This is a genomic window from Pseudomonas tehranensis, from assembly GCF_014268615.1.
Classification (GTDB): domain Bacteria; phylum Pseudomonadota; class Gammaproteobacteria; order Pseudomonadales; family Pseudomonadaceae; genus Aquipseudomonas; species Aquipseudomonas tehranensis.
This window is the reverse complement of the sequence record NZ_JABWQV010000019.1, coordinates 1-46,298: the sequence shown is the minus strand read 5'-3', so window position 1 is coordinate 46,298 and position 46,298 is coordinate 1. Positions and strand designations below refer to the sequence as shown.

Annotated in this window: 30 protein-coding genes and 1 pseudogene; 19 read left to right on the top strand and 12 right to left on the bottom strand. The window is 61.9% G+C overall.

From position 1 onward, the window contains the following. Positions 1-133 precede the first annotated feature (133 nt). Positions 134-1,483 (top strand): MATE family efflux transporter, encoded by a 1,350-nt coding sequence (locus HU811_RS06400; protein ID WP_186654730.1) that lies wholly within the window; start codon positions 134-136, stop codon positions 1,481-1,483. Positions 1,484-1,488: 5 nt separating this feature from the next. On the opposite strand, the gene HU811_RS06395 is transcribed toward HU811_RS06400, so the two are convergent. From HU811_RS06395 to HU811_RS06370, 6 genes are all read right to left on the bottom strand, one after another. Further along, a complete protein-coding gene (locus HU811_RS06395; protein WP_186654728.1) occupies positions 1,489-2,286 on the bottom strand; it encodes a DUF4123 domain-containing protein in 798 nt (265 codons plus the stop codon). Then, on the bottom strand, positions 2,283-3,599 hold the full coding sequence (locus HU811_RS06390) for a type VI secretion system Vgr family protein (protein ID WP_186654726.1): 1,317 nt from the start codon (positions 3,597-3,599) through the stop codon (positions 2,283-2,285). The genes HU811_RS06395 and HU811_RS06390 overlap by 4 nt, the downstream gene beginning before the upstream one ends. Positions 3,600-3,833: 234 nt before the next feature. Next, positions 3,834-5,747 (bottom strand): arginine decarboxylase, encoded by a 1,914-nt coding sequence (gene speA / locus HU811_RS06385; RefSeq protein ID WP_047227397.1) that lies wholly within the window; start codon positions 5,745-5,747, stop codon positions 3,834-3,836. A 223-nt stretch (positions 5,748-5,970) separates the two neighbouring features. Further along, complete coding sequence (locus HU811_RS06380) at positions 5,971-6,342, bottom strand: translation initiation factor Sui1 (protein WP_186654723.1); 372 nt, start codon at positions 6,340-6,342, stop codon at positions 5,971-5,973. Between the two features lie 171 nt (positions 6,343-6,513). Further along, positions 6,514-7,071, bottom strand: coding sequence for an NUDIX hydrolase (locus HU811_RS06375; protein WP_186654721.1), 558 nt, complete (start codon positions 7,069-7,071; stop codon positions 6,514-6,516). A gap of 3 nt (positions 7,072-7,074) precedes the next feature. Further along, a complete protein-coding gene (locus tag HU811_RS06370) occupies positions 7,075-8,142 on the bottom strand; it encodes a DUF2333 family protein (protein ID WP_092452188.1) in 1,068 nt (355 codons plus the stop codon). A gap of 285 nt (positions 8,143-8,427) precedes the next feature. Here HU811_RS06370 and HU811_RS06365 point away from each other — a divergent pair, with 285 nt between their 5' ends. From HU811_RS06365 to accC, 5 genes and pseudogenes are all read left to right on the top strand, one after another. Further along, positions 8,428-10,098 (top strand): GGDEF domain-containing response regulator, encoded by a 1,671-nt coding sequence (locus tag HU811_RS06365; RefSeq protein ID WP_186654719.1) that lies wholly within the window; start codon positions 8,428-8,430, stop codon positions 10,096-10,098. Between the two features lie 1,492 nt (positions 10,099-11,590). Further along, positions 11,591-12,097, top strand: a pseudogene (locus HU811_RS27735) (methyl-accepting chemotaxis protein); the annotation flags it as partial. A 179-nt stretch (positions 12,098-12,276) separates the two neighbouring features. After that, positions 12,277-12,729 carry a type II 3-dehydroquinate dehydratase gene (gene aroQ, locus HU811_RS06355; protein WP_018605716.1) on the top strand — a complete coding sequence of 151 codons (453 nt, stop codon included), beginning with the start codon at positions 12,277-12,279 and terminating at the stop codon, positions 12,727-12,729. Between the two features lie 48 nt (positions 12,730-12,777). Next, entirely contained in the window at positions 12,778-13,242 is a 465-nt protein-coding gene (gene accB / locus HU811_RS06350) for an acetyl-CoA carboxylase biotin carboxyl carrier protein (RefSeq protein WP_053118072.1), read from the top strand. A 17-nt stretch (positions 13,243-13,259) separates the two neighbouring features. Further along, positions 13,260-14,621, top strand: coding sequence for an acetyl-CoA carboxylase biotin carboxylase subunit (gene accC / locus HU811_RS06345; RefSeq protein WP_092452197.1), 1,362 nt, complete (start codon positions 13,260-13,262; stop codon positions 14,619-14,621). A gap of 82 nt (positions 14,622-14,703) precedes the next feature. Here accC and HU811_RS06340 read toward each other — a convergent pair whose 3' ends face one another. Next, on the bottom strand, positions 14,704-18,672 hold the full coding sequence (locus tag HU811_RS06340; RefSeq protein ID WP_186654715.1) for a type III effector 1: 3,969 nt from the start codon (positions 18,670-18,672) through the stop codon (positions 14,704-14,706). A gap of 190 nt (positions 18,673-18,862) precedes the next feature. On the opposite strand from HU811_RS06340, the gene prmA reads away from it, so the two are divergent. From prmA to HU811_RS06300, 8 genes are all read left to right on the top strand, one after another. Continuing rightward, entirely contained in the window at positions 18,863-19,741 is an 879-nt protein-coding gene (prmA, locus tag HU811_RS06335; RefSeq protein WP_092395893.1) for a 50S ribosomal protein L11 methyltransferase, read from the top strand. Positions 19,742-19,771: 30 nt separating this feature from the next. Then, positions 19,772-21,010 (top strand): DUF3426 domain-containing protein, encoded by a 1,239-nt coding sequence (locus HU811_RS06330; RefSeq protein WP_186654713.1) that lies wholly within the window; start codon positions 19,772-19,774, stop codon positions 21,008-21,010. Between the two features lie 185 nt (positions 21,011-21,195). Continuing rightward, a complete protein-coding gene (dusB, locus tag HU811_RS06325) occupies positions 21,196-22,203 on the top strand; it encodes a tRNA dihydrouridine synthase DusB (protein ID WP_092395889.1) in 1,008 nt (335 codons plus the stop codon). Next, complete coding sequence (gene fis, locus HU811_RS06320; RefSeq protein ID WP_025211617.1) at positions 22,200-22,520, top strand: DNA-binding transcriptional regulator Fis; 321 nt, start codon at positions 22,200-22,202, stop codon at positions 22,518-22,520. The genes dusB and fis overlap by 4 nt, the downstream gene beginning before the upstream one ends. A gap of 83 nt (positions 22,521-22,603) precedes the next feature. Continuing rightward, complete coding sequence (gene purH, locus HU811_RS06315; RefSeq protein ID WP_092395887.1) at positions 22,604-24,211, top strand: bifunctional phosphoribosylaminoimidazolecarboxamide formyltransferase/IMP cyclohydrolase; 1,608 nt, start codon at positions 22,604-22,606, stop codon at positions 24,209-24,211. A 189-nt stretch (positions 24,212-24,400) separates the two neighbouring features. After that, a complete protein-coding gene (gene purD / locus HU811_RS06310) occupies positions 24,401-25,696 on the top strand; it encodes a phosphoribosylamine--glycine ligase (protein WP_092395885.1) in 1,296 nt (431 codons plus the stop codon). A gap of 99 nt (positions 25,697-25,795) precedes the next feature. Beyond that, positions 25,796-28,570, top strand: coding sequence for a hybrid sensor histidine kinase/response regulator (locus HU811_RS06305; protein ID WP_092395883.1), 2,775 nt, complete (start codon positions 25,796-25,798; stop codon positions 28,568-28,570). 62 nt (positions 28,571-28,632) lie between these two features. Then, complete coding sequence (locus tag HU811_RS06300) at positions 28,633-29,229, top strand: MarC family protein (RefSeq protein ID WP_047227382.1); 597 nt, start codon at positions 28,633-28,635, stop codon at positions 29,227-29,229. A gap of 76 nt (positions 29,230-29,305) precedes the next feature. On the opposite strand, the gene HU811_RS06295 is transcribed toward HU811_RS06300, so the two are convergent. The 5 genes from HU811_RS06295 to cobG all read right to left on the bottom strand — a co-directional run bounded on the left by HU811_RS06295 (position 29,306) and on the right by cobG (position 41,035). Beyond that, positions 29,306-36,376, bottom strand: coding sequence for a TcdA/TcdB pore-forming domain-containing protein (locus HU811_RS06295; RefSeq protein ID WP_186654711.1), 7,071 nt, complete (start codon positions 36,374-36,376; stop codon positions 29,306-29,308). Between the two features lie 298 nt (positions 36,377-36,674). Continuing rightward, on the bottom strand, positions 36,675-38,366 hold the full coding sequence (cobJ, locus tag HU811_RS06290; protein ID WP_186654709.1) for a precorrin-3B C(17)-methyltransferase: 1,692 nt from the start codon (positions 38,364-38,366) through the stop codon (positions 36,675-36,677). Continuing rightward, complete coding sequence (locus HU811_RS06285) at positions 38,366-39,100, bottom strand: precorrin-2 C(20)-methyltransferase (protein ID WP_186654707.1); 735 nt, start codon at positions 39,098-39,100, stop codon at positions 38,366-38,368. Before HU811_RS06285 ends, cobJ begins: the two co-directional genes overlap by 1 nt. After that, the gene (locus HU811_RS06280; RefSeq protein ID WP_047227378.1) at positions 39,097-39,723 is read right to left on the bottom strand and encodes a precorrin-8X methylmutase; all 627 of its coding nucleotides are present in this window, start codon (positions 39,721-39,723) and stop codon (positions 39,097-39,099) included. Before HU811_RS06280 ends, HU811_RS06285 begins: the two co-directional genes overlap by 4 nt. Continuing rightward, positions 39,716-41,035, bottom strand: coding sequence for a precorrin-3B synthase (gene cobG, locus HU811_RS06275; RefSeq protein ID WP_225248393.1), 1,320 nt, complete (start codon positions 41,033-41,035; stop codon positions 39,716-39,718). Before cobG ends, HU811_RS06280 begins: the two co-directional genes overlap by 8 nt. 406 nt (positions 41,036-41,441) lie before the next feature. Here cobG and HU811_RS06270 point away from each other — a divergent pair, with 406 nt between their 5' ends. The 5 genes from HU811_RS06270 (at position 41,442) to HU811_RS06250 (ending at position 46,246) form a co-directional block, all read left to right on the top strand. Further along, positions 41,442-42,347, top strand: coding sequence for a zeta toxin family protein (locus HU811_RS06270; protein WP_186654702.1), 906 nt, complete (start codon positions 41,442-41,444; stop codon positions 42,345-42,347). Between the two features lie 160 nt (positions 42,348-42,507). Continuing rightward, on the top strand, positions 42,508-43,719 hold the full coding sequence (gene cbiE, locus HU811_RS06265) for a precorrin-6y C5,15-methyltransferase (decarboxylating) subunit CbiE (RefSeq protein ID WP_186654701.1): 1,212 nt from the start codon (positions 42,508-42,510) through the stop codon (positions 43,717-43,719). Further along, entirely contained in the window at positions 43,712-44,809 is a 1,098-nt protein-coding gene (locus HU811_RS06260) for a cobalt-precorrin-5B (C(1))-methyltransferase (protein ID WP_186654699.1), read from the top strand. The genes cbiE and HU811_RS06260 overlap by 8 nt, the downstream gene beginning before the upstream one ends. Further along, positions 44,806-45,528, top strand: a complete 723-nt coding sequence (locus tag HU811_RS06255; protein ID WP_186654698.1) for a cobalt-precorrin-6A reductase — start codon at positions 44,806-44,808, stop codon at positions 45,526-45,528. Before HU811_RS06260 ends, HU811_RS06255 begins: the two co-directional genes overlap by 4 nt. Before the next feature lie 358 nt (positions 45,529-45,886). Next, positions 45,887-46,246 carry a DUF6124 family protein gene (locus tag HU811_RS06250; protein ID WP_186654697.1) on the top strand — a complete coding sequence of 120 codons (360 nt, stop codon included), beginning with the start codon at positions 45,887-45,889 and terminating at the stop codon, positions 46,244-46,246. Positions 46,247-46,298: the final 52 nt, after the last annotated feature.

Genomic DNA, 46,298 nt, shown 5'->3' with positions numbered 1-46,298 from the left:
TCGCCACAAGAGCAGGATGATCATGGCATTGCACTCAGCGATCCCCTGGTTTTCTGCTGATAAGCGTGACCCCCCTTTCTGCGTGGGAATGCTGCAATAACCCGCTACAATCGCGCTCCGTAAAGGAGCTCGCATGTCCAACCTGATCACCGACTGGCGCGACCGTCTTACCCACCGCCGGGTGTGGGCGCTGGCCGCGCCGATGATTCTCTCGAACATTTCCGTACCGCTGGTGGCGCTGGTGGACAGCACCGTCATCGGCCACTTGCCCCATGCTCATCAGTTAGGCGCGGTGGCGGTCGGGGCGAGCTTGTATACGGTGCTGGCCTGGGCCATGGGTTTCTTGCGCATGGGCTCCACCGGGTTCGCCGCCCAGGCCGCCGGGCGCGGGGATGGAGCGGCGTTGCGCCAGGTGCTGCTGCAAGGTCTGCTGCTGGCAATAGGGTTGGCGCTGGTGCTGGCTGTGGTCGGCGTGCCGTTGAGTGGCGTGGCGTTGCATTTCATGCAGCCATCCGCCGAGCTTGAGCAGTTGACCCGGGAGTTTTTCCACACCCGGCTGTTTGGCTTGCCAGCGGCGCTGGCCAGTTATGCGCTGGTGGGCTGGTTTCTCGGCGCTCAGAATGCCCGGGCGCCGTTGGCGATTCTGTTGGTGACCAACCTGGTGAACATCGCCCTGAACCTGTGGTTTGTGATCGGCCTGGACTGGGGTGTGACCGGTTCGGCCCGGGCGTCGGTGATTGCCGAGTGGACCGGCGCCCTGGTCGGCCTGATCCTGGCGCGCAACACGCTGCGGGCCTGGCCGGGGCAGATCGCCTGGGCGGCCCTGGGGGTGTGGCAAAGCTGGCGTCCGTTGCTGGCGGTGAACCGGGACATTTTCATTCGCAGCCTGGCGCTGCAAGCCGTGTTCTTCCTGATCACGGTGCAAGGCGCGCGCCTGGGGGATGCGACCGTGGCAGCCAACGCGCTGCTGCTCAATGGTCTGCTGCTGACAGCCCACGCCCTGGACGGTCTGGCCCATGCCGTCGAAGCGCTGTGCGGTCACGCCATCGGCGCCCGCGACCGTCTGGCCCTGCGCCGCTCTCTGGTAGTGGCCTGCGGATGGTCATTGATTGCCAGCGTGGGGTTTGCCTTACTGTTTCTGCTCGCCGGCCACTTGTTCATCGAAATGCAGACCAACATCCCCGACGTGCGCGACACCGCTTACCGCTACCTGCCTTACCTGGCGGCGCTGCCGTTGATTGCGGTCTGGAGTTATTTGCTCGATGGCCTGTTCATCGGCGCCACGCGTGCCAGGGAAATGCGCAATGGCATGCTGTTGACCCTGTTGCTGGTGTTGCCGTTTGCCTGGGTACTGCAAACGCTCGGCAACCACGGGCTGTGGATGACTTTCCTGCTGTTCATGGCCTTGCGCAGCCTGACCCTGGGTGCTTTCGCGTGGCGCATGCAACAGCGCGATAGCTGGTTCGGTGCAGGCGCCCATTAACCTTTTCAACCTTGATTGTCCTGCCATAGCCGCCGCAGGTGATCCAGGCGTTCGCGCTGCGAACCGCCTTTGAGCCCCGGCACGGGTCGGGCATTGGGGTATTGCAGGCGCAGCCATAACCAGTCGTCGAGTACCGGTCGTTCGGTAAACCCCAGGGTCAGCCCTTGCTGCAGGTCGTCCCAGAGCAGGCGGAAATCCCGCCCGGTAGAGCAAGACCACTGCCAGACGTGGCGTTCCAACAGACATCGCTGCAACTGACTCTGCTGCCAGTGGCTGAGACTGTGTTCGTTTTCCAGTGCCGGTACTGCCAGCCCCGGATTGGAGAGTTGCTGCCAGCCCTGGCTGCCGAGGGTCCTGTCGCCCCAGGTCCCGCCGAACCAGCGCACCAGGCTGATCGGCCCCAGCCAGCAACTGAGTTCCAGAGGATCGCAACCGTCGAAGAAATAGCTGGCCGTGTGCGGGTTGTAATAGTTCAGCAAGGCCTTGTGATGCAGGCCCAACGTCACCGTCAACATGCGCCGCAGATGCGCCAGTAATTGCGCATCTGACGCTCGGCTGACCAACAACAGCCCTGGCCAGGAGCCGGCATCCAGGTGACACAGGCTGGCCAGTGCCGGCGATTGCTGCAGATCCACCAGCAACGGACCATGCTCCCTCAGCTCGTGCAATTCGGTGCCTTCGAACAAGGCAAAGCGCCGGATCTCTGCGAACTGCTCCTGCAAACGCTGCGCGGCGTCCGGCGCACCTGGTACGTCGAGCAGCAGCCATTGCGGCGCTGATTCAGACATGGCGGCAGCACTCATGGAGCAGCGCCCGCGCCGAGCTGCGTGAGCATGCGGCAGGTACACAACGGCTGGCTACAGGGGTTGAAGCTGCCGCCTCCGGGCAACAGACACAACAGCACCAACGGCTCGGCGCTCTGGATCGCCGCCAACAGAAGCGGGTCGATGCCAGACGCCTCATGGACTGGTCGGGAGGTTTCACTCAGGAGCGACTCATCCCCTTCTTCCCGAGATGCCGGCGCGTCGAGCAATGCGCTGATCAATGGACGATCCGGGTCGCCCTCGATAAAACTCACCAGCACCTCGGTGCCCTTGGCAATGGCGTGCCCCCAAGCGGCCAGCTCAGGGGCCAACGGCAGCCAGCAATGACTGGGACTGGCGCCCTCCCCCTGATAGACCCAGTCGAACTGCACCGCTACTCGCCCCGCCACCTGCATCTGCGGCTCATCGACCGTGACCACCCAGCCGCGCTGCCGACTCGGCATGCGAGGTTTTGCCGCGACCCCGGTCGCCACGAACGGCCATCCCGCAGGAATGGCGCGAAAATGGTTGCCATATACGCCGGCCTGCGCGCGATGCTCGACTTTCGTCAACAGCCAGAGCTGGTTCCAGACTTCGACAGGATGCCCTGCCAGCGACAGCGTCCGGCCGCAATGCAACCCCATCAGATCGCTGCGGCCCAGCGCTACCTGCTCCCCCGAAACATCGCTTTGGACACGCCAGTTGCGCACCGCCGGAGCCATTCCCTCGCGCCTGTAAAGCGTCTCGCCATCGGGTAGGGAATCGCCCGTGCTGTCAGCAAAAACCAGGCAATGCCCATCCCGAGCCTGCTCGAAATGGAAGTAAATGCCCGCCTCGGCGCATACGCGCTGGAGAAACTGCAGATCTGACTCCCGGTATTGGGTACAGAAATCGCGCAGCGGATAATCACCACTCAAAGCCAGGTACACCTGGCGTCCGGCAATGCCGTGGGCCTTGAGCACCTGGCGGATGATTTGCGGTACAGAACGGGCACTGAACACCCGTTGGCTGAATCGTTGCGCCAGGCACGCCAGCTTCGGCCCGATGCGTACCCGGCAACCAGCGCCCTGACGATGCTGGACAAGCTCGTGAATCTGCCCATGGATGCCCCGCCCCCCAGCGCCGAAACTCAACCAGACGCTGCGGTAGAGCAACCCGGCAAGGTCCAGGGGCGTATCGCCGATCAACAGCTCCACATCAAAGACAAAGGGTTCGCTGATGGCTTCGCTGCCCGTGAAGGCCACGACAACAAAGGACTCGGGCAGACCGGCTATCTCCAGACGAAATGACGGCTCGCTGGCTGGATCGGACATCGGCGTTTCTCTACAGGAGGGGCGGCTGAGGATTCTCGCTGAGAGCCATGGCCGAGTAGAGAGCCCAAATACAAGTTAGGAAAGGGACTACACGAAATGAGGACACCACCGGCTAAATGCACCCGTGTGCGGAAATAACAGCGGCACAAATAAAAACGCCCTCCGGGACTATCCGAAAAAACCCGCAGCACACGGTGTATTTTCTGACAGTCCCGGAGGGCGTTCAGGCCCCCATCAGGAAGACAGGTAGGACGACCGCGTCAGCCCCAGGCGCAGGGCATCCAGGAACTGGGTGCGCTCGGCGGCACTGATACGGGCGCTCGCGCACTTGTCGCGGTAGTGGGTCATCAACTCCTCCGGCGACAAGTGCACGTAGCGCAGCATGTCTTCGATGGTGTCGTGGGTTTCGATACCGGCGTGGTACACGCTGCCGTCGGCATTCTGGTAGATGTTCACCGAGTCAGTGTCACCGAACAGGTTGTGCATGTCGCCAAGGATTTCCTGGTAGGCACCCACCAGGAAGATGCCCAACAGGTAATCTTCGCCCGGATTGAGGGAATGCACCGGCAGGCTGGTTTCGATGCTCTGCTCGTCGACGTACTGCTTGATCTTGCCGTCGGAGTCGCAGGTCAGGTCTTGCAGCACGGCGCGGCGCAACGGTTCTTCATCGAGGCGATGCAGCGGCAGGATCGGCAGCACCTGACCGATGGCCCAGGTGTCCGGCAGGCTCTGGAACACCGAGAAGTTGCAGATGTACTTGTCGGCGAGCTTGTCGTTGAGTTCATCCAGCACTTGGCGATGGGAACGCTGGCGGGCCTTCAACGAGTTATGCAGGCGACGGCACACGGCGAAGTAGCACTGCTCGGCCAGGGCTTTTTCGGCCAGGGTCAGCTTGCCGTCGGCGTACTGGGCGGCCACGTCACTCATGTAGTGGGTGGCGCGCCAGTAGGTTTCGGTGACCATCTCGATATCGGTCGGGCCCAGCAGGTCAACCAGCCATTGCACGGTCTCCGGCAGGCTTTCCTTGTTTTCGATCACCGGCACGTCGTCGTGGTGTTTCTCGACGTCGGTCACCTGCACCACCAGCATCGCGTGGTGGGCAGTCAGGGAGCGACCACTTTCCGAGAAGATGTGCGGATGCGGCAGGCTCTGGGCATCGCAGAACTCCTTGAGCATGCCAACCACGACACCGGCGTAATCGTCCATGTCGTAGTTGATCGAACTGGCATTGCGCGAGTGCGTACCGTCGTAGTCCACGCCCAGGCCACCGCCAACATCGATGTGATCCACCGGCAGGCCGAGGTTGCGCAGCTCACCGTAGTAGCGGATCGCTTCCTTGAAGCCATGCTGGTAGTCCGCCAGGTTGGCGATCTGCGAACCCATGTGGAAATGCAGCAGGCGGATTCCCTGATCCAGGCCGGCGGCACGGAAGCGCTCGACCACCGACAGCAGTTGCGCGGCAGACAAACCAAACTTGGATTTTTCGCCACCGGTGTCGGCCCACTTGCTCGACGCCAGGGAGGACAGGCGTACCCGCAGGCCGACCTGAGGCTTGACCTTGAGCGACGCGGCTTCTTCGATCACCAGGCCGACTTCGGACTCTTTCTCGATCACGATGAAGACGTTATGGCCCAATTTCTGCCCCATCAGCGCCAGGCGAATGAATTCACGGTCCTTGTAACCGTTGCAGACGATAGTCCCGCCCTTGGGCGCCAGGGCCAGCACCGCCAGCAGCTCGGGCTTGGAGCCGGCCTCAAGACCGATGGAAACGTTCTGGGTGGCGATGATGTTTTCGATCACCGCTTCCTGCTGGTTGACCTTGATCGGATAGAGCGCGGTGTACTGGCTCTGGTATTCCAGGCGCGCGATGTTGCTGTCGAACGCACCGGTGAGCTGGCGCACGCGGTCTTGCAGGATGTCGGGGAAGCGCACCAGCAAGGGCAGCGACAGGCCGCTCTGGCGCAACTGGTCGACTTGCTCGAACAGGTCGATGGGCGAACTGCCTGGACCGTTCGGACGGACTTCGACGCGACCGGCGTCATTGATCGCGAAATACCCGGCCCCCCAATGGCGGATCCCGTAAACACTGCGGCTGTCCGCAACTGTCCATTGGCTGCCATCGTCTTTGCGTGTGCGTCGTACGGACATCGAAGTCCCCTATAAAGAAGTCAAAATGCACCATCCGGTAGGAGGCTGGAGCAGTCTAGAGAATGGAAATGACGATTTGCCTGTAAGCAAGGTAGACCCTGCTCACAGCGCTGAGTTTAGAAACCCGTTCAGAACAGGCTCTGTGAAAACCATGTGGGCGACTTCGAACCGTGCTTTGTAGAAGGGGTTCGAATCAAGCCGAGGGTGGTTTTCACAGAGGCTGCTAGCCGCCGGACTTTTTCGCCTTGAAGCCGTGTCTGGTCAGTTCCGCCAGCAGCAGCTCGACGTGATCGCCCTGGATCTCGATGATGCCGTCTTTCAAAGCACCACCGGTGCCACAGCGCTTCTTTAACGTAGTGGCCAGTTCCTTGAGCGCGTCCTCGGCCAATGGCACGCCAGTGATCGTGGTCACCGTCTTGCCGCCGCGGCCTTTGCTTTCACGGCGCACGCGAGCGATACCGTCACCGGCAGCAATAGTGGTCTGTTTGCAGATGCAGGCATCCGCCGGCTGGCGGCAATCAGGGCAATGACGACCGGCGTCGGTAGAAAATACCAGGCCGCCCAAGGCGGCGAAGGATGCGGCTTTTTTGGCCACCGGCAATCCTCTTGGGAGGACAAAGACTGGCCGGGCAAAAGTAAGTGCCCCGACCGCGAAGCCCCACTCAGGCAGGGGCAGCGCTACTGGATCGCAGACAGCGATTCAGCTTGAAAAGTCGCGCAGTGTAACGGCAAAAAGCCGACTTGCTAAGGGCCAATCGGCGCCAATTTAGCGCTTCTTTGCGACATCATCGCCATGGGCTCGCAAATAGCGCTCGAGCGCCGCCAGAGAGTCCGGGCAGTAAGGCTTGTGCTGGATTTCATCGAGCACCTGGTCGACCGGCAGGAAACGCGCCTCGAGCACCTCTTCAGGTTGCAGGATCAGCGGCCCGTCCCACACGGCCGAGAACGCCGAGCACCACAGACGACTGCCGCTGTCTTCGAAATAAAAATGGTCATGGGCCGTCAGTTCGACACCGCTCACACCCAACTCCTCCGCCAGCTCTCGAGCCGCCGACTCGGCGTAGGTCTCGTTGGCCTGCACCATCCCGCCTGCCGCCACGTCCCAGAAGCCCGGATAGATCGCCTTGCTCAGGGTCCGCCGATGAACGCACAACTCACCGGCCGAATTGAACAGCATGATGTAGGAGCCGCGCCCGATCAGACCGCGCTCACGCAGGTCCGAACGCACCAGGCTGCCAAGCAGGTTGTCGTCTTTATCGACCCAAGCGATAAGCTCGGCATCCGAGGCCACTCGATGAGCGACCTCCCGCGGGCTTTCTTCCATCTGTCAGCCCTGGTTCAGCAATTGCCGCAAGTCGATCACCGCCGCGTTGGCGCGGGAAATGTAGTTGGCCATCACCAGCGAGTGGTTCGCCAATACACCGAAGCCGCTACCGTTGAGGATCATCGGACTCCAGACCGGCTCCTGGGAGGCTTCGAGTTCACGAATGATCTGCCGTACGCTGACCGTGGCGTTTTTCTTGGCCAGCACATCGGCGAAATCCACTTCGATGGCGCGCAGCAAATGCGACAGCGCCCAGGCCTGGCCGCGAGCTTCGTAGAACACGTTGTCGATCTGCATCCACGGGGTTTCGACCACCTCCTCGTCCACTTGCGGTACCTGGCCCGGCGCCGGGACTTCGGTTTTCAGTGAGGTGTTGAGCTTGACCCGGCCCACGCTGGCCGACAGGCGCTGGGACAGCGAACCCAGACGAGTACCGACATCGCCCAGCCAGTTGTTCAGGTTATCGGCGCGAGCATAGAACAGCGCGCTTTTCTGGTTCGGGTCGGACAGGCGCGCCTGATAGCGGCTCAGCAGAGCGATACCTTCCTGATATTCCGACTCGCTGGAAGGCAGCACCCAGCTGCGGTTATCGAAGTTGAAACGCGGTTCAGCCTTGGCCAGGTCGGCGTCCTCGGCGGACTGGGACTGGGATCGGGCGAAGTCCTTGCGCAGTGCGCGGCTCAGGTCGCGAACCTGCACCAGCACGCCATACTCCCAGCTTGGCATGTTGTCCATCCACAGGCCCGGCGGGAAACGGTCGTTGGAAATATAGCCGCCTGGCTTGGTCAACAGGGTCTCGGCCACGGTCTTGAGGGTCTCGACGGTGGTGTAGCCGAGCACCATTTGCCGGCCATTCTTCTCGGCGGCCGCCTGGGCGTTTTGCTGCACGGGAAACAGGTCGGGCTCCTGGCTCCAGTACCAGCCGACGGCAATGGTCACCAGCAGGTACAGGCCGACCAGCGTGGCCAGCGCCCGGCTGAAAAAAAGCCCACCCAGGTAGCTGCGGGTGGCCGATTTCGGCTCGGCGGCACGTTCAGGCGCGCTGCCCGCGCGGTTTTTCCAGTCCAGCATGGCGATGTCCCTTCAATCACTTGAGTTCACGGTTCGACCACAACCCTACGCCATCGTGCCTGATTTGAAACGCGATAATGCGGCGCAAATCATGCCGACCACGACAGGGCAATCGAACGGCCACTATAAAGGAAGCGCTGCCACCAGCCTACGAGACTGACCGGTCATAAACTGAATGCCATCTCAAGACAGAATATTGACGTATGACACTCATGCCAATGAAAAGAGGTGCTAGCATAGAGCCACCAGTCGATCTCAGCATGCACCCTAACTAGTAGTCAGGATATGACCGAGCCAGAAGACCCCAGCCGTGAGCGCCTCAAGCACCACTTTGCCCAGCGGGTAATTCACCAGGCTCGCCAGATCCTGGAGATTTGGCAGCGCCTGCAACGCAGTGAATGGTCAGGCGTCGACCTGTCGGAGCTCAGCGAAGCCAACCTGCGCCTGCTGCGCTTTGCCGAGCGCTTCGAGCAACCGGAGCATTGCCTGCTTGCCCAGGGCATCAGTCAATCGCTGCAAGCGGTGGAAGCCAATCGTGGACGGCTGAGCAGCCACCTGATCACTGAAATCAACCGACTGATGCAGCGCCTGTCCCGCACCGGCCTGCGCCATGGCGATCAGCTCGAACAGACCTTCCTGCCGCCACTGCGCAAACCCATCTACGTGATGCTCCAGGACCATGACCGCGCCGAGCGGCTGGCCAAGCAGTTGGAGTTCTTTGGTCTGAGCGCCCAGGCGCTCGACAGCGTGGCGGCGTTCCGGGCCTCGATGGTCGAGCGCCTGCCGGCCGCTATAGTCATGGACGTGGACTTCAGCGGCCCCGGCATCGGCCTGAAACTGGCCGCCGAAGCCCAGGAAGGTCTGGAGCAGCCATTACCGCTATTGTTCTTCAGCCTGCTGGAAACCGACACGCCGACACGCCTGGCGGCGGTGCGCGCCGGCGGGCAGGAGTTTCTCACCGGTACTCTGGAAGCCTCTAGCCTGCTGGAAAAGATCGAAGTGCTGACCTGCGTTGCCCAGTATGAACCCTACAAAGTGCTGGTCATCGATGACTCCCGTGCCCAGGCCCTGCACACCGAGCGCCTGCTCAACAGCGCCGGTATCGTCACCCGCACGCTGATCGAACCGATCCAGGCCATGGCCGAGCTGGCGGATTTCCAGCCTGATCTGATCATCCTCGACATGTACATGCCCGCCTGCACCGGCACGGAGCTGGCGAAGGTGATCCGCCACAATGACCGCTATGTCAGCGTGCCGATCATTTACCTGTCCGCCGAAGACGACCTGGACAAACAGCTCGACGCCATGAGTGAAGGCGGCGACGACTTCCTGACCAAACCGATCAAACCCCGGCACCTGATCACCACCGTGCGCAACCGCGCGGCCCGGGCGCGTAACCTCAAGGCGCGGATGGTCCGCGACAGCCTCACCGGTCTTTACAACCACACCCACATCCTGCAACTGCTCGAAGACTGCTGCTTCCGCGCTCGCCGCGAGGACAAGCCGTTGAGCTTTGCCATGCTGGACATCGACCACTTCAAACGGGTCAACGACAGCCACGGCCACCCCATGGGCGACCGGGTAATCAAGAGCCTGGCGCTGTTCCTCAAGCAGCGGTTGCGCAAGACCGACTTCATCGGCCGCTACGGCGGTGAAGAATTCGCCATCGTCATGCCAGACACGGATATCGATGCGGCCTACAAGGTACTGGATGAAATCCGCCAGCGTTTTGCCGAAATTCACTACCCGGCGCAACCCCAGGATCTGTGGTGCACCTTCAGCGCGGGCGTGGTGCAGATGAGCGAAGAGTCCGACAGCCTGATGATGGCCAGCCAGGCGGACGAAGCGCTATACCGCGCCAAGCACGCAGGGCGCAATCGGGTACAAAGCGCACGACAATCAAAGCAAAGTGCCACCTTTTCATCGGAATCCACCGATTCAGTCATAAACCTGTAACCCAAACGCAATAACTTCAAGCACTTACGATTCTGCCCTTGGTAGACCCTTGATGCGCCTGAAGCTGCTGACCAATCTCAATACCCTTCTTTTAGTTGCCGTGTGCGTTGGCCTGGCTTGCACCCTATGGTGGTCGCAGATCGCCCTGGAGCGCCCCTATCTGTTGATGGAGCGCTACCTGAGCCTGTCGCGGCAGTTCCAGGGCGAGGTGGCGCGCAACATTGAGGATTACCTGGCCAGCGGCGACGCCTTGCGGCTTAGCGCAGCCACGGCGTCCCTTGAAAGCCTGCAAACAGAACTGGATCAATTCCCGCCTGAACTGGGCCAGACCCTACGCCCGAGCCTGTCGAGCCTCGATGACTTCAGCAGGACCGATCTGCTGGCGGCGGGTAAACTGGCCGGCGATCCCCAAGCCTTACTGCTGCAGGCCGAACGAGAACTGAGCGCCAGCCTGGACCAACTCGCCCAATACGCCAATGGGGCCCCGGCTTACCTGCCCCCTTTGTTCGCCGCATCCCAGCACCTGGGCCGCTTGTCCCTCGCCCGGGACAAGCTGGTCAGCAGCGGGCGCAGTGAACTGGCCGCCGATGTTGAACGGGAGTTGGCGAACATCCGCGTGCAGGCCGAAAGCCTCGACAACCTGCCGCTGTTGGGCGTGACGGACAGCAGTCAATCCGGCGGCGATGATTTTGCCGCGCTGATGGGCCTGGAGACGCAGGAAAAGGCCGTCGCCGAAGATGCCGGCATCGCCCTCAAGCGCGAACTCAACAGCCTGCTCGGTCGCTACCCAGCCGAACTGGGGCGCACGCGCGCACTGATCCAGAAGCGCACGGAACTGAGCAGCGCCACGCACTTGAAAATCGCCGATGTGCAACAGGCGATCGATGCCATGGAATCGGCGGTTCGCGCCCAACATGGCCAGATCCAGGGCGAAGTCCGGCTGATTCAGGGGTTGATGATCGGCCTGATCCTGCTGATCGCACTGCTCATCGACACCTTGCAGCGGCGCCTGGCCCGGACCTTGACGAATCTGGCACCCGCCCTGTCGACTTGGGCCGAAGGGGATTTCAGCCGCGACATTCATGTGGGCGCCAGCAACCGCGAGTTACAGGACATTCAGGCTTCGCTCAATCGCTTGCGGGCGTATCTGGTGGACCTGGTGGGCACCATTCGCCTGAACGCCGAGCAGGTCGCCGGCAGCAGCCGGGCACTGGCTGAACTGAGCGGCGAGCTGCACAGCGGCGCCGAGCACCAGGCCGGTGACACGGCGCTGATCCGTGACTCCCTCAGCGAGCTGGAAGCGACCATTCAACAGGTGGCGGGTGACGCCAGCCAGGCCGCCGACGCCAGTCGCAGCGCAGGGCATGCCGTGGAACAGGGCCAGAAGGTCATCGGCCTGAGCCTCACCGGCCTGCATGCGCTGGTGGGCGAGGTGCAAGGCAACGCACAAATGATCGAACAACTGGCCGAGGAGTCGGCTACCATCGGCGGCGTGCTGACGGTGATTCGCTCGATTGCCGATCAAACCAACCTGCTGGCCCTCAACGCCGCCATCGAAGCCGCTCGCGCCGGGGAAATGGGCCGGGGCTTCGCGGTGGTGGCCGAAGAAGTCCGCTCCCTGGCCCAACGCACGGCAGGCGCCACTGCCGAGATCCAGACACTGATCGCCCGCTTGCAACTGGCCGCGCGCCAGTCGGTGGACGGCATGCGCGCTCAGGTCGAACACGCCGAAGCCACCGCCAACCAGGCACAAGCGGCCGACGGCGCACTGGATAAAATCGTCGGGGCCATCCAGACCATTTCCGAAACCGCAGTGCGCATCGCCGACGTCACCGCCCAACAAAGCGGCGCCGTCAGCGAAATCCGCGACCATAGCGAGCGGATTCACCAATTGGGTGGGGACAACCTGCTGCGCATCGGCCAAGGGCGGGAACAGGGCGACAATCTACTGGTGCTCGGGGGACGGTTGCACACCGCCGTGCAGGCGTTCCGGGTTTAAGCCCACAGGGTTTAGCGCGGGCTCCTCAAGTGCGGTGACCGGATCAAGGAGCATGGTCACAAATTTCGCGCAAACATCGGTCATCGTGCTGGCTATTGCAGAGAACTGGACAGTCATAAAGGCTTTGCGGCATAGTCGCCGGGTTCTGACACCTGCTCACAGATAACAAGGAACAGCAGATGGCGACCCTATTGGTCCTGCACGGACCCAACCTGAACCTGCTGGGCACCCGCGAACCGGGCGTCTACGGGGCCGTGACCCTGGCCCAGATCAACCAGGACCTGGAACAGCGGGCCCGCAATGCCGGCCATCATCTGCTCTACCTGCAAAGCAACGCCGAATATGAATTGATCGACCGCATCCATGCCGCGCGTGGCGAAGGCGTGGACTTCATTTTGATCAATCCCGCTGCTTTTACGCACACAAGTGTCGCATTACGTGACGCGCTGCTGGCAGTGAGCATCCCATTCATCGAAGTGCATTTGTCCAACGTGCACAAACGCGAACCTTTCCGCCATCACTCCTACTTCTCCGATGTAGCGGTGGGAGTGATCTGCGGCCTTGGCGCCAGCGGTTACCGACTGGCCCTGGAGGCCGCCCTGGAACAGCTTGAAAAACAGGCAACAGCTTGAACAACAAGCGTTAAGCGCCCCTGACCGACCCTTGGGAGTTGATGATTCATGGATATCCGTAAAGTTAAGAAACTGATCGAATTGCTGGAAGAGTCCGGCATCGACGAGCTCGAGATCAAGGAAGGCGAAGAGTCCGTACGCATCAGCCGTCACAGCAAGACCCCGGCCCAGCAGTTCTACGCGCCGGCACCGATGCAGGCTCCAGCCGCCGCGCCTGCTCCGGCAGCAGCGCCAGTTGCCGCCGCCGCTCCAGCAGCACCTGCCGCGCCAACGCTCAACGGCACCGTTGCACGTTCGCCGATGGTAGGCACGTTCTATCGCAAGTCTTCCCCGTCCTCGCCGTCCTTCGTTGAAGTCGGCCAGACCGTGAAGAAAGGCGACACCCTGTGCATCGTCGAAGCCATGAAGATGATGAACCACATCGAAGCTGAAACCAGCGGTGTGATCGAATCCATCCTCGTTGAAGACGGCCAGCCGGTTGAGTACGACCAACCGCTGTTCACCATCGTTTGAACCGCGGAGAGCTTTCGATGTTGAAACCTGCGAAGTTGGAAAAAGTCCTGATCGCCAACCGCGGTGAAATTGCCCTGCGGATTCTGCGTGCCTGCAAAGAGATGGGCATCAAGACCGTCGCCGTTTACTCCAAGGCCGACAAGGAACTGATGCACCTGGGCCTGGCGGACGAATCCGTCTGCATTGGTCCGGCGTCGGCTGCGCACTCTTATCTGCACATCCCGGCGATCATCGCCGCCGCTGAAGTGACCGGCGCCACCGCCATTCACCCTGGCTACGGTTTCCTGGCGGAAAACGCCGACTTCGCCGAACAGGTCGAAAACTCCGGTTTTGCCTTCATTGGTCCGAAAGCCGACACCATCCGCCTGATGGGCGACAAGGTGTCGGCCAAGCACGCCATGATCGCCGCCGGTGTACCTACCGTTCCGGGTTCCGACGGCCCGCTGCCTGAAGACGAAGAAACCGCTCTGCGCATTGGTCGCGAAGTCGGTTATCCGGTGATCATCAAGGCCGCCGGTGGCGGTGGTGGTCGCGGCATGCGCGTGGTACACAAGGAAGAAGACCTGATTTCCTCGGCGAAACTGACCCGCTCCGAAGCGGGTGCAGCATTCGGCAACCCGATGGTCTACCTGGAAAAATTCCTGACCAACCCACGTCACGTCGAAGTCCAGGTGCTGTCCGACGGACAGGGCCAGGCCATTCATCTGGGCGACCGCGACTGCTCGCTGCAGCGTCGTCACCAGAAGGTTCTCGAAGAGGCGCCAGCACCGGGCATCGACGAGACGGCTCGCCAGGAAGTCCTGGCACGCTGCGTCAAGGCCTGTATCGACATCGGCTACCGCGGCGCCGGCACCTTCGAGTTCCTCTACGAGAACGGTCGTTTCTACTTCATCGAAATGAACACCCGTGTTCAGGTGGAGCACCCGGTTTCGGAAATGGTCACCGGTATCGACATCGTCAAGGAGATGCTCAGCATCGCCGCCGGCAACAAACTGTCGTTCACCCAGGATGACGTGGTGATCCGTGGCCACTCGCTGGAATGCCGGATCAACGCCGAAGACCCGAAAACCTTCATGCCAAGCCCTGGCACGGTCAAGCATTTCCATGCCCCGGGCGGCAATGGCGTTCGCGTCGACTCGCACCTGTACAGCGGTTATGCGGTTCCGCCGAACTATGACTCGTTGATCGGCAAGCTGATCACCTACGGCGCAACCCGTGACGAGGCCATGGCGCGCATGCGCAATGCGCTGGACGAAATCGTGGTAGACGGGATCAAAACCAACATCCCGCTGCACCGCGACCTGGTCCGCGACGAAGGCTTCTGCAAAGGTGGCGTCAACATCCATTACCTGGAACACAAGCTGGGCAACCAGCACTGATGTTTCAAGTGATGTAAAAAGACCCCGGTCCATTGGCCGGGGTCTTTTTTTGCCTGCTCTTTAAGGATAACGGCCAAATGGATCAGCTCAGCGCCACCGTGGGGAACGCGTGGGCTTCGATCTGTGCCGCAGTCGCTGGCCGACCCTGCGGGGTGAGAACGGCACCACTGGCATTGGCTACCAGCGGTTCGCTGCGCACGCGCGTCATGAACCCACGAGCCCGCACCGACACCGGATCAGAACCCTTCTTCGCCCTCGCCAGCACCGGTATGTAGTAGCGTTCGACCTGACTGGCCGATGTCTTGAATACCGTCGAGACACCACTGCGCAGATCCAGTGAAACACCGTAGGTATTGCCGAAGCAGGACGAATAGGACCAATGATCCCAGGTGGGTCGCAGCCCCTGACGCCGCATCGCCGACCTGACCCGCCCGCCAATGTCAGCCCCCGTCAGCCAGTCGCCACCCACCAGGGTCGTACGAATATCCTTCGCGTTTGCGCCCAGGCGTCGCATCACGTCCCGCAGACTGCGCTCAATCAGCGCGCGGATATTGTGATCGAAATGGATAACGGCCCCTGCCTTGGTGGTCGGGTTATACAACGACGCGATCACGCACGTCTGCGCGTTCAGGGAGAACAGATAGTTATCCGCCGCGGCCTCGCTGAACCTTGCCACCACGGCCTCGCCCTGCAACGCGCCCCTTGATACATCCGGAAAGACATGACCGGGAAACGCCTCTCGCAGATCATTCACTCGTCCCAGGACAAGCATCTGATCATTGCCCCCTTTCAACCCGACCTCGTTGTGTACCCACTTGCGCTTCCCCACCCTGCGGATGGGCAGGTTGTACAAGGCGCCGGGGCGACTGGCATCCACCAGGCACAAACCGCCGAAGTAAGGGTCTTCCTTCACCTGGTAGTACTTGCCTTTACTGCGGATGTAATAAGTAGTGTGTGGCTGCGATGCGCTGGGCGGGCTGCGATAGGTGCCTTGGAAGAGGCTCTCCCCGGTTACCAGCTCCAGATGCTCAGGCGCTTTGCCGACCGCCTGTTTCGGCTTGAAACGTATGGGCTGGATCACCGGCCCGGGCTCTTTGGCAATCAGCGGGGCCATGCTTGCCAAGCGCTGCTCGGACAGTGACATGGGCTTCACGACAAGCTTCAGGCTTCTGGCCGCCCGCCCCAGTAGCGGAGCAACGGTCCCGCCCCCCAAGGCAGCGAACAATAGGCCCCAGGAGGCCATCAGCCAGTGGCCCAGCGCACGATCCGTATCGCCCTGCCCATGCGCCTCGGCGGCCTGTTTGACGCTGACGGCAATAAAGGCGACATCCAGCAGTAAGGCGAAGGGCGGATAAACCAGGCACACGGGAGCCGATGCAAACAGCAGCCCCTTGATGATCTGCTGCCTGATCACCTCGGCGCGACTTTTGGTGACGTCTTCCACATCGCTGAGCGCGCGCTCGATGTAGGCATCGAACTCCGCCTGGATATCGTTCACTCGATTGAACTCGCGCAATGTGTCGACACCAATGCTCGCCGCCGCCAGCGCCGCCAACGAACGCCTGACAGCCGTGCGGGCGCCGAGCGCGACCCGCTGCAGCACATAGTCATGCAGGCGCGTGGCGACCGTCCCGGAGAAGTCCTGGTATCGGCGAAACGTGACACCGTCCGGGGCGTCCGGCGTGTACAGCCAATAGGCGCCCTTCGGATCGAAGTAGGCGAAGACGTAGACGCCCATCACGATATGGCCGCCGACGGAAAACCTGATCACCCCTTCGCGCTGCACGACGGTCCCCGAATACACCGGACCGGACACTGGCACCGACTCACCCAGTAGGGTGACTTGGCGGGTAAGCCACCAAAACTCATTCGCGCTCAACTGGGATTTGCCCGTTGCGACACGCAGGTCACGGTCCATCCGGGTCAGCAACAGGCTGCGGTAGGCATTGCGCCGTGCGGTGTACTCAGGGGCACTGGCATCGAGGAACCTGGCACGGACCTCCCGTACATACTGCTCGCCCACGTATGCCCGCCGGATATAGGACGCAAGCTCCGCACTGCGGACCTGCCCCAGGTCCTGCCCCACCGAGGAGCGCACACCTTTTCTGGGATTGTCGATACCCGAGTTATCGTCATACCCATGGATAACGAGCTCCAGCAGGCTAGCGACCTTCGTCTTGCCGTCCGCCAACCCTGGGTTGTAGTCGATGAGCACCGTTGCGGGATCGACCGGCGCCTGCACGCCCTTGCTGCGCATGTAAGGGGCAATCGCTTGCGTGACGATACGCTTGGCGAAATCCACGAAGACTTCGTAGCCCTCCAGCTGTTTATTGAACACCTGCTGATGGACCAGAAGTTCCTGGCTCAAGCTGCTAATGGTTCGCCGCGCCTCTATCGGCAGGGCGGAATACCAGCGAGGCGATTCGTCCAGCTCCACCTGTGCCAGGTTGTTGTTCAGGCCCATTGCAACGATGTCTTCAAGGCAAGTCTTGAAACCAGCCACCGCACCTCTGGGATCCCGGCTTGTATCCCATGTCATCGGCTTGTCTGCCACACGGGCAAAGTATTCCCGGGCCACGCCTCGATCTCCCGGAGAGATCCGCTGCAGCAGGTACTCGCGACCGGCTTCGCTGCGGGTCCAGGCGCCTATCTCCACGCTCACGGCCCAAAGCGAGGGCAATTCGATCCACTCCTGGCCATCCGGTTTGTCGGGGGCGTACAACAGCAGGTCGCCTTGCAGGTCCTGGCGATAGAACAAGAGCAAATCGGCACACTTCAACGTGTTTGGAAGCAGTAGACAGCTAACCCGCAGAACGCTGGCGGACTGCACCGAAGCTTCGCCCTCCCACAGCGCCTTGAGAGCTTCATGGTGGGTCACCTTCAAATGACCCGCGCAGCGGGCTATGAACGCACTTTGCTGCAATCGTGCCGAGAACCAATCGAGCATGGCGTCTTTCAGATCCCCTCGGCCATACAGGTCGACCAGTGCCTGCAAGTACCCGGCCGGGGCATCAACATCCGCCAGCAATTGACTAATGAACGCTGGCGAAAGTGGCTGGTTACGCAGCATGGCGCCGTTTTCCACCAGAAACACCGCCACGGTGTCCGGCCTTATGGGGCCGGCCGCCAGCAACTCGCTCAGGCTACGGGTCTGCACCGGCTGCCCCATCACACTTCGCCACTGCAGTTGCACTCGAATGCGGTCCGGCTCGACGTCCATGTCCCGCTCACGCCTGACATAATCCTTGACCAGATGCCGGGCAAAAGCCTGCCGCGAACCCAGGCCATCGAGCAGTCCATCCAGCAGCGCCTGGGCCTGGGAGGTCTGGTCCTGAAAAGCCCTCAGCTTTTTACGATCAGCTTCGCTTAGCCCCCGCAACCAATCAGGCAATTGCAAACGCGCGATGGCCTCAAGGCTTTGACGCTCCTGCGTCGTCGCCAATGCGGTCAATTGACTCATCTGCCGCCAGCGGTGCTGGAGCGCTTCGATTTTCGCTCTGAGCTCATCGACCCCGAGGCCTTCCAGGGGACCAGGCTGAAAAAGCAGGTCCACTGCAGCCATGTGCTCATCGAGCTTATGCTTGAGCAGCGCTTCAAGCGAGGCGTCGCGCTCCGCCATTCGCCAATGGCGTCGCAGATAGTCCTTGTAGTGATGAATAAAACCCGAGGCGACACCCTCCACCGCCTGGACAATAATCGCCTGGCGCTCAGTCGGAAAACCCAGGTCAGCCCCGTCCGGCCAGCGGTAGGGCGCCTCCTGTTCTTCATCGCTAACCAGCGGTTTCTGATCGATCATGCGTTGCAGCACCGTGTCGAGCAGGGTGCCAATGAAATGCGGGTCTATGTTGCCGTGGTAATAGTGGTTGCGCAGTTCGACCAACACATACTCTTCCAGCACCTCCAGCAAGGTCATCTGGGCGTGTAGTCGCTGGTCGATAGCAGCCTGCCAACGAGCCAGCCTCTCCAGAATGACTTGTGCAGTTTCCGCCTGCGGGGAAGATACCGGCCCCGCGCCGCTCGTGTTGCCTTGCCGCTCGGCAGTGTTGTCCATCACATTCCTCCCTGTTGTGTGGACCCGCACCTTATCCGCCCGCCAGCGCCCGCATGTCATACATATATATATCGAAACACCAGCAGGGCGGCGCAAGACTCGCTTATCCACTTTGACGGCGACCTGGCGTACACTGCGCGCCTTTGCAGCCCTGCGCTGCCCCCAGTAGATTTTTCCAAAGGTGCCCGCCATGCCTTGGCTGCAAGTACGTCTGGCTATCAGCCCGGAACAAGCCGAAACCTATGAAGACGCGTTTCTTGAAGTCGGCGCCGTATCGGTAACCTTCATGGACGCCGAAGACCAGCCGATCTTCGAGCCGGAACTCAATACCACGCCGTTGTGGTCCCACACTCACCTGCTGGCCCTTTTCGAAGGTGGCACTGAGCCGACCAGCGTGCTGGCACATCTGGAGCTGCTCACCGGCAGCCCGTTGCCCGAGCATCACAGCGAAGTGATCGAAGACCAGGATTGGGAACGCAGCTGGATGGATAACTTCCAGCCGATGCGCTTCGGTCAGCGCCTGTGGATCGTGCCGAGCTGGCATGCCGCGCCGCAGCCGGATGCGGTGAACCTGCTGCTGGACCCAGGGCTGGCGTTCGGCACTGGCACGCACCCGACCACCGCGTTGTGCCTGGAATGGCTCGACGGCCAGGACCTCAAAGACTGCAACGTACTCGACTTCGGCTGCGGCTCGGGGATCCTGGCCATTGCCGCGCTGCTGTTGGGCGCCAAGGAAGCGGTCGGCACCGACATCGACGTCCAGGCCCTGGAAGCCTCCCGCGACAACGCCGGGCGCAACAACATTGCCCCAGAGCTGTTCCCCCTGTACTTGCCGCAAGACTTGCCACAGGTTCAGGCCGACGTACTGGTGGCCAACATCCTGGCCGGTCCGCTGGTGTCCCTGGCGCCGCAGTTGTCGAGCCTGGTCAAGCCGGGCGGACGCTTGGCGCTGTCGGGCATCCTGGCCGAACAGGGTGAAGAAGTCGCTGCGGCCTATGCCGCGGACTTTGATCTGGACCCCATCGCCAGTCGCGATGGCTGGGTGCGCATCACCGGTCGTCGGCGCTAGAATGGGCGCCTGTATCAACCGGATTGCCGCATGACTGACAGTTTCGTCACCCAGTGCCCGCATTGCCACACCAGTTTTCGCGTCAGCCACACTCAATTGAGCGTGGCCCGCGGGGTGGTTCGCTGTGGCTCGTGCCTGCAAGTGTTCAATGCCGCACGGCAATTGCTCGAACAGCATGCTGCCAAGGAAACCGTCACGCCCCTGGCATCGCCAGTCAAGACGCCGGCTGCCGAATCCCCGCCCCGTGCGATCAGCCAGAAGCAATGGACCGCCGCCGAGCTGGACCTCGATGATCTGGACAAGGAACTGGCTCGACTGGAACGGCGTGACAAGCGTGCGCCGGATACCTTCGGCCGACGTCGTGAAGACAACCTGAGCGCGCAACGCGACCCGCTCTCGAACGACCAGGAGCCCTGGTCCGACAGTCTGTACAGCGAATCCGCCAGCGAGCGCGACGAAACGATCCTCCAGACCCCGGTCGAACCGTTCGCGCCCCATGAGCCGGCCCGGCCTCCGCGCACCGAACCGTCCTTGTCCCTGGCGCTGGAACCGCTGGAACCGGACGACGAACCGGTCACCCTGCTACGCCTGGAGCCGGACGACGAGCCCCACGAACACTTTGAGAGCTTGTCTGCCGGCGATGATCACGATGATCACGACGAAGCACCGCTGCAGGCGGTGCCGACGCGCAAGGCACGCGAGCGCCATGAACCCAGAATACGCGCCGAGGCCCTTCAGGACCTGGATGACGATCCGCTGCAACTGGACTGGCGCAAGCGTCGCTCGCCCTGGGGCCGGCGCTTGCTATGGGGCCTGTTGATACTGTTTGCCGCCGCGGCCCTGGCCGGCCAGTACATCGCCTACCACTTCGAAGAACTGGCCCGTCAGGATCAGTATCGCCCGTGGTTCCTGCAGATTTGCCCGACCATCGGCTGCGACGTGCCATCCAAGGTCGACATCGCCAAAATCAAAAGCAGTAACCTGGTGGTGCGCAGCCATCCGGAGTTCAGCGGCGCCCTGGTGGTGGACGCAATCATCTACAACCGTGCGCCGTTCTCCCAGCCTTTCCCGCTGCTGGAGCTGCGTTTCGCCGACCTCAACGGGCATCTGATCGCCAGTCGCCGTTTCAAGCCCGGTGAATATCTGGGCGGCGATGTCGAAGGCCTGGGAGAAATGCCCCCGCAGACGCCCATTCATATTGCCCTGGATATCCTGGACCCGGGACCGAAAGCGGTGAACTACAGCCTGAGCTTTCATTCACCAGAGTGATGCACACCCGGGCCGGGCGATTGGCGGCAGCTTTCTGACTCAGCGCACCCGAACCAAACCGCTGGCGATAACAAAATAGCTGTTCAGATTTTATCCAATTCGACCTTTATCCAGTCATCGAGAGCGGGTATCATGCCAACCCTTTTTCGAAGTCTCATGATCCGGCCCCACTTCAGGGAAGTCCTATGTCGGCGGTACGCATCGGCCCATATACATTACAGAACGGCCTGGTTCTCGCCCCAATGGCGGGCGTCACCGACCAGCCCTTTCGTCAGCTGTGCAAGCGACTGGGCGCCGGGCTGGTAGTTTCGGAAATGGTCAGCAGCGACATGAGTTTGTGGAACACCCGCAAATCGCGTCTGCGCATGATCCACGAAGGCGATCCCGAGCCCCGCTCGGTGCAGATCGCCGGTGGCGATGCCCAGATGCTGGCGCAGGCGGCCCGGGCCAATGTCGAGCTGGGCGCACAGATCATCGACATCAACATGGGCTGTCCGGCGAAGAAGGTCTGCAACAAGGCTGCAGGCTCGGCACTGTTGAAGGATGAAGCGCTGGTCACCGAGATCCTGCAGGCGGTCGTCGCCGCAGTCGATGTGCCGGTGACCCTGAAGATCCGCACCGGGTGGGACCGGGAGAACAAGAACGGCCTGACGGTGGCGAAGATCGCCGAACAGGCAGGTATCACGGCGCTGGCGGTGCATGGCCGCACCCGTGCCGACCTGTACACCGGCGAGGCCGAGTACGACACCATCGCCGCGATCAAGCAGGCGGTGTCGATTCCGGTCTTTGCCAACGGCGATATCGACTCGCCCGAAAAGGCCCGGTACGTGCTGGACGCGACGGGTGCCGACGGGTTGTTGATCGGCCGGGCTGCCCAGGGGCGGCCATGGATTTTTCGTGAAATCGAACACTTCCTGCGCACCGGCGAAAAGCTCGCTGCGCCGCAACTGTCCGAGGTGGAACGTATTCTGCTAGAGCATCTGGCCGCGCTGCATGCCTTCTACGGAGAAGTCATGGGTGTACGCATCGCTCGCAAGCATGTGGGCTGGTATCTCGCAACCCTGCCGGGCGCCAGGGAGTTTCGCGCCCGTTTCAATCGTTTGGATGGTACGCAAGCACAATGCGCCGACGTTCAGGCGTTCTTCGCTGAGCGTTACAAGAGCCTGACAGGGGACGAAGGGGTGGCCGCATGACGATGATGACCGAGACTTTAGTGAGTGGAATAACACCCGTGAGCGACAACGTAAATTTGAAACAGCACCTCAATACGCCCAGCGAAGAAGGTCAGACCCTTCGCGGGAGTGTCGAGAAGGCGCTGCACAATTATTTCGCCCACCTTGAGGGCGCTGCCGTCACGGATGTGTACAACCTGGTGCTTTCGGAAGTCGAGGCACCTCTGCTCGAGAGCGTGATGAACTACGTCAAGGGCAACCAGACCAAGGCCAGTGAGCTGCTGGGCCTGAACCGCGGCACCCTGCGCAAGAAACTCAAGCAGTACGATCTGCTGTAAGCATTCAATCAAACCAGAAAGGCGCCCGCGTAAAAAACGGTCGCCTTTTTTGCTGACTTCCCTTGCTTTTGATGGAAATTGAAATGACCGACCAGACCACCCGCCTGCCGATCCGCCGCGCCTTGATCAGCGTCTCCGACAAGACCGGGATCCTCGAATTCGCCCGCGAACTGCAACAGCTGGGCGTCGAGATCCTCTCCACCGGCGGGACCTTCAAGCTGCTGCAGGACAACGGCGTCGCCGCAGTGGAAGTCGCGGACTACACCGGTTTTGCGGAAATGATGGACGGTCGGGTCAAGACCCTGCACCCGAAGATCCACGGCGGGATCCTGGGTCGTCGCGGCATCGACGACGCCATCATGAACGAGCACGGCATCAAGCCGATCGACCTGGTGGCGGTCAACCTCTACCCGTTCGAAGCCACCATCAACAAGCCAGGTTGCGACCTGCCGACCGCCATTGAAAACATCGACATCGGCGGCCCGACCATGGTCCGCTCGGCGGCCAAGAACCACAAAGACGTGGCCATCGTGGTCAACGCCAGTGACTACGCCAGCGTGCTGGAAAACCTCAAGGCCGGTGGCCTGACCTACGCCCAGCGTTTCGACCTGATGCTCAAGGCCTTCGAACACACCGCCGCCTACGACGGCATGATCGCCAACTACATGGGCACCGTGAACCAGGCCGCTGAAACCCTGTCGACCGAAGGCCGCAGCGAATTCCCACGCACCTTCAACACCCAGTTCGTCAAGGCCCAGGAAATGCGCTACGGCGAGAACCCGCATCAGAGCGCGGCGTTCTATGTGGAAGCCAAACCTGCCGAAGTCGGTATCGCCACCGCCACCCAGTTGCAAGGCAAGGAACTGTCGTTCAACAACGTGGCCGACACCGATGCGGCGCTGGAATGCGTCAAGAGCTTCGTCAAGCCTGCCTGCGTGATCGTCAAGCATGCCAATCCGTGCGGCGTGGCCGTGAGCCCCGACGCCGAGGGCGGCATCCGCCAGGCCTACGAACTGGCCTACGCCACCGATACCGAATCGGCATTCGGCGGCATCATCGCCTTCAACCGTGAACTGGACGCCGAAACCGCCAAGGCCATCGTCGAGCGTCAGTTCGTCGAAGTGATCATCGCCCCATCAGTCAGCGAAGAAGCCCGTGCCATCGTCGCCGCCAAGGCCAACGTGCGCCTGCTGGCCTGCGGTCAATGGTCGGCCGACCGCGCGCCGGCCTGGGACTACAAGCGTGTCAACGGCGGCCTGCTGGTACAAAGTCGCGACATCGGCATGATCGGCAGCGAAGATTTGAAAGTGGTGACCCAGCGCGCCCCAAGCGAACAGGAAATCAACGATTTGATCTTCGCCTGGAAAGTTGCCAAGTACGTCAAGTCCAACGCCATTGTCTACGCCAAGAACCGCCAGACCATCGGCGTCGGCGCCGGCCAGATGAGCCGCGTGAACTCGGCCCGCATCGCCGCGATCAAGGCTGAACACGCCGGTTTGCAGGTACAGGGCGCGGTCATGGCCTCCGATGCGTTCTTCCCGTTCCGCGACGGCATCGACAACGCGGCCAAGGTCGGCATCACTGCGGTGATCCAGCCGGGTGGTTCGATGCGTGACAATGAAGTGATTGCCGCCGCTGATGAGGCCGGCATCGCCATGGTATTCACCGGCATGCGCCACTTCCGTCACTAACATGACAACGGCCACACTGAAGCCGGCATCTGCTGCGTTGGAGCCGACCTCGATGATGCTCATTGCCAAAAGGCAACTCCGCTCATCGAGGCCGACCCCGCCTTGCATCTACCGTCTTCATTGCGACCTCCTACGGCGTAAAACGCTTTAGGTTCCAAAACAGAATCAGCGTCATCCGAGGTTTTTGAAATGAATGTTTTGATCATTGGCAGCGGTGGCCGTGAACACGCCCTGGCCTGGAAAGTAGCTCAGGATCCGCGTGTGCAGAAGGTTTTCGTGGCACCGGGCAATGCCGGTACCGCCATCGAAGCCAAATGCGAAAACGTCGCCATCGACGTGCTGGCCCTGGAACAACTGGCCGACTTCGCCGAGAAGAACGTCTCGCTGACTATCGTCGGCCCGGAAGTGCCGCTGGTTGCCGGTGTGGTCGATCTGTTCCGCTCCCGTGGCCTGGACTGCTTCGGCCCGACATCCGGCGCCGCGCAGCTGGAAGGCTCGAAAGCGTTCACCAAGGATTTCCTGGCACGTCACAAGATTCCGACCGCCGACTACCAGAACTTCACCGAGATCGATCCGGCCCTGGCTTACCTGCGCGAAAAAGGCGCACCGATCGTGATCAAGGCCGACGGTCTGGCCGCCGGTAAAGGCGTGATCGTGGCCATGACCCTGGCCGAAGCCGAAGACGCCGTGCGCGATATGCTGGCCGGCAATGCCTTCGGGGACGCCGGTTCCCGGGTGGTGATCGAAGAGTTCCTCGACGGCGAAGAAGCCAGCTTCATCGTCATGGTCGATGGCAAGAACGTCCTGCCAATGGCCACCAGCCAGGACCACAAACGTGTTGGCGATGGCGACAGCGGCCCGAACACCGGCGGCATGGGTGCTTACTCCCCTGCCCCGGTGGTCACCGCCCAGGTCCATCAGCGGGTCATGGACCAGGTCATCTGGCCGACCGTGCGCGGCATGGCCGAGGAAGGCAACGTCTACACCGGCTTCCTGTATGCCGGCCTGATGATCGACAAGGCTGGTAACCCAAAAGTCATCGAATTCAACTGCCGTTTCGGCGATCCTGAGACCCAGCCGGTGATGCTGCGCCTGCAATCGAGCCTGGTGCTGCTGGTCGAAGCCGCCCTGGCCCAGGCACTGGACAAGGTCGAAGCCCAGTGGGATCCGCGTCCAAGCGTCGGTGTGGTACTGGCAGCCGGGGGTTACCCGGGCGACTACGCTAAAGGTAAAGCAATACAAGGCCTGGAGGCTGCAGCTGGGCTGGAAGGCAAGGTTTTCCATGCGGGGACCGCGCTGAAGGATGGCCAGGTGGTCACTGCCGGCGGTCGCGTGCTTTGCGCCACCGCCATGGGGTCCAGTGTCGACGCGGCTCAGCAGCAGGCCTACAAGCTTGCCGCCGAGATCGACTGGGAAGGCTGTTTCTACCGCAAGGACATTGGCTACCGCGCCATTGCCCGCGAGCGTGGCGAAAATCTGGAATAACCCGGCCATTCAGACCGGCAAGCGCCCATGGCCCTTGCCTGTCTGCTCCGGCGCCGCGCATAGTTATAATCTGGCATCAACCTACGAAGGGATTTCGCCGTGCGCTGGCTCAGGATTGCCATAGGTTTAACCGTCACCCTGCTGACACTGCTCTGCACGCTCCCGGCTCAGGCCGCGCCAGGCAGTGGTTGGGCGGTATTGCTCGACGAACAGGGCGACCTGAAGCTGAGCGACATCCGTTCTGCCCGCTACACCAATCAATTCAGCCCCATCGACCTGGACCGCCTGAGGGCCGCCGAGCCGGGCGGGGCATTGTGGTTGCGTTTCCGGCTGGCCCCCGACCCACATGAACAAATACTGCGTATCTTTGCACCCGACCTGTCTCGCCTGAATCTCTATGTGCTGGACGGCGATACCCTGGTGGACCAACAGGTCGGCGGCGATGCCCTGCCACGTATTGAACACCCCCTGCCCAGCAGCGATTACCTGCTGGCCCTGCCGCGCAGCGACAAACAGCTGGACGTCTACCTGCGCCTGGCGTCCCGGCACGAACTGCGGCCCTATGTCACACTGGAACCGGCGATACAGGCGGCGGCCAATCAGAACCAGACGCTGATCTACGGGTTGCTGTTCGGCTGCATCGCGATGCTGATCCTGCACAACCTGACCCGCTACGCCTATACCCGTTCACGCAGTTGCCTGTGGCTGGCGGCCTGTGAAGGGCTGTTGATGCTCAGCCTGGTGCTGCTGTTGAACCTGGCAGGCGCCTGGCTGCCCGACTGGCCGGCCATTCAGACGCCGGGGGCCTATCTGGCCCTGCTGCTGACCGCGCCCTGCGGCCTGATGTTCGCCTACCGCTTCTTCGCGCCCCTGGGCCCGCACCCGTTGAACCGGCTGCTGCTGGGAGACATCGTGTTCATCACTCTCTGCAGCCTGCTGCTGTTGTTCGTGAACACACTGCCACTCAATATCATGACCTATGCCCTGGTCGCGCTGGCCGGCCTGAGCATGCTGTTCGTCAGCGCTTGGCACTGGCAAAAGGGCTATCGCCCGGCACGGCTGTTTGTCGCCGCCATGGTGGTTTTCAACCTGGGCACGCTGATCATCCTTCCAGCCCTGCAAGGGCTGACGGAAGTCGCTCCCCAGGGCCTGATCATCACCCTGCTGGGGTTCATCTGCGTCAGCGGCCTGCTGATGAGTGTGGCCCTGGGCGAGCGCCAGCGCTCAATCAACGAGAGCCGTTTCAGCATCAGCCGCGACCTGGCGGCAAGCAATGCCGAGATCAATGCCAAGGCCGAGTTCCTGGCCAAGATCAGCCACGAGATCCGTACGCCGATGAACGGCGTACTGGGCATGACCGAGCTGCTGCTGGGCACACCGTTGTCGGTCAAGCAGCGCGATTACGTGCAGACGATCCACAGTGCCGGCAACGAACTGCTGACCCTGATCAACGAGATCCTCGACATTTCCCGGCTGGAGTCCGGGCAGATCGAACTGGACGACGTGCAGTTCGACCTCAACGCGCTGATCGAAGACTGCCTGAGCATCTTCCGCGCCAAAGCCGAACAGCAGAATGTCGAATTGATCAGCTTTATCCAGCCCCAGGTGCCGCGAGTGATCAGCGGTGACCCGACACGGTTGCGCCAGGCGCTGTTGAGCCTGCTGGAAAACGCCCTGAAAAAAACCGACGAAGGCGAAGTGTTGATTGTCGTGGCGCTGGACGAGCGCAGCAATCAGCCGCGCCTGCGCATCGCGGTGCAGGACAGCGGAACGCCCATGGACGCCGAAGAGCGCGACACGCTGATGCATGCCGAATTGCACAGCAAGAACTTCCTCTCGGCCACCCGCCTGGGCGGCAACCTGGGCCTGGTCATCGCCCGTCAATTGATCATGCTGATGCACGGCGAGTTCGGTATCAAAAGCGGCAGCAACCAGGGCAGTACCTTGTGGCTGACCTTACCCCTGGACCCGGATCGCCTCGAACATCCGACCTCCGACCTCGATGGTCCGCTGCAAGGGGCGCGAGTGTTGATCGTCGACGACAATGACACCTGCCGCAAAGTGCTCGTACAGCAATGCAGCGCCTGGGGCCTGAACGTCAGCGCCGTACCCTCGGGCAAGGAAGCCCTGGCGCTGCTGCGCACCAAGGCGCACCTGCGGGACTACTTCGACGTGGTGCTGCTGGACCAGAACATGCCCGGCATGACCGGCATGCAACTGGCGGCCAAGATCAAGGAAGACCCGAGCCTGAATCACGACATCCTGTTGATCATGCTCACCGGTATCAGCAACGCGCCGAGCAAGGTCGTGGCACGCAACAGCGGGGTCAAGCGCATCCTCGCCAAACCGGTGGCCGGCTATACCCTCAAGACCACCCTGGCGGACGAACTCAACCAGCGCAACAAAGGCCAGGCACCGAGCATACCGACGGGCGCAGGCCCTGTCGTTCCGGTAAAAGTACCCAGCGACTTCCGCATCCTGGTGGCCGAAGACAACAGCATTTCCACCAAGGTCATCCGTGGCATGCTTGGCAAGCTCAACCTGCAACCCGATACCGCCAGCAACGGCGAGGAAGCCCTCAAGGCCATGAAGGAGCAGCGCTACGACCTGGTCTTGATGGACTGCGAAATGCCGATCCTCGACGGCTTTTCCGCCACGCAACAGCTACGCGCCTGGGAAATGGGTAACCAGCGAACCCGCACGCCCGTGGTCGCGCTCACCGCGCACATCCTGGCCGAGCACAAGGAGCGCGCCCGTCAGGCCGGGATGGACGGCCATATGGCCAAACCGGTGGAACTGTCGCAACTGCGCGAGCTGATCGAACACTGGGTGGCCCAGCGCGACCAGCAGAATCGCACAGCACAGACGTCCTGAGCCGACAGACACCAAAACGCCTGATAGACTCCCGACGTCTTTCTCCGCCTTGAGCCTCGACCATGCTTCATGTGTTGTTCAGCGTTTACCTGAAGATGCTGGTGCTCTACAGCCCCTTCTTCGTGCTGTCGTGTTTTATCGGCCTGACCCGCGGCTACTCGCGTAAGGAACAACGGCGCCTGGCCTGGAAAGTCGCGATCGCGACGCTGGTGTCCAGCGTATTGCTGTATTTGTTCGGACGGGTGATTTTCAGCGTGTTCGGCATCACCGTGGATGCGTTCCGCATCGGCGCCGGCAGCGTGCTGTTCATTTCGGCGCTGGGCATGGCTCAAGGCAAATCAGCCGTACAGACAGATAATGTTCAGCAGGACGTGACCATCGTCCCGCTGACCATTCCGTTGACGGTCGGCCCCGGCACCATCGGCGCCTTGCTGGTGATGGGTGTGAGCCAGCCGCACTGGGACGACAAACTCATGGCCATCATCAGCATCGCCCTGGCCAGTTTCACCGTTGGCGTGGTGCTTTACCTGTCCAGCCGCATCGAGCGGATTCTCGGTGACCAGGGCTTACAGATCGTCAGTCGCCTGATGGGTTTGTTCGTCTGCGCGCTGGCCGCGCAGATCATCTTTACCGGGGTCAGAGGCTATCTGGTGCCCTAGCCACACCAGCAGCCTCAATGTGCGGAGAATCGCCCCACGAACGATAGACTGATTTAAATCGGTATTTAAACCTGCATTAATCCGCCAAGCTGTTTTCCACAATTGCCGGGACGCTCAGCAACTCTTTCAGCGTTACACTGCCCTGGGTATTGTGCCGAGCGTCCATTCGCTGAATCAGCGTCGAAACAGCGTAACGCCGATGTTTTTCGAAACTGAGCAGGACGTCGCCCCGCAGGCCGATATCCGCGGCATACGCCTCACGAAATATCACGCTGTGCCCACTGTCCGGGTCGATGATGACCAAGTGTTCGTCGACAAGACTGAGCAGCAACTTTTCCGGCTCATCCAGTTCCCAGATCAACTTGCCCGGCTCTGTTGCTGCGTTGTCCAGGGAATGCCGACAATGGACAATGACCGATTCGAGCCTCAACCAAGCCGCCTTCGACAATCGATAACTCTCCGTACCTTGCCCCATGCGCAGGACCAGGGTCGTGACACCGTCGGGCATCAGCGGCAGGAGGTCCTCGATCTTCGTCTGTCCCTCCATAACCATGACTTCGCCATCGCGCTGTACATAACTGAGGGGCCCCGCATGCCCTATGTCCGGATAGGTGAGCAGTTTTCCATTGTCACCTTCATGAATCAGCAGATTGGTTTGTTTCTGCGTCCCAAGCACTTCGAAAGACTCGGGAACCGCGGCCCGTGGTACCCGGATCAGGCGTTTGCTCTGGGTGACGAACCATTTCAGGTTATCCGGATCCTCCACCGACAAAAGCGGGCCATGGAAGGGATACTCCAGCAATCGCTTAAGCCCCTCACGCTCACGCCCACCCTGAGCGATGACCCACTCAAGCGTGACACCGGTGATGAACGCCGGCTCCGGGTCTCGCAACGAGACCACCACGCCTTCGAATGTCACGCCGCGCAAACCCGCGCCTTCGACCGTCAGCTCGGCGAACTGCCACGGCGCCCATACGCGCTGTGGGACGGGCAGCGCGTCAGCCTGCAACAATTGCGAGCCTTCGCCAAAGGCCGGCTCCAGGCGTTGCGGATCGATAAACGCCTGGCGATAGACCTCCCCACTTAAAACATCGAATAACCAGGCTGCCTCGCCGTCCGGCGTTGCGCTCAGCAGGCGCACTTCCTTGCCGTGCCCCGGGTCGATCAACAGCAACCTGTTGTCGATGTACCAGGCCCCCAGCTTCGCGTCCCCGGTGAAGTTGGCCAGGCCGATCAGAGCGAGGGGCTTGCCCGGATAGCGCCGGGCTAACGGTTCCAATTCCGACCACCAATGCACGCGGTCCTTGAACCAATGTTCAGTCACACCGCCCAGTTCCTGGCGTCCCTGGTCCGTCAGGTTGTAAAACAGGCCATCGGACATCAGTGCCAGATAGCCGTCCTCGACGGCGATGATATTGTCCAGTTTCTCGGAGCGTAGCCACCGGTTGGACCACTGCCCTTTTCCCTCCACCAGGGTGCGCTGCCTGCGGCACAGCTCCTGCTTGGTCTTGTCGTAGATGACAAACACATTGCTCCCCTGCGCCGGTGTGAGCAGCGTCAGATCGGTGAGATTCTTGATCGAGTCCGGCCATCCCCGGTAATGATTGCGTCTCGGCGAGGGACGGATGATCAATTGGTCGCTGCGGCGAATCCAGGCCATGTCTCGCAACGTCTCCTCGATCTTCCAGCAGACCGAAACAAAGGGGGCCGGCTGCCAGTTGACGGTGGCATAGGTACGATCACCGACGTACGGGGTAAAGGGATAGCCCGCGCCCAACACCTGCGACCAGTCGGCCAGCGTTTCGCTGGCGCTGAACACCGACTCCAGCGTCGGATCGAGATCCCGAGTCACAGAACTCAGCAGCAACTGCCCATCATGGATGACATAGACCAGCACCTCGGTGGTCTGATCCTCGCGGGTGACTTCCTGCACCACATGCACCACTCCCTGAGGGTCCGCCTCGATACTTTTGATGATCGTCTGCTTGCCTTTCGCCGGCCATAACCAATAACGGTGGCTCAGCAGCCCGGTGACCGCATCGACTTGCCAGACAATCACGTTCTCTGGTTCGAAAAAGTAGGCGCAGCCGCCCGCCACGGTCCCCAGGATCGCGTCTTCGGCACCCGGTACGTCGTTGCGGATATACAGGAAACGATCCTCCCGGGTGTCATACCAAGCGGTGATGTAACGAGGCTCGTCCGGCTTTTCGAACGGAACCAGGTAGTGGTGGACAGGCGTGTAGGGCATCACCAGACGGTGCTCCCGGGCCTGGGCCTTGAGGTGCGTCTGCAAGGCCTGCCGATCCATGCCTGGCGGCACGTCCTGCTCGATGAGGCTCAGCTTGAGCTCCGTCATCTCGACCTGGAATACCTGGTTCTCGCTGAGGCGCAGCAATATTTGGTGGCGGCGGGTCCCCGTGAAGTTCACCTGGATATCGCCCACGAACATCCTGCTGCTGCGCTCGAGCCGGATATCGCCCTCGGTGGCCCACGGAGCGTCCAGCACCCAACTGGCCTCGTGCAGGCTCAACGACTCCAGGGTGAGGCTCACACCGGGATTGAGCGTCACCACACAGCGTTTGCCGGCGCTGCGGATCTGGTAGGCAATCTTCCCTTGCCAGTCCGTGGGAACGGCAGGCACCACCAGTGAACGCTCGTGGTCGTCGAGCAGCACATCGATGACCGTTGGCCGGTAGTCCGGGACCAGGCGATTCAGGATGTAGTCGCTGGGGAACGAGTAGAACGAAAACAGGAACAGCCACCCGCCATCGGCCTTTCTCTTCTCCAGGCGCCGTGCGGTGTCGAACCCGGCGTCATGGCGCAAGCTGGCGAATGGCAGCGCCTTGTACTCATAGCGATAGCAGGCTTGCGGCGTGCCGGGCAGTACGATGGTCTGGCCGGCGGGGGGTGTGAACATGACCCGACCGGGCAGGCGCAATTCGCGGCGAATATCGATCGACCGGTCATAGTCGAGATCGAACGTCGGCACGCCGAAATGATCCCGCAACGGATACAGCCTGGGACTGTCCAGCTGAAGTTGGCCGCGAGCCAGGTCCAGTGTTCGGACAATCAATGACGAGTGCGGGAGCCAGGCCTTGCCATGCGCGTCAAACCGATAGGGCTGCAGATGCGCCTTAGTCATCTCGTCGAAGAACAGCCCGACCTGTTTGGCTTGCTCGGCAATGGTCGCAAACCCTTGGGCCAGCGCCGCCACCCCCACCGCCAACCCACCCAGGATCACCCCGGCCCCGCCAAGAAACGCGCCGGCGGTGGTGGCGCCTGCTGCGAGCGCTCCGGCCGACAACACCAGCCCGGCCGAGTCGAACGCCAATTGAGTGCCGAACTGGGCGCGTGCGACTTCGTTGGTCGCGGTCACCAATTGGTAGATGTCGAACCCGACATTCGCCAGTTGCAGGAGGCCGCCGGTCGCTTCGCTCAAGCCAGACCCTACGGCCGCCTTGACCACCGGAGCGACGGTGCGGGCGATGAGTTTCTCTTCTGCCAGCGCCTGTCGGACCAGCCCGACCAGACCCGCCACATCGGACACGACGCCATGCACCAATTGCGCGTAATTGACATAGGCGTGCAGCCGCACGGCCAGGGACAGGGGCCGATCAGCCCCTTCATGCGCGGTCAACGCCATCATCAGCGCCTGGATGGCGAAGCCGGCATTCAGGGTGTGAACACTTCCCACCTCGACAGGATCGCTGGGCACGGAGGGCTTGTTGGCAAGGGCCAGGAAGCGTTCCGACAGGTAGCTTTTGATACGCAGAAGCCGATGGTCATCCGAAGTGACCCGCACCAGGTGCTCGGGATCTTCAGGATCGATCAGGCTCACCCGGTACGAACCGGCCGGCGTGATCTCCAGGGTCTCGAACAACGGCACAAACCGCGGCGCCAACTGATCCTGCTGCTGAAGGCCGGTGGTCACGTGCGCGATCTGTTGCCCCCACCAATGGCCATCGAGCGCCATCAGGCAACTGCCAAGCCGGGAATTGCTCATCAGCGATTGCCCACGGGCAGAGGCCAGCCGCTGTCGGACAGGACGTTGCGCCTGTCCTGGCAAGGCTGCGGCTTGCAGCAGGTCCGAGACCTTGATCGCACCCGGCAGCTCGATTTCCGCTACTCGCTCACCGTCCAGCTCAAGCAGATCGAAGGTCGGATGCGTCGCCTCGCCGTACGCCGCGTAATAACCGGCCATCCCCTGATCGAGGAAGAAGCGCTCCAGCGCCTGCCTGAACCGCGTGGCGTGCTCGAACTCGAATACGCCGAAATTCGGATCGTAGAAGTGATAGGTACTGCGCTCGCCCTCGACGGTCCTTGCCACCAGCATGGCGTGGTTGTCGGAGCTGAGCATCAAGGTGCTGGTGGTCGTCCTGGCTTGCAGAATCTCCACGACCTGTTTCAGGTCCGAGCGCGCCAGCGCACTGCCGACGTCGCCGGTCTGCACATCGCGCAACGCTTCCACCCCTTGCAAAAAGGTCACGCAATCGCTTGCCTCGGGCTCGATGGCCCCCAGGTAGAACCGCTCGCGCAGGGTGTTGACCGCTGCCTTCCCCGCCGACAACGCAGCCGCCATGGCCAGGGTCAATGGATAGCAACGTCCGCCCACCCTGTCTCCTTCGCCCTGAAGCAGCAGATCCTGCGGCACAGGCTTGGTCACGTCGGCCTCGAAACCATCCAGCACGACACCGACACGCTCGGTGACCCGGGTACGGTACTCAATCTGCGCCAACCGCTGGATCCGAGCCACTTGCCGGCCCCATTGGCGCAACGTCAGCGGCCGCTCCAAGGCGTCTTTCTTCAGGCCCAGGGCAGTGTCCGCATGCAGGAGCGAATATTCGACCGGGTCGACCAATCCGGCCAGGAACGCCGGCGCGTGCTGTCGGTATAACGCCTGCTCGATCATGGCGTAGCTACCCACGGTCCCCCGTTCGCCAAGGTTGTTGGCCAGGTTGTCCAATTGCGGGCGAAGTGCATCGAAGTTGCGATTATCCAGGGACTTTGCGCCGATCAAAGTCCCCAGCAGCAGACGTTGCAGAGGGCTCAACTGCGCCACGTCGAGATGGCCATCGGCAAGTTGGCCCAGCAGCTCAGCGACAGAAAGCCGCTGCGTCTGCGAATCGCCCAACGACGCAGGCGGCAGCAGACTGGAACTTTGGGCGCGGATCGCCTGGCGCGCGTCGAAACTCAGCGGTATCGGCTGGTCGAAGGCCACCACACCGGTGTGGCTGCTCCCCATCATCGCCATGAAAGGCTCACCCAACTGATCGGCCAAATGCTGCAGCAAGTCGGTGGACAGCACGTGACGCCCTTCCAACACCGGCCAGCCTTCATCGAACTGAAGCGTGCGGTATTTGAGCAGTTCCGCCAGCTCACCGGCGTAACGTGCCTGGAAGCGGCCCTGCTGCCAGCTTTTTTTCTCATTGCCGAGCCATTGCACGCCGTCTTTTTCGTTTTCTTTCCAGGAATGATCCAGTTCTTCCTCGGTGGCTCGGTTCACCGTCGCGATGGCGGGAATGGCGATCTCCGTTCGCCAGTTTTCAGCGCTTCGAGGTGTGAAGTTGGCCCGCTGATAATCCAGCATGGCGGCGCGCATGGCACCAGGCCCGGTCAGGTAGATGGTCACTTCGCTCTGGGGGCGGATGCCGTCGCTGTAGTAAGTGGCGGCTGCCTGAGCCAGAAAAGAGACCGCCATTTCCTCTTCCGGGGGCAGCTCACGCAAGTTGCCGAACACCGCTGTCGCAGCTTGCGCAGCAAGATCTTCCATGGCGTGGATGTCGGTGAGGGCAACGTTTTGCTCATCGGCCAAGCGCGCGGTGGCATCGACGATCTCATAGTTGAGCCTGAAACGATCGATGACGGTCTTGAGCATCGCGGCCCCTGGATGAGCCATCAGGAACGCGTTGCTCATCGAATGCTGCTCGGCGACAGCGCGCAATTCATACGGCCGGGCGAGACGCTCTGCCGGTATGCCAAACACCTGCTTGAGCTCAGGCTTGCTGTCAGCGAAACGCTCGAGCGCCTCACGGCTTTCCAATGGGATCTGGTCTTGATAGTTCGTGTATTTACCACGCAAAGCCTGACGACCGGGCATCCACTCAGGATTGCGATCGAGCAGCAGTTGCAGCACGCCCAGGCGTGCGTCCGTCTGGAACGCGCGGATGTCCACGCTTCCCAGTTTATCCAGCAAGGGCGGCAGGTTATCGACGTCGGCGTAGAGGCCGCCTTCGTTGAACAGTGCTTCGACGCGTACCACATCGGAGCCTGAAGCCAGGTTGCAACGCAGGCTGATCTCCCGCTCGTAGATATCTTGCAACTGCAAGGGAGCCTCCCCCTGGGCAAGATCACGCAATGTCAGGCTCCCTTCGGCCAAGGCCGAAAGGCTGAGCAGGTTGGCCGCCTTCAGGGCAGTCAGCCGAGCCTTGTCCTGGCCATAGGCTCGGACCAGCAGATCGATCCTCGCGTCATCGCCACTACCGCCGTTTTCCACCACTTCCTTGATATGAGCGAACATCTGCTGCTTCAGGACAATCACTCGCTCTTCGTAGCGATCACCCAATTCAAATGCATCGGTAATATCCATTGCACCCTGGAGCATGGCATCGGCCTTGGCGGCTTCGACAATGATCCGATTGGTTTCATAAGCCAACAACGCATCGCTGTCATACCAGAGACTAAGTTGATAGCCTTCCTCGGCCATCACTTGTTTCCAGACATTGATGTAGTCGCGCTGAATCGCGCTAATACCGCCTCCCAGCCAGACGAAATGCAACTTTTTAGGAACTTCGAGCGCCACTGTTCTTAACTGCTCGACGCTGTTGTGCAGACGTGTTTCAAAACTTTCGACGGTCGTGTAGATGTGCGCCAGGTCCACAGCCTCAGCTGCACCGGACGGTTCCAGCTCCGCCGTGCGTCGTTGACGCCCAGTGCCCAGAAACGCCCTCAATGCCTGCTTGAGCAGCCCCAGCGGCTCCAACATCGATGGCGAATCCAGCGAGGCGATACAGCCAAAATAATAGCGCAGCACCGCCTCGTATTGATCAGTGCCTTTATGCGGCATCAATGCTTGCTCAAGATCCTTCAGTTTCAACAAACCCATGAAATCGACGTAACCTTGCGCCGATCTTATTCCGCTCTCATTCATCACCAATAATTCCATTTATTGCATATAAATATGCCGGGGCCGATTTCAGGCAACAGCAGTCCATAAGTGCCTCCAGGCACTTGGATAGTTAACGTTAAGAACGCAACATGTCCGATAAGGTGACGCAAAACTAACGCATCACCGGACGTCATTCAAACTGAATAAATTTCCAAATAAAAACACAAGCGCCCTGTAACAAGAAGTTCAACGGCAACTTAGTTTTCCATCGATTTTTATAACCGGCAGTAAGTGAGCAACTCACTGGATAATGGCAGCCCGAACGGGCTGCCGAGGCGAATCAAAGAGGTTTGCTGCCATACCAGCGCGGGGTATAGACCCAGTCGCCACCTTCAGCGCGAGGGAACACGCAAGTGGTGGAAGACCCCACCAGCACCATGGTGCGCATGTCCACCTGGTCCGGGGTCAACTGCCCCAGAGTCGTGACCCGCAGGGTCTGGCCCGGACGCCCGATATCGCGCCCCAACACCACCGGCGTGTGCGGCGTGCGATGTTGCGCGACGATTTCCAGCGCTCGCCCCAGCTGCCACGGTCGGGAACGGGAGATCGGGTTGTAGAACGCCAGGGCCAGGTCTGCTTCAGCCGCCAGATCCAGGCGTTTCTCGATGATCGACCATGGCTTGAGATTGTCCGACAACGACATCACGCAAAAATCATGACCCAGCGGCGCACCGGCCTGGGCGGCGGTGGCCAGGGAGGCCGAGACGCCAGGGAGAATTTGCAGGTCGACGTTGTGCCAGTGGGCATCCGCCGATTCGTGCAGTGCTTCGAGCACAGCCGCCGCCATGGCGAACACGCCTGGATCGCCGGACGACACCACGACCACGGAGCGCCCCTGGGCCGCCAGCTCGAAGGCATGCCGGGCACGCTGCATTTCCTCGCGGTTATCGGTGCAGTGCTGCACCTGATCGGGCCGAAAGGGGCCAGCCATGCGTACGTAGGTTTCGTAGCCCAGCACATCGGTGGCGCGGTCGAGTTCGGCGCGCACGGCCGGCACCATCAGATCGGCAGCGCCCGGGCCAAGGCCGATCACGGCAAGACGCCCGCGCGGACGGCCGATCTGTTGGGGGTCGAGGGGCTGCTCGGCTACGGCGATCGCACAATCGCCCACCCTGCGCACCGCTGCCGGTTGCTCAAGGGCATCGCTCAACCATTGGGCAACGTCAGCACTGGCCCCTGCGAACCGTAGCGGCACGTTCAATGCCGATGCGGCTGCCTGCAGATCCGGACGCGCCATGTCGCTGTCCGCCGCCAACAGACACGCCAGCGATTGCACCGCCAGACCGGCTTCACGCAAAACTTCGTCAATGGACACCGGCGCACCCGCGGGCACCGCCACCACCACAGTGCGCGGATAAATCCGCAATTCATCCAACGCGGGCGCAGCCGCTGCGCAGTCGACACGAATGGCCAGACGCGCCTGTTCATCCTGGGGCAGTTGCGCCTGATCCAGCCATGGCGCAGCCCCCTCAATACGCACCGACTCACCGGCCAGCAGATCCGACACAAAGCGTTTGCCCTGCTCCAGGTCGTCAAGACGGTAACCGCTCGGCGGATTGAGCAGGCAGGTACCAAAACGCAATTCGCCGCTGGTGGTGATTGCTGGAGCGACTTGCAACGCTGCCGCGATCTCACGGGCCATGACATTGACCCCGCCCAGCCCGCCAAGCAGCGGCACCACGGCGCTGCCATCCTCGGCCACTGCCAGCACTGGCGGTTCGACGCCTTTTTCCAGCAGCAGCGACGCCAGCGTGCGGATAACGATGCCGGCCGCGCACAGGGCGATGATCGGCCTGTCCTGTTGGTAGAGCTCGCGCAGCGTCGCGCCGAACTCGTGGTATTGGCTGTCCGCACCCTCAACCCGCCCGGCCAGGCCGTGGATCAAGGCATCAGGGTAGCGCTGCTGGATCCGCCGGGCCGTTGCGAGGCTGCCGGGGCCAAGAATGACGATGGCCGGCGCCCTGGACGTCATCAACCTTGCCACCGTTCGCCCGGCACGATGATCAGCGAGAAGTACGGCGAGGACATGGGCTCGACTTCATCCAGCGGCACGATCTTCTGGTTGGCCATGGTTGCCCGCTCGACGTACAACGCCCGATCGTCCAGACCCAGTTCCTGGAGTACCTGACGGACCTTGGGGAAATTGCGTCCCAGCTTCATGATGACCGCCGCATCGGCATCGGCCAGGCGGCGCTTGAGCTCCTCGAAGGGCAATACGCCGGAGAGCACCGACAGACTCTGGTTGCGATAGACCAGCGGCGCACCCAGCACCGAGGCGCCCCCGAGCATCGAGCACACGCCAGGAATCACTTCGGCGTCATAGCGCTCGGCCAGGCGATCGTGCAAGTACATGTAGGAGCCGTAGAAGAACGGATCGCCCTCGCAGATCACCGCCACGTCGCGACCGGCATCCAGATGCACGGCCAACTGTTGGGCAGCGGTGTCGTAGAAGTCGGCGATGACCTGTTCATAGGACAGCGGTGCCGGCAACGCTTCGGTGGTCACCGGATAGACCAGTGGCAACAACGTTTGTGCCTCCTGCAGATGCGCCTCAATGATGCCGAAGGCGTTGCCCTTCTTGCCCTTGGCGACGAAGTACGCCACCACCGGCGATTCGCGCAGCAGGCGCAGGGCCTTGACCGTAATCAGTTCCGGGTCACCGGGGCCAACGCCGAGGCCAATCAGACGTCCAGGCTGCTGCATCATTCAATCTCCGTAGCGAGGGCGTTGACGGCGGCGGCGGCCATGGCGCTGCCGCCGAGCCGGCCTTGCATGATCACGAACGGCACGCCACGGCTGTTGGCCGCCAGCATCGCCTTGGACTCAGCGGCACCGACGAAACCTACCGGAAAGCCGAGAATCAGTGCCGGTTTCGGCGCGCCGGCATCGAGCATTTCCAACAGGTAGAACAGGGCGGTCGGCGCATTGCCGATCACCACGACGCTGCCTTCCAGGTGCGGACGCCAAAGCTCCAGGGCGGCCGCCGAGCGGGTGTTGCCCAATTCAAGAGCCAACGCCGGCACGCTCTCGTCGCGCAGGGTACAGATCACCGGATTGTTCGCGGGCAGGCGAGCCCGGGTCACGCCCTCGGAAACCATTCGCGCATCGCACAGGATCGGCGCACCGGCGGCCAGCGCCTGGCGTCCCGCCGTGCCGGCGCCCTCGGAAAACTGCAGGCCATCGACAGCCTCGACCATGCCGCAGGCGTGAATCACCCGCACCGCGAGTTTTTCCAGGTCGGCCGGAATGCGCGCCAGGTTGGCTTCGGCGCGAATGATCGCGAAGGAGTTGCGATAGATCTCCTGACCGTCGCGGATGTAATCAAGCATCAAGGGGGCTCCGGGGGCGAGCGTCGAGCCAGTGGCCGAGCGCTTCAATAGTTAGATCGTGCGCCTGCAACGCGCCGAAACCCGGCTGCGTCGCATCGCGAAAATACAGGTCGTAACGACCGGGGGCGACCGCCAGCAAGGTGGCGGGCGCGACATGGGCCGCCGCGCAGGAACGCGGACAGCCCGACAGATGGATCTTCAGGGCACGGCCCTGACGTTGCAGCAGCTCGGCCAATTGACGAGCATCGGCCTTGGTGTCGGCCAAGGCTTTGCCGCAGCCACTGGAGCCGGTGCAAGCGATGAGTTGCGCCAAGGGTTGATCGACTGCACACAACAACCCCAACCCTTCGAGCCGCGCCAGCACGTCGTCCGCTTCCTCGCGGCGCACGTTGGGCAGCAACAGGCTTTGCCAGGGGGTGAAACGCAAACTGGCGTCGCCCTTGTCCCGCGCCAGTTGCGCCACTGCGCGCAGCATGACGGCGTCAAGCCGGCCCAGAGGTGCCGCCGCGCCAACGTAGACCCGGTCGTCGTGCTGGGAATGGATGCCGATGTGCAATCCGTCGATGGACTGGTCCCGCCGCCAATCCGCACAGGGCTGCAACGCCACGCGGCGGGCCAACTGGACGAGGCACTCATCCCTCGGGATTTCGGCCAGCAAGTGACGCATGCGCGTCTGGTCGGAGCGGGCCAGGTCGAGAAATAACTCCAGCACCGCCACCACCAACTCATGTGCCTGGGCCAGGCGTACAGCGCCGTCCGGCTTATCCAGCGGGGTGCCTGCCAGCCCGAAGACCAGCCATGGCTCGCCGTTGCGAACCAGCGCCGAGAGCCACAGGTCATGGTGATGCTCAAGCATCGCCACCCCTTCCCCGCCGTCCAATTGCACGGCGAACTTGGCCGACAGCTCATGGAAGCGTTCATGGGTTTGCAGGGTGAAAAGAATCCGCGCGGCCAACGGACGGGTATCGAGCAGCATCTGCCGGTCGATCCCGGCCGTGGGGCTGAGCATCAGGTTGCGCACGTCATCGCCGGCCAGTTTGCGGGGGCCCAGTCCGGCGTTCAGCAGGGGCTCGACCAACGCATCGTGCCGGGGACCCACCCCGCGAATTTGCAGGTTGGCGCGGTTGGTCGCCTCGATCACGCCACCGGCGAACCGCTCGGCCGCCCACGCCACGGCGTCGGCCTGATCGGCCTGAATGGAACCACCGTCGAGCTTGATGCGGCAGATCCCACCGTCCAGCGCCTGGACGACACGCAGCAACCCCGGACAACCCGAGGGACGTATGACGCTGGATGATGGACGTTCGTTCAAGGGCAAACCGGTAGATAAGGCACGCCGCAACGGCGAAGGCCCGCCATTATGCCTGCTTTGCCGGGGGGCATGAAAAGCTTGCTGGTCGGATTACGGGCATCGTGCTGTGCCAGGGAGGCGATCACGGCCACAAAACGGAGGGATCGAACCTGTTCGCGATAGCGGTCCACCTGAAAGGGTGATGTTGAATGTGCCAAGGCCTTCGCGAACAAGCCCGCCAATGGGGTTCTGTGCCGGGCACGCTGACGTAAGTTGCCGGCGCCTTCCCTGTAGGTATTTTTACCTTAACAAACAGATACATACCTTGGAACACACGCTCATTTGAACACGCCGCAAAACCCCGCTTTATTAAAAAGGGCAGCCACTCACTTCACTTCATGGGAATCTTTGATAAGGACATCAGGATATGCCACACACATCGAATTACGCCTACACCCCGGAACAGGTCACGACCGCGTTCACCGAAATCACCGACACGCTGTTCAATGGCATCACGGCCGAGTCCGTCCCCAAAATGCTGATCGTCGCCGGATCGCAGGGATCGGGAAAAACCTATCTGCTGGAAAAAAGCCTCCTGCCCTCCGGGCGCTACGACAACTATGTTCGCCTGTACTTGCCCGAATACCGGGAAAAGCACCCTCACTACGCCCAGATGATCCAACGCGGTGTGCTGCATGCTTATGAGCATACCGAGGCCTTTGTTCGAGAGGTTTGCTCGAAAATCTTCGCAGAGGCGTTCAGGAACAAATACAACATCATCATGGAATGCGCATTCGACGGCAGCGATTTTGCGGCCTTCCCGCCGATGGCCACGGCAGCGGGCTATCAGCTCGAAACCCACATCATCGCCTGCAAGAAAGAGTTCACTCATCTATCGAGTATCAAAAGAGCCCTCAGAAGCCTGGAAAAACAGGAGTTGGAAAGGTTCGTCACGCTATCGGCGCTCAATGCCAGCCTGGGCAACACCCAGTCGACCCTGCTGGCTATCGAGACGGCCGCCAAAGCAGTCAGCGGCTCGCAGATATTTTTGTACGAACGCGGGTTCGGCCCCTTGAAGGAACGGATCCTGCGCACTCAAAACACCTATACCCTCGATCCGGACGGGACTTTGCTTATCGCGGGACCGAAGGTGGTTTATGCAAATGCCTTCGAGATCATCACCAACAACCGCCTCCACCTCATTGGCGATCGCGAAGAAATGGTGAAGGAGTGCCACCTGACACTGCTCAAGACCCAGGCCCATGCTGAACACGTACCCGAGTCGGTCTACAACGACCTGTATGCCTATATCCTCAAATACGTCTACCGATGAATCGGCTGCCTGCGTGAGAAGGTGGGGTTGAATGTGCCGGCGCCATCGCGAGCAGGCTCGCAACGGCCCACGCCATAACCGAAGACGCACGGTATGATGGCGGCCCGGTTCGCGCGCGCAACAAGCCCGCCGATCAACCCTATCCATTCGAGGAACAGAGATGACCCCCTGGCTGACCGTAGTGGGCATCGGTGAAGACGGCTTCAAGGGCCTGGGCCGAACGGCCCGCCACGCTTTGCTGCGGGCGTCGCGCATTTTGGGCAGCGAACGCCAACTGGCGCTGTTGCCGCTGTGCATCCGGGGTGAACGGGAGCTGTGGCCCCGTCCATTTTCCCTCGAACCGCTGCTGGCACGGCGCGGCGAGCCGGTGTGCGTGCTGGCCAGCGGCGATCCGATGTTCTATGGCGTGGGCGCCAGCCTCGCCAAACAGGTGCGGGGCGATGAAATGCTGATCGTCCCGGCACCATCGTCCTGTTCGCTGGCGGCGGCCCGCATGGGTTGGCCCTTACAGGAGGTGGTCACCCTGTCGCTGGTGGCGCGGCCCCTGGCGGCACTCAGCGCGCATTTATCCACAGGCGTCCGGCTGTTGCTGCTGAGCAACGACCGTCACAGTCCTGCTGCCGTGGCGGCGCTGCTTCGCGAGCGCGGCTTCGGCCCCAGCCCCATGACCGTGCTCGAACACCTGGGCGGCACGGCCGAACGGCGGATCGAAAGCTGTGCGGCACAGTGGTCCGATCCCACCGTCACGGACCTGAACCTGATCGCCGTCGAATGCCGGGCCGAACCCTCGGCGTTGCGCCTGTCGCGCCTGGCCGGTTTGCCGGACGCCGCGTTTGAACATGACGGCCAGCTAACCAAACGCGACGTGCGCGCCATTACCCTCGCCCGCCTGGCCCCGATGCCCGGAGAACTGCTCTGGGATGTGGGGGCGGGCAGCGGCTCCATCGGTATCGAATGGATGCGCGCCCACCCCAGTTGCCGAGCCCTGGCCATCGAGGCCGACGAAGGCCGCCAAGGGTTGATCGAACGTAACCGCGACGCCCTTGGCGTGCCCGGCCTGCAACTGATCCGCGGGCGGGCACCGCAGGCTCTGGAAGGACTGGAGCCGCCGGACGCGGTATTCATCGGCGGCGGCGTAACCCGCGAGGGCGTGCTCGACGCTTGCTGGGCCCAGCTCAAGCCTGGCGGACGGCTGGTGGCCAATGCGGTGACGCTGCAGAGCGAGATGACGCTGATGAACTGGCGCGAACTACATGGCGGCGAACTGACCCGTATCCACATTGCCCAGGCCCAGCCATTGGGCGATTTCGACACCTGGCGCCAAGCATTGCCGATCACCTTGCTGGACCTGACGAAACCTTTCGATGCGTGACGAAACCGCCGAACAACCCGCGCCCCTGCGCAGTGGCCTGACCACCGGAAGCTGCGCCACCGCCACCAGTCTGGCGGCTGCGCGGTTGCTGCTTTGTGGCATCCAGGCCGATGCCGTCGATATCGTGCTGCCCAAGGGCAAGCAGGTGCAGATGCGCCTGGAGTTCTGCCGGCTGACCGAGCAGGGCGCCGAAGCCGGGACGATCAAGGATGCCGGCGATGACCCGGATGTGACCCACGGCGCGCTGCTGTTCTCCCAGGTGCGGCTGACGGACGGGCCAGGCGTTCGTTTCGTTGCCGGACGCGGCGTGGGCACGGTGACACGGCCGGGACTGGTGCTGGCCGTCGGTGAGCCGGCGATCAACCCGGTGCCGCGCAAAATGATCGGCGAGCACTTGGGACGGCTGGCCGAGGAAGTCGGTTATGCCGGCGGCTTCGAGGTCACAGTCAACGTGGAGGGAGGCGAGGCGCTGGCGCTGAAAACCATGAATCCACGGCTAGGGATTCTCGGCGGGCTATCGATTCTAGGCACCAGCGGCATCGTCCGACCGTTCTCTTGCGCGGCCTACATTGCCTCGATCCACCAAGGCATCGACGTGGCAAAAACCAACGGTTACCTGCACATCGCGGCCTGCACCGGCAACGCCAGCGAAGACACCATGCGCCGGGTCTACAACCTGCCGGAAATCGCCCTGATCGAAATGGGCGATTTCGTCGGCGCGGTGCTCAAGCATGTGCGAAAGGTGCCCGTGGAGAAGCTCAGCCTTTGCGGTGGCTTTGGCAAGATCAGCAAACTCGCTGCGGGCCACATGGACCTGCACAGCCGTCACTCGAGCATCGACCTGCCACAATTGGCCGAATGGGCTGCGGCCATCGGCGCCGATGAAACCTTGCAGCAAAGCATTCGCGAGGCCAACACCAGCCAGCAAGCCCTGGCGATGGCCAGCGCCCTCGGCATCGCGCTCGGCGACGCAGTTTGCGCACACGCCCTGGCCTTCGCCCGTAGCATCGTACCGGCCCAGGTCCAGGTCGAAGTCTTCGCCATCGACCGCCAGGGTGCAGTGGTCGGTCACGCCGGAGCTCTCAAATGAAACGCATCCTGCTGCTGGGCGGCGTCACCGAAGCCCTGGCCATCGCCCGGACCCTGGGCCCAACACACATCTACAGCCTGGCGGGTATCGGCCGCGTTCCCACCGACCTGACCTGTCAGGTGCGCGTCGGCGGTTACGGCGGCGCCGAAGGGCTGACGCAATTCATTCGCGAGCAAGGCATCGACCTGCTGCTGGATGCGACTCACCCCTACGCCGCGCAAATCAGCCACAACGCCGCCCACGCCGCCCGCGCTTGCGGCATCCTCTGCTGGGCCCTGCGCCGTCCGGCATGGCAACCCCAGGTCGGGGATGACTGGCGCGAAGTGGCCGACTGGGCCGAACTGATCCAGGCCCTGCAACCGTTCCACCGCCCCCTCTTCACCCTGGGCCGCGAGCCGCTGCAACACCTGCACGAAATCCCGCCCGAGCAATTCTGGACCCTGCGCGCCCTGGATGTTTACCCCGGTAATGAGCGCTGTGAGGTCATTGGTGCCCGTGGGCCGTTTCATATTGACGCTGAGCGCGAACTGTTCGAGCGACGGCAGATCGATGTGCTGGTCAGCAAGAACAGCGGCAGCACGGCCACCGAGCCGAAGCTGGAAGTGGCGCGGGAGCGGGGGGTGCCGGTGTTGGTTTTGCGGCGGCCGGTGTTGGCGGGGGTGGATCGGGAGTTTGGGACGGTGGATGAGGTGTTGCAGGGGCTTCGGCATTTGGTCTGACAGAAACCTGCACCGTCCTACAAGCCTGTCCTGTCGGAACTACGCCAGCAAGCTACGTCACCTTGCGCCGCTGCCTACAACTGGGCCAGAATCCGCCGGCTTGTGCGCCTTGGAGGCCATCGGTAACTTGATTCCCGTCACTGCCCATCAGTGATCGGGTTTAGTCGCCCTTGGTTTTCAGCAGGTTCATGAGCTCCGTCCAGTCAGGTATCCATCCTGCACTTGATGGTGGTTGTGCGCAGGGCGCCTTCGGGCGCGCCGGTAATGCTGGACTCCCCGGTCGACTAACCTGCGCACAGCCGCCGCCCTTCGTTTAGTCGCGAAACGGTTGCGGCTCCATAACATGGAGTTTCCAGCAATGTTCAAGAACACACCGAATCCCCCACCCCCAGACGACCACACATCCCGTTGTCAGTTGACCAACGCCAAAAAACTCGACGACGCTGCTACCCGCGCCTTGGACTATTACCTCAAGCCGTCAGCCGAAAAAGAACCATCCGACAGGCTAGATACCATTTTCGTCATCGCACCTAACATCAACGCCGAATGCCTGCTCGCCAACCTCAGCGAAACCCTGGCCTCGGCCAATGCCATGGTCAGCGACCTGGCATTCGATCTGGAGGGCTCGCGACGACATATCGCGCAAGGGGTCCAGCAGATGATTGAGCTGGGCCAATTGCTGGCAAATCGGGCGTTGGATGTGGTCGACCCGAGATAAGCGACAGGGTTTGGGGTTTGGCAAAATCAATAGGTCAAGCCCACTCCTGTGG

Bases quoted from the DNA above. Each gene is read 5' to 3' on its own strand.
- HU811_RS06330 (WP_186654713.1), top strand. From the start codon at position 19,772: ATGACTGACAGTTTCGTCACCCAGTGCCCGCATTGCCACACCAGTTTT.
- accC (WP_092452197.1), top strand. From the start codon at position 13,260: ATGTTGAAACCTGCGAAGTTGGAAAAAGTCCTGATCGCCAACCGCGGT.
- HU811_RS06300 (WP_047227382.1), top strand. From the start codon at position 28,633: ATGCTTCATGTGTTGTTCAGCGTTTACCTGAAGATGCTGGTGCTCTAC.
- cbiE (WP_186654701.1), top strand. From the start codon at position 42,508: ATGACCCCCTGGCTGACCGTAGTGGGCATCGGTGAAGACGGCTTCAAG.
- HU811_RS06260 (WP_186654699.1), top strand. From the start codon at position 43,712: ATGCGTGACGAAACCGCCGAACAACCCGCGCCCCTGCGCAGTGGCCTG.
- HU811_RS06295 (WP_186654711.1), bottom strand. From the start codon at position 36,376: ATGAATGAGAGCGGAATAAGATCGGCGCAAGGTTACGTCGATTTCATG.
- accB (WP_053118072.1), top strand. From the start codon at position 12,778: ATGGATATCCGTAAAGTTAAGAAACTGATCGAATTGCTGGAAGAGTCC.
- HU811_RS06280 (WP_047227378.1), bottom strand. From the start codon at position 39,723: ATGCTTGATTACATCCGCGACGGTCAGGAGATCTATCGCAACTCCTTC.
- HU811_RS06270 (WP_186654702.1), top strand. From the start codon at position 41,442: ATGCCACACACATCGAATTACGCCTACACCCCGGAACAGGTCACGACC.
- prmA (WP_092395893.1), top strand. From the start codon at position 18,863: ATGCCTTGGCTGCAAGTACGTCTGGCTATCAGCCCGGAACAAGCCGAA.
- purH (WP_092395887.1), top strand. From the start codon at position 22,604: ATGACCGACCAGACCACCCGCCTGCCGATCCGCCGCGCCTTGATCAGC.
- dusB (WP_092395889.1), top strand. From the start codon at position 21,196: ATGTCGGCGGTACGCATCGGCCCATATACATTACAGAACGGCCTGGTT.
- HU811_RS06390 (WP_186654726.1), bottom strand. From the start codon at position 3,599: ATGTCCGATCCAGCCAGCGAGCCGTCATTTCGTCTGGAGATAGCCGGT.
- HU811_RS06400 (WP_186654730.1), top strand. From the start codon at position 134: ATGTCCAACCTGATCACCGACTGGCGCGACCGTCTTACCCACCGCCGG.
- aroQ (WP_018605716.1), top strand. From the start codon at position 12,277: ATGGCGACCCTATTGGTCCTGCACGGACCCAACCTGAACCTGCTGGGC.
- cobJ (WP_186654709.1), bottom strand. From the start codon at position 38,366: ATGACGTCCAGGGCGCCGGCCATCGTCATTCTTGGCCCCGGCAGCCTC.
- fis (WP_025211617.1), top strand. From the start codon at position 22,200: ATGACGATGATGACCGAGACTTTAGTGAGTGGAATAACACCCGTGAGC.
- HU811_RS06370 (WP_092452188.1), bottom strand. From the start codon at position 8,142: ATGCTGGACTGGAAAAACCGCGCGGGCAGCGCGCCTGAACGTGCCGCC.
- HU811_RS06285 (WP_186654707.1), bottom strand. From the start codon at position 39,100: ATGATGCAGCAGCCTGGACGTCTGATTGGCCTCGGCGTTGGCCCCGGT.
- HU811_RS06375 (WP_186654721.1), bottom strand. From the start codon at position 7,071: ATGGAAGAAAGCCCGCGGGAGGTCGCTCATCGAGTGGCCTCGGATGCC.
- HU811_RS06340 (WP_186654715.1), bottom strand. From the start codon at position 18,672: ATGGACAACACTGCCGAGCGGCAAGGCAACACGAGCGGCGCGGGGCCG.
- HU811_RS06250 (WP_186654697.1), top strand. From the start codon at position 45,887: ATGTTCAAGAACACACCGAATCCCCCACCCCCAGACGACCACACATCC.
- HU811_RS06365 (WP_186654719.1), top strand. From the start codon at position 8,428: ATGACCGAGCCAGAAGACCCCAGCCGTGAGCGCCTCAAGCACCACTTT.
- speA (WP_047227397.1), bottom strand. From the start codon at position 5,747: ATGTCCGTACGACGCACACGCAAAGACGATGGCAGCCAATGGACAGTT.
- HU811_RS06395 (WP_186654728.1), bottom strand. From the start codon at position 2,286: ATGAGTGCTGCCGCCATGTCTGAATCAGCGCCGCAATGGCTGCTGCTC.
- HU811_RS06255 (WP_186654698.1), top strand. From the start codon at position 44,806: ATGAAACGCATCCTGCTGCTGGGCGGCGTCACCGAAGCCCTGGCCATC.
- purD (WP_092395885.1), top strand. From the start codon at position 24,401: ATGAATGTTTTGATCATTGGCAGCGGTGGCCGTGAACACGCCCTGGCC.